The 57,671-nt window shown below is 70.6% G+C and carries 29 protein-coding genes (1 of these 29 running past the window's edge); 6 read left to right on the plus strand and 23 right to left on the minus strand.

The features are described from left to right. From D7Y21_RS10980 to D7Y21_RS11035, 13 genes are all read right to left on the minus strand, one after another. A partial coding sequence (locus D7Y21_RS10980) for a hypothetical protein (RefSeq protein ID WP_147469255.1) occupies positions 1 to 424 on the minus strand: 424 nt, incomplete at its 3' end. Next, a complete protein-coding gene (locus tag D7Y21_RS10985; RefSeq protein WP_121713032.1) occupies positions 421 to 26,553 on the minus strand; it encodes a non-ribosomal peptide synthetase in 26,133 nt (8,710 codons plus the stop codon). The genes D7Y21_RS10980 and D7Y21_RS10985, both read right to left, overlap by 4 nt. A gap of 317 nt (positions 26,554 to 26,870) precedes the next feature. Beyond that, positions 26,871 to 27,788 carry a 5'-nucleotidase gene (locus tag D7Y21_RS10990; protein WP_199735395.1) on the minus strand — a complete coding sequence of 306 codons (918 nt, stop codon included), beginning with the start codon at positions 27,786 to 27,788 and terminating at the stop codon, positions 26,871 to 26,873. Positions 27,789 to 27,854: 66 nt separating this feature from the next. Further along, positions 27,855 to 27,989: a hypothetical protein gene (locus tag D7Y21_RS43315; RefSeq protein WP_255424203.1), complete on the minus strand. Its 135-nt coding sequence runs from the start codon at positions 27,987 to 27,989 to the stop codon at positions 27,855 to 27,857. Continuing rightward, complete coding sequence (locus tag D7Y21_RS10995; RefSeq protein ID WP_120563966.1) at positions 27,989 to 28,858, minus strand: tetratricopeptide repeat protein; 870 nt, start codon at positions 28,856 to 28,858, stop codon at positions 27,989 to 27,991. Before D7Y21_RS10995 ends, D7Y21_RS43315 begins: the two co-directional genes overlap by 1 nt. Positions 28,859 to 28,934: 76 nt before the next feature. After that, positions 28,935 to 30,191 (minus strand): protein-glutamate O-methyltransferase CheR, encoded by a 1,257-nt coding sequence (locus D7Y21_RS11000; RefSeq protein ID WP_121713034.1) that lies wholly within the window; start codon positions 30,189 to 30,191, stop codon positions 28,935 to 28,937. Between the two features lie 11 nt (positions 30,192 to 30,202). Then, positions 30,203 to 31,261 carry a chemotaxis-specific protein-glutamate methyltransferase CheB gene (gene cheB, locus D7Y21_RS11005; RefSeq protein ID WP_120563964.1) on the minus strand — a complete coding sequence of 353 codons (1,059 nt, stop codon included), beginning with the start codon at positions 31,259 to 31,261 and terminating at the stop codon, positions 30,203 to 30,205. Between the two features lie 81 nt (positions 31,262 to 31,342). After that, positions 31,343 to 33,880, minus strand: coding sequence for a response regulator (locus D7Y21_RS11010; RefSeq protein WP_121713036.1), 2,538 nt, complete (start codon positions 33,878 to 33,880; stop codon positions 31,343 to 31,345). Continuing rightward, positions 33,877 to 35,688 (minus strand): methyl-accepting chemotaxis protein, encoded by a 1,812-nt coding sequence (locus tag D7Y21_RS11015; protein WP_121713038.1) that lies wholly within the window; start codon positions 35,686 to 35,688, stop codon positions 33,877 to 33,879. Before D7Y21_RS11015 ends, D7Y21_RS11010 begins: the two co-directional genes overlap by 4 nt. 1 nt (position 35,689) lies before the next feature. Next, complete coding sequence (locus D7Y21_RS11020) at positions 35,690 to 37,543, minus strand: methyl-accepting chemotaxis protein (RefSeq protein ID WP_120563961.1); 1,854 nt, start codon at positions 37,541 to 37,543, stop codon at positions 35,690 to 35,692. Next, on the minus strand, positions 37,540 to 37,908 hold the full coding sequence (locus tag D7Y21_RS11025; RefSeq protein ID WP_120563960.1) for a protein CrdC: 369 nt from the start codon (positions 37,906 to 37,908) through the stop codon (positions 37,540 to 37,542). Before D7Y21_RS11025 ends, D7Y21_RS11020 begins: the two co-directional genes overlap by 4 nt. Positions 37,909 to 37,912: 4 nt before the next feature. Continuing rightward, a complete protein-coding gene (locus D7Y21_RS11030; RefSeq protein ID WP_014395176.1) occupies positions 37,913 to 38,347 on the minus strand; it encodes a chemotaxis protein CheW in 435 nt (144 codons plus the stop codon). A 23-nt stretch (positions 38,348 to 38,370) separates the two neighbouring features. Continuing rightward, positions 38,371 to 39,120 carry an OmpA family protein gene (locus D7Y21_RS11035; protein ID WP_120564182.1) on the minus strand — a complete coding sequence of 250 codons (750 nt, stop codon included), beginning with the start codon at positions 39,118 to 39,120 and terminating at the stop codon, positions 38,371 to 38,373. A gap of 177 nt (positions 39,121 to 39,297) precedes the next feature. Between D7Y21_RS11035 and D7Y21_RS11040 the strand changes: the two genes are divergently transcribed. From D7Y21_RS11040 to D7Y21_RS11050, 4 genes are all read left to right on the plus strand, one after another. Then, complete coding sequence (locus tag D7Y21_RS11040) at positions 39,298 to 40,758, plus strand: sigma-54 dependent transcriptional regulator (protein ID WP_121713040.1); 1,461 nt, start codon at positions 39,298 to 39,300, stop codon at positions 40,756 to 40,758. 183 nt (positions 40,759 to 40,941) lie between these two features. Beyond that, positions 40,942 to 41,514 (plus strand): hypothetical protein, encoded by a 573-nt coding sequence (locus D7Y21_RS42195; protein ID WP_199735396.1) that lies wholly within the window; start codon positions 40,942 to 40,944, stop codon positions 41,512 to 41,514. Further along, positions 41,501 to 41,884, plus strand: a complete 384-nt coding sequence (locus D7Y21_RS42200; protein ID WP_199735397.1) for a GIY-YIG nuclease family protein — start codon at positions 41,501 to 41,503, stop codon at positions 41,882 to 41,884. The genes D7Y21_RS42195 and D7Y21_RS42200 overlap by 14 nt, the downstream gene beginning before the upstream one ends. A 125-nt stretch (positions 41,885 to 42,009) precedes the next feature. Further along, entirely contained in the window at positions 42,010 to 43,527 is a 1,518-nt protein-coding gene (locus tag D7Y21_RS11050; RefSeq protein ID WP_120563958.1) for an Hsp70 family protein, read from the plus strand. Positions 43,528 to 43,533: 6 nt separating this feature from the next. Here D7Y21_RS11050 and D7Y21_RS11055 read toward each other — a convergent pair whose 3' ends face one another. Together D7Y21_RS11055 and D7Y21_RS11060 are read right to left on the minus strand one after the other, a co-directional pair. After that, positions 43,534 to 46,263: a response regulator gene (locus D7Y21_RS11055; RefSeq protein WP_121713042.1), complete on the minus strand. Its 2,730-nt coding sequence runs from the start codon at positions 46,261 to 46,263 to the stop codon at positions 43,534 to 43,536. Between the two features lie 117 nt (positions 46,264 to 46,380). Next, entirely contained in the window at positions 46,381 to 46,860 is a 480-nt protein-coding gene (locus D7Y21_RS11060) for a hypothetical protein (RefSeq protein ID WP_121713044.1), read from the minus strand. A gap of 201 nt (positions 46,861 to 47,061) precedes the next feature. On the opposite strand from D7Y21_RS11060, the gene D7Y21_RS11065 reads away from it, so the two are divergent. After that, positions 47,062 to 47,460, plus strand: a complete 399-nt coding sequence (locus D7Y21_RS11065; RefSeq protein ID WP_233591612.1) for a two-component system response regulator — start codon at positions 47,062 to 47,064, stop codon at positions 47,458 to 47,460. A 10-nt stretch (positions 47,461 to 47,470) separates the two neighbouring features. Here D7Y21_RS11065 and D7Y21_RS11070 read toward each other — a convergent pair whose 3' ends face one another. From D7Y21_RS11070 to D7Y21_RS11100, 7 genes are all read right to left on the minus strand, one after another. Beyond that, the gene (locus tag D7Y21_RS11070; protein WP_121713045.1) at positions 47,471 to 48,145 is read right to left on the minus strand and encodes an SOS response-associated peptidase; all 675 of its coding nucleotides are present in this window, start codon (positions 48,143 to 48,145) and stop codon (positions 47,471 to 47,473) included. A 56-nt stretch (positions 48,146 to 48,201) separates the two neighbouring features. Further along, the gene (gene dgt, locus D7Y21_RS11075; RefSeq protein ID WP_121713047.1) at positions 48,202 to 49,641 is read right to left on the minus strand and encodes a dGTP triphosphohydrolase; all 1,440 of its coding nucleotides are present in this window, start codon (positions 49,639 to 49,641) and stop codon (positions 48,202 to 48,204) included. 132 nt (positions 49,642 to 49,773) lie between these two features. After that, on the minus strand, positions 49,774 to 50,445 hold the full coding sequence (locus tag D7Y21_RS11080; RefSeq protein WP_120563953.1) for a DUF2378 family protein: 672 nt from the start codon (positions 50,443 to 50,445) through the stop codon (positions 49,774 to 49,776). 101 nt (positions 50,446 to 50,546) lie between these two features. Beyond that, positions 50,547 to 51,965 (minus strand): sensor histidine kinase, encoded by a 1,419-nt coding sequence (locus tag D7Y21_RS11085; protein WP_233612056.1) that lies wholly within the window; start codon positions 51,963 to 51,965, stop codon positions 50,547 to 50,549. 348 nt (positions 51,966 to 52,313) lie between these two features. Continuing rightward, entirely contained in the window at positions 52,314 to 53,957 is a 1,644-nt protein-coding gene (locus D7Y21_RS11090) for a GMC family oxidoreductase (protein ID WP_121713049.1), read from the minus strand. A 135-nt stretch (positions 53,958 to 54,092) separates the two neighbouring features. Further along, positions 54,093 to 54,596 carry a hypothetical protein gene (locus D7Y21_RS11095; RefSeq protein ID WP_121713051.1) on the minus strand — a complete coding sequence of 168 codons (504 nt, stop codon included), beginning with the start codon at positions 54,594 to 54,596 and terminating at the stop codon, positions 54,093 to 54,095. Positions 54,597 to 54,689: 93 nt separating this feature from the next. Next, positions 54,690 to 54,881, minus strand: a complete 192-nt coding sequence (locus tag D7Y21_RS11100) for a hypothetical protein (RefSeq protein ID WP_233612057.1) — start codon at positions 54,879 to 54,881, stop codon at positions 54,690 to 54,692. Between the two features lie 74 nt (positions 54,882 to 54,955). On the opposite strand from D7Y21_RS11100, the gene D7Y21_RS11105 reads away from it, so the two are divergent. Continuing rightward, positions 54,956 to 57,346 (plus strand): glycoside hydrolase family 31 protein, encoded by a 2,391-nt coding sequence (locus D7Y21_RS11105; RefSeq protein WP_121713055.1) that lies wholly within the window; start codon positions 54,956 to 54,958, stop codon positions 57,344 to 57,346. A gap of 1 nt (position 57,347) precedes the next feature. On the opposite strand, the gene D7Y21_RS11110 is transcribed toward D7Y21_RS11105, so the two are convergent. Then, positions 57,348 to 57,671: the 3' portion of a double-CXXCG motif protein gene (locus D7Y21_RS11110; RefSeq protein WP_120563949.1), read on the minus strand. 387 nt of this gene lie beyond the right edge of the window; only the last 324 of its 711 coding nucleotides appear in the window; the start codon falls outside the window, past its right edge; it ends in the stop codon at positions 57,348 to 57,350.

A 57,671-nucleotide genomic window follows, 5' to 3' on the forward strand; every position in this document is an offset into this window, starting at 1 on the left:
GTGGGAGGGCCTTCGCCTCGGGGGCGGCCCGCCACAGGCGCTTCGCGGTCAGGGCCATGAACACGCCCATGGTGCCGTTGAGGTACAGCCACGCGACGTGCAGGTGCTGCTTCGCGGTCCAGAACCACACCATCAGCGCCAGGTTGAGGACGTAGACGAGCGCCACCACGCCCAGCGCGGAGAGGATGCCCGCCCGCCGCTTGAAGATGAGCAGCGCGATGGTGAGCGGGTTGAGCACCGTGAAGAGCTCGTTCACGACGACGAACGGCATGGGCAGCGGGTCCGCCGGATCATTCGCGAAGAGGCCGTACTTCGACACGACGAGGATGTGGACCAGGGAGCCCACGGAGAAGCACACGAACCAGATGGCCAGGATGATGCGGTTGGGCCACGGTGAGCCCCCGCTGGATGTTTCAACGGTCATGACTTGTCCTCCAGGGCCTCGCGCAACAGCGTGGCCACGTGCCGCACGTACGGCTCCTGCATGAGTTGATGGTGTCCCCCAGGGACATCCCTCACGTCCAGTCCCCCCCGGACGAAGGGCTCCCAGCCGCGGTGGCGGGGCACCTCGGAGGTGGGGGTCGCTTCCGTGGCGGCGAGCAGCAGCGCCGGTCCGTCGTAGGGGCTGGGGACGTAGCGGTCCATGGCGCGCAGGTTGGCCTGGTAGACGCGGAACAGGGCACGCAATTGCTCGCGGCCCGTTGCTTCCGCCAGGAGGCCGGCCTGGACGCCCACGGCGAGGAGCGTCCCCAGCATGGCTTCGTCATCCATGCGCTCCAGGGCCTCGTCCGACACGGGCAGGGTCAGGGAGAAGGCCTGGGCCACCGTCTGGGCGAAGGCGACGCGCGTGCTGGCGTCGGGGTCCTTCTTGGGGGCATCGCCGGGAGGCGCTCCGACGCCGGGGACGTAGGCGTCCAGGAGCGCCAGCAGCCCCACGGCATGGCCCTGTGCGCGCAGCTGGCGGGCCATCTCGAAGGCGATGACGCCGCCGAGCGACCAGCCCGCGAGGAGGTACGGCCCTTCCGGCTGCTCCGCGCGGATGGCTGCCACGTACAGGATGGCCATCTCCTCCACGGTCTCCACCACGGCATGACCGGCTTGAAGGCCGCGCGCCTGGAGGCCGAAGACGGGCTGCTGGGGCCCCAGGAGCCGCGCCAGCTCCGGGTAGGCGAGCACGTTGCCGCCACCCGGGTGGACGAGGAACAGGGGCCGGCGGCCCGCGTCGCCCTTCTCCAGAGGGACGAGCGGCGACCATGTCTCCGTCTCCGCGCGCAGCAGGTTCGCCAGGTCCTCCACGGTGGGGTGCTGGAAGAGCGCGGCCAGGGGGACTTCGCGGCCCAGCTGTTCGCGCAGCGCGGCCATCAGGCGGACCGCGAGCAGCGAGTGTCCTCCCAGCGCGAAGAAGCTGGTGCGCACACCGATGGGCTTCACGCCCAGGACCTCTTCCCACACCGCCACGAGCTGGGACTCCAGCGCGTCACGGGGTGCGACGAAGTTCCCGGCCTGGGACGTGGTGACGTCCAGGTCCGGCAGGGCCTTGCGGTCCACCTTGCCGTTGGAGTTGAGCGGCAGGGCCTCCAGCACCACCACCGCTCCGGGCACCATGTACTCCGGCAGCCGCTGACGCAGACTTGTCTTCAGTGCCTCCGCGTCCAGCGTCGCGCCTGCCTTCGGCGCCACGTACGCCACGAGGCGCTTGTCCGCGCCCTCCCCCTTCGCCACCACCACTGCTTCCTTCACTGCCTCCTGCTGGCGCAGAGCGGACTCCACCTCGCCCAGCTCGATGCGGAAGCCTCGCACCTTCACCTGGAAGTCCACCCGGCCCAGGTACTCCAGCACTCCGTCCGCCCGGTACCGCACGCGGTCCCCCGTGCGGTACATCCGGCTGCCTTCCGGGCCGTGGACTTCCGGCAGGAACTTCTCCGCCGTCAGCTCCGGCCTCAGCAGGTAGCCCCGTGCCTGACCTTCGCCCGCCAGGAACAGCTCGCCCGCCACGCCTACCGGCACCGGTTGCAGGTACTTGTCCAACACGTATGCCCGCGTGTTCGTGAGCGGCCGGCCGATGTTCGGCACTTCATTCCGACCCACCAGCGACCATGTGGAGTACGTCGTGTCCTCCGACGGGCCGTACAGGTTGTAGAGCTTCTGCACCGTCGGTACCGCGTACACAGCCTTCGCCAGCGTCTCCGGCAACGCTTCGCCCGCGAGATTCACCACGCGCACCGACGGCGGCACCGCATTCAGACGCACCAACTGCGCCATCGCCGACGGCACCGTGTTGATGAGCGTGACGTCTGCCTCTGGCTTCTCCTCCGCCAGATGCAGGGCATTGCGCACCACCACCACGCTGCCGCCTCTCACCAGCGGCGCGAAGAGTTCGAAGACGGAGAGGTCGAAGTTCAGGCTCGTCGCCGCGAGCACTGCCTTCGTCTCCTCTTCCGTGAACGTCTCCGTTGCCCACGACAGGAAGGCCACGGCGTTCCGATGCGTCACTGCCACGCCCTTCGGGCGGCCCGTGCTTCCCGACGTGTAGATGAGGTACGCCACGTTCTCAGGACGGGGCCCTGCTTCCGGTGCCTCGTTCGGCTCCGTGGCCAACGTTGCGTCCGTGTCCAGGCAGACTGCTTGCGCGCTGAAGGCGGGCAGAGACTCCAAGAGATGCGAGTGCGCCACCAACGCTGGCCCTTGTGCGTCCTCCAGCAGCCAGCCCAGTCGCTCCTTCGGGTAGCTCGGATCCAACGGCACGTACGCGCCGCCCGCCTTGAGGATGCCCAGCGTTCCCACCACGACGTCGGCTGTGCGCTCCACGCACAGGCCTACTCGCGACTCCGGGCCTACGCCCAGCTTGCGCAGCCGGTGCGCCAGTTGGTTCGCCTTCGCGTCCACCTCCCGGTACGTCAGCCGCTGCTTGCCGCTCACCACCGCCACGGCATCCGGGGTGCGCTTCGCCTGCGCCTCGAAGAGCTGGGGAATCGTCGCGTCGCGGTCGTACTCCGCCTGCTGCTGGTTCCACGTCACCAGTACCTGCTGGCGCTCTGCCTCCGTCAGCATGGGCAGCCGGCCCACCGCTTCCTCCGGCTTCGCCACCATGCCTTCCAGCAGCACGTGCAGGTGCTCCACCATCCGGCGCATTGTCGCGGCGTCGAACAGGTCGGTGCTGTACTCCAGCGTTCCGCTCAAGCCCTGCGGTGTCTCCATGAAGAAGACGCTCAGGTCGAACTTCGACGTTCCGCCCGCGATCTCCACGGGCTTGAGCGTCATGCCGGGCAGCCGGGCTTCACCGACGGGCATGTTCTGGAGCGCCAGCAGCGTCTGGAACAGCGGCGTGTGGCTGCGGCTGCGCTCGGGCTGGAGCGCCTCCACCAGCTTCTCGAACGGCACCTCCTGGTGCTCCTGCGCCTCCAGGACCGTCTCGCGCACCTGCTGGAGCAGGCCCCGGAAGCTGGGGTCTCCGGACAGGTTCGTGCGCAGCACCAGCGTGTTGACGAAGAAGCCGATGAGCCCCTCCACCTCCGCGCGCGTGCGGCCCGCGATGGGCGAACCCACGCTGATGTCTTCCTGGCCGCTGTAGCGCGACAGCAGCACCTGCCAGCCCGCCAGCAGCACCATGTAGAGCGACGCGCCTTCCCGCTGCGCGAGAGCTCGCAAGCTCTGGGCCAGCGATTGCGGCCAGAGGAAGCTCTGGGTCGCTCCCGCGTTTCCTCGCACCGCGGGACGCGGGCGGTCCGTGGGCAGCTCCAGCACTGGCGGCGCACCCGCGAGTTGCTGCTTCCAGTAGTCCACTTCCCGCTGGAGTGTCGCGCCCTGCAACCAGCCGCGCTGCCACGCCGCGTAGTCCGCGTACTGCACCGGCAACTCCGGCAGCGGCGAGGGCTGGCCCTGCACGAACGCCGCGTAGAGCGCGCCGACCTCACGGACCAACACCCCGAGCGACCATCCGTCCGACACGATGTGGTGCATCGTGACGACGAGCACGTGCTCGCGTGCGTCGAGCCTAAGCAGGAGCGCGCGAAGGAGCGGACCATGAGCCAGCTCGAAGGGCCGCAGCACCTCCTGCTCCACGCGCTTCTGGAGGCCGGCGGTGTTCGCCGTCAGGTCATCCACCGCCAGCGTGAAGGAGCTATCGGCCGTGGTTCGTTGCTCCGGCTCGGGGTTGCCCGCGACGAACGTCGTGCGCAGGGCCTCGTGACGGCGCACGACTTCACGGAGGGCCCGTTCCAGGGACCCCACGTCCAGGTCGCCTTCCAGCCGCACCGCCACCGGCACGTTGTAGAGCGCCGTTCCCGGCTCCAGCTGATCGATGAACCACAGCCGCTGCTGCGCGAACGACAGCGGCAGCGGTGCGTCCCGCGACACGGGCACGAGAGCCGGTGCCTTCGCGCGTCCGACCTTCTCCAGCCGGCGGGCGAGCGCCTCCACCGTGGGCGCTTCGAACAGTGCACGCAGCGGCAGCTCCGCGCCCGTCTCCGCGCGCACCCGCGACACCACCTGCGTCGCGAGCAGCGAGTGGCCTCCCAGCGCGAAGAAGTCGTCCTTCACGCCCACCTGGGGCACCCGCAGCACTTCGGCCCAGATGGCTGCCAGCTTCGCTTCCGTTTCCGTGCGCGGTGCTTCGTACGTATGGGTGGAGACCGGTGCCTCCGGCTCCGGCAGCGCCTTGCGGTCCACCTTGCCGTTGGAGTTGAGCGGCAGGGACTCCAGCACCACCACCGCGCCGGGCACCATGTACTCCGGTAGCCGTTGGCGCAGGCTCGCCTTCAGCGCCTCCGCTTCCAGCGTCGCGCCTGCTTTCGGCGCCACGTACGCCACGAGGCGCTTCTCCGCGCCCTCCCCCTTCGCCACCACCACTGCTTCCTTCACTGCCTCCTGCTGGCGCAGCGCGGACTCCACCTCGCCCAGCTCGATGCGGAAGCCTCGCACCTTCACCTGGAAGTCCACTCGCCCCAGGTACTCCAGCACTCCGTCCGCCCGGTACCGTACCCGGTCTCCCGTGCGGTACATGCGGCTGCCTTCCGGGCCGTACACCTCCGGCAGGAACTTCTCCGCCGTCAACTCCGGCCTCAGCAGGTAGCCCCGCGCCTGTCCTTCGCCCGCCAGGAACAGCTCGCCCGCCACGCCTACCGGCACCGGCTGGAGGTACTTGTCCAACACATAGGCCCGCGTGTTCGTGAGAGGGCGGCCGATGTTCGGCACCTCTCCGCGTCCCACCAGCGACCACGTCGAGTACGTCGTGTCTTCCGACGGGCCATACAGGTTGTAGAGCTTGCGCACCGTCGGCACTGCGTACACGGCCTTCGCCAGCGTCTCTGGCAACGCTTCGCCCGCGAGATTCACCACGCGCACCGACGGAGGCACGGCGTTCAGCCGCACCAATTGCGCCATCGCCGACGGCACTGTGTTGATGAGCGTCACCTCCGCGTCTGGCTTCTCTTCCGCCAGGTGCAGGGCATTGCGCACCACCACCACGCTGCCTCCTCGCACCAGCGGCGCGAAGAGTTCGAAGACGGAGAGGTCGAAGTTCAGGCTCGTCGCCGCGAGCACTGCCTTCGTCTCCTCTTCCGTGAACGTCCCCGTTGCCCACGACAGGAAGGCCACTGCGTTCCGGTGCGTCACCGCCACGCCCTTCGGGCGGCCCGTGCTTCCCGACGTGTAGATGAGGTACGCCACGTTTTCAGGACGGGGCCCTGCTTCCGGAGCCTCCTTCGGCTCCGTGGCCAACGTCGCGTCCGTGTCCAGGCACACGGCCTGCGCACTGAATGCGGGCAGCGCCTCCAAGAGGCGCGAGTGCGCCACCAGTGCCGGGCCTTGCGCGTCCTCCAGCAGCCAGCCCAGTCGCTCCTTCGGATAGCTCGGATCCAACGGCACGTACGCGCCGCCCGCCTTGAGGATGCCCAGCGTTCCCACCACCACGTCCGCCGTGCGCTCTACGCACAGACCCACCCGTGACTCCGGGCCTACTCCCAGATTGCGCAGCCGGTGCGCCAGTTGGTTCGCCTTGGCCTCCACTTCCCGGTACGTCAGCCGCTGCTTGCCGCTCACCACCGCCACGGCATTCGGCGTCCGCTTCGCCTGCGCCTCGAAGAGCCCCGGAATCGTCGTGTCGCGGTCGTACTCCGCCTGCTGCTGATTCCACGTCACCAGCACCTGCTGGCGCTCCTCGTCCTTCAGCATGGGCAGCCGGCCCACCGCTTCCTCCGGCTTCGCCACCACGCCTTCCATCAGCACGCGCAGGTGCTCCACCATCCGCTGCACTGTCGCCGCTTCGAACAGATCGGTGCTGTACTCCACGCTTCCGCTCAAGCCCTGTGCCGTCTCCGTGAAGAAGACGCTCACGTCGAACTTCGACATGCGGTTCTCCAGCTCCAGCGGCGTCATCGTCAGCCCTGGCAGCTGCGCGTCTCCCTCGGGCACGTTCTGGAGGGCCAGCAGCGTCTGGAACAGCGGCGTGTGGCTCAGGCTGCGCTCCGGCTGCAGCGCTTCCACCAGCTTCTCGAACGGCACGTCCTGGTGCTCGTACGCGCCCAGCACCGTTCCTCGCACCTGCTTCAGCAGCGTCCGGAAGGACTGATCTCCATCCACCTGGGCACGCAGGACCAGCGTGTTGACGAAGAGGCCGATGAGGCCTTCCACCTCCGCGCGCGTACGGCCCGCGATGGGCGAACCCACACTGATGTCCGTCTGCCCGCTGTAGCGCGACAGCAGCACCTGCCAGCCCGCCAGCAGCACCATGTACAGCGAGGCCCCTTCGCGCTGCGCGAGGCCTCGCAGGTCCTGGACCAGCGATTGCGGCCAGAGGAAGCCCTGGGTCGCTCCCGCGTTTCCTCGCACGGCGGGACGCGGACGGTCCGTGGGCAACTCCAGCACCGGCGGAGCACCGGCGAGCTGCTGCTTCCAGTAGTCCACCTCCCGCTGGAGCGTCGCCCCCTGCAACCAGCCGCGCTGCCACGCCGCGTAGCCCGCGTACTGCACCGGCAGCTCCGGCAGCGGTGAGGGCTGGTCCCGCACGAACGCCGCGTAGAGCGCGCCGACCTCGCGGACAAAAACCCCGAGCGACCATCCGTCCGACACAATGTGGTGCATCGTGACGACGAGCACGTGCTCTCGCGCGCCGAGCTTCAGCAGCAACGCCCGGATCAGGGGCCCCTGTGCCAAATCGAAGGGCCGCAGCACTTCCTGTTCCACGCGTCGCCGGACCTCGGCGGTGTTCGCCGTCAGGTCGTCCACTGCCAGCGTGAAGGCGCTGTCAGGCACGGTCTGTTGGACTGGCTCGGGGTTGCCCACGACGAACGTCGTGCGCAGGGCCTCGTGACGGCGCACGACCTCGTGCAGAGCCCGTTCCAAGGCCCCCGCATCCCAGTCGCCTTCCAGACGGATGGCGACAGGCACGTTGTAGAGGGCGGTGCCCGGATCCAGCTGATCAATGAACCACAGCCGCTGCTGCGCGAACGACAGCGGCAACACAGCTTCCCCCGACACAGGCACGAGGGCCGGTGCCTGCGCACGTCCGGCCTTCTCCAACCGGCGGGCGAGGGCTTGCACCGTGGGCGCTTCGAACAGCGCACGCAGCGGCAGCTCCGCGCCCGTCTCCACACGCACCCGCGACACCACCTGCGTCGCGAGCAGCGAATGGCCTCCCAGCGCGAAGAAGTCGTCCTTCACGCCTACCTGGGGCACCCGCAGCACTTCGGCCCAGATGGCTGCCAGCTTCGCTTCCGTTTCCGTGCGCGGCGCTTCGTAGGTGCTTCCGGCCTTGGGGGCATCCGGCTCCGGCAGCGCCTTGCGGTCCACCTTGCCGTTGGAGTTAAGCGGCAGCGCATCCAGCACCACCACCGCTCCGGGCACCATGTACTCCGGCAGCCGTTGGCGCAGACTGGCCTTCAGCGACTCCGCTTCCAGTGTCGCGCCGGCCTTCGGCGCCACGTACGCCACGAGGCGCTTCTCCGCGCCCTCCCCCTTCGCCACCACCACTGCTTCCTTCACTGCCTCCTGCTGGCGCAGCGCGGACTCCACTTCGCCCAGCTCGATTCGGAAGCCTCGCACCTTCACCTGGAAGTCCACTCGGCCCAGGTACTCCAGCACTCCATCCGCCCGGTACCGCACCCGGTCTCCCGTGCGGTACATGCGGCTGCCTTCCGGGCCGTACACCTCCGGCAGGAACTTCTCCGCCGTCAGCTCCGGCCTCAGCAGGTAGCCCCGTGCCTGACCTTCGCCCGCCAGGAAAAGCTCGCCCGCCACGCCTACCGGCACCGGCTGGAGGTACTTGTCCAGCACGTACGCCCGTGTGTTCGTGAGGGGGCGGCCGATGTTCGGCACCTCTGCGCGCCCCACCAGCGACCATGTCGAGTACGTCGTGTCTTCCGACGGGCCGTACAGGTTGTAGAGCTTCCTCACCGTCGGCACCGCGTACACGGCCTTCGCCAGCGTCTCCGGCAACGCTTCACCGGCGAGGTTGATGACCTGCACCGACGGCGGCACGGCGTTCAGCCGCACCAATTGCGCCATCGCCGACGGTACCGTGTTGATGAGCGTCACCTCCGCGTCTGGCTTCTCCTCCACCAGGTGCAGGGCATTGCGCACCACCACCACGCTGCCGCCTCGCACCAGCGGCGCGAAGAGCTCGAAGACGGAGAGGTCGAAGTTCAGGCTCGTCGCCGCGAGCACTGCCTTCGTCTCTTCCTCCGTGAACGTCTCCGTTGCCCACGACAGGAAGGCCACGGCGTTCCGGTGCGTCACCGCCACGCCCTTCGGGCGGCCCGTGCTTCCCGACGTGTAAATGAGGTACGCCACGTTCTCCGGGCGCACTTCCGGCGTCACGGGGCAGCAGGACTCCTCCGCCCACTCCTCCTCCCGGTCCAGGCACACCGCCTGCGCACTGAAGGCGGGCAGCGACTCCAGCAGGTACGAGTGCGCTACCAACGCCGGACCCTGCGCATCCTCCAACAGCCAGCCCAGTCGCTCCTTCGGGTAGCTCGGATCCAACGGCACGTACGCGCCGCCGGCCTTCAGGATGCCCAGCGTTCCCACCACCACGTCCGCCGTGCGCTCTACGCACAGGCCTACTCGCGACTCGGGGCCCACTCCCAGCTTGCGCAGCTTGTGCGCCAGTTGGTTCGCCTTCGCCTCCACCTCCCGGTACGTCAGCCGCTGCTTGCCGCTCACCACGGCCACGGCATTCGGGGTGCGCTTCGCCTGCGCCTCGAAGAGCTGGGGAATCGTCGCGTCGCGGTCGTACTCCGCCTGCTGCTGGTTCCACGTCACCAGCACCTGCTGGCGCTCCTCGGACGTGAGCATGGGCAGCCGGCCCACTGATTCCTCCGGCTTCGCCACCACGCCTTCCAGCAGCACCCGCAGGTGCTCCACCATCCGACGCACCGTCGCGGCTTCGAACAGGTCGGTGCTGTACTCCACTCCTCCGCTCAAGCCCTGCGCCGTCTCCGTGAAGAAGAGGCTCACGTCGAACTTCGACGTGCGGCCTTCGAAGTCCACCGGCTTGAGCACCAGGCCGGGGAGCTTGGACTCCTCGGTGGGCACGTTCTGGAGCGACATCAACGTCTGGAACAGCGGCGTGTGGCTCAGGCTGCGCTCGGGCTGGAGCGCCTCCACCAGCTTCTCGAAGGGCACCTCCTGGTGCTCGTACGCGCCCAGCACCGTGCCCCTCACCTGATCCAGCAGCGCACGGAAGGACGCCTCCCCGTCCACCTGCGCCCGCAGCACCAGCGTGTTGACGAAGAAGCCGATGAGCCCTTCCAGCTCCGCTCGCGTCCGCCCCGCGATGGGTGACCCCACACTGATGTCCGTCTGGCCGCTGTAGCGCGACAGCAGCACCTGCCACCCGGCCAGCAGCACCATGAACAGCGATGCGCCCTCCTTCTGGGCCAGCGCGCTCAGCTTCTGGGACAGCTCCAGCGGCAGCATGAAGCCCAGCGTCGTGCCGGCATTGGTGCGCACCGCCGGACGCGGACGGTCCGTGGGCAACTCCAGCACCGGCGGCGCTCCCGTCAACGACTGCTTCCAGTAGTCCACCTCCTGCTGGAGCGTCGCCCCCTGCAACCAGTCGCGCTGCCACGCCGCGTAGTCCGCGTACTGCACCGGCAACTCCGGCAGCGTCGACGCCTGTCCTCGCGCCAGCGCGCTGTACAGCGTGCCCAGCTCACGGAGCAGGACTCCCACGGACCAACCGTCGGACACGGCGTGGTGCATCGTGAGCACCAGCAGGTGGTCGCGCGCGTCCAGCCGCAGCAGCAGCGTCCGCAGCAGCGGGCCCCGCATCAGGTCGAAGGGCTTCGCCATCTCCTCCAGCACCCGCTGCCGGGCCTCGTCCTCTCGCGTGGCCCCGGACGCCGACAGGTCCACGGTGTTCAGCGGCACGTCCACGGACGCGTGGATGCGCTGGACGGGCTGGCCCGACTCCTCCTCGAACGTCGTGCGCAGGGCTTCGTGCCGTTGCACGAGCGCCCGCAGCGACTGCTCCAGCGCCGCGGCGTCCAGGTCTCCCTCCAGCCGCACCACGCTGGGCACGTTGTAGAGCGGACTGCCCGGCTCCAACTGGTCGATGAACCACAGCCGCTGCTGCGCGAAGGACAGCGGCAGCGACGCCGGACGCACCCCGGCGCGCAGCATGGGCACGCCGGAGCGTCCCAGCCGAGCGATCCGCTGCGACAGCGCCTCCACCGTGGGCGCCTCGAACAGCAGGCGCAACGGCATCTCCACACCCAGCGACGTGCGCAGCCGCGACACCACCTGCGTCGCCAGCAGGGAGTGGCCGCCCAGCGCGAAGAAGTTGTCCTTCACGCCCACGCGCTCCAGGCGCAGCACCTCCGCCCAGATGGCCGCGAGCTTCGCCTCCGTCACCGTGCGCGGGGCCACGTAGGCGTCGGCCACATTCGCGGCCTCCGGCTCCGGCAGCGCCCGGCGGTCCACCTTGCCGTTCGCGTTGAGCGGCAGGGCGTCCAGCACCATCAGCGCCGAGGGGATCATGTACTCGGGCATCCCCTGGCGCAGGCCCGTGCGCAGCGTCTCCACGTCCAGCGCGTGGCCTTCCTTCGCCACGACGTAGCCGACGAGCCGCTTGTCCGCGCCGTCGCCCCGCACCAGCACCACGGCCTCGCTGACGCCGGGCTGCTGCGCGAGCGCGGTCTCGACCTCGCCCAGTTCGATGCGGAAGCCTCGCACCTTCACCTGGAAGTCCAGGCGGCCCAGGTACTCCAGCTCGCCCGTGGCCAGCCAGCGGACGCGGTCGCCCGTGCGGTAGAGCCGTCCGCCCGGCTGCGCGCCCAGGCTGTCCGGGATGAAACGCTCCGCCGACAGCTCCGGCCGCTCCAGGTAGCCGCGCGCGAGCCCCGCGCCGCCGACGTACAGCTCTCCAGGCACACCCACGGGGACGGGCTGGAGCTCGGGGTCCAGCACGTAGCCCTGCTGGTTCGCCATGGGCCGCCCCAGCACCGGGCGCGGCGTGTCCGCCACGATGGGGCGCGCGGTGACGTCCACCGTGCACTCGGTGGGGCCGTACACGTTGAAGCCCTTGAGGCCCGGGAGCGCCGCGAGCCTCGCCCACAGCGCCTCGTCCACCGCTTCGCCGCCCACGAGGACGCGCATGGGCCGGCGCGTGCCGAGCCCTTCGTCCAGCAGCAGGCGCAGGTGCGCGGGCGTGCAGTCGAGCACGTCCACCTGCTGCGCCTCCAGCCACGCCGCCATGCGGGCCACGTCCTCGCGCACGTCCGCCGGCACGATGCACAGCGCGTGGCCGTCCGCCAGTTGCACCAACTGCTGCACCGACGCGTCGAAGGCCAGCGGCGCGTTGAAGCTCACCCGCACCGGCGCGGTGACTCCGGCGAACGTCGTCACCTTGTGCGCGGCGCGCAGGTTCATCATCGAGGCGTGCTGCACCATCACGCCCTTGGGACGGCCCGTGCTGCCCGACGTGTAGATGATGTACGCCAGGTGCGTCGGGAGGCTCACGCGGGCCGGGTTCTCCCGCGGCTGCCGCGCCAGCTCCTCCAGCGGACCGGCGTCATCCAGGCACAGCACATCGAGCCCCTCCGGGAGCGCCCCGGCGAGCCGCCGCTGGGTGAGCACCCAGCGCGCGTTGCAGTCCTTCGCCAACCAGCCCAGGCGTTCGGACGGCCAGGCGGGATCCAACGGCACGTAGGCGCCGCCGGCCTTCATCACGCCCAGCGCGGCGACCATCATCTCCACCGAGCGCTCCACGAAGAGCGCCACGCGCACCTCCGGCCCCACCCCACGCTGGCGCAACCAGTGGGCGAGCTGGTTGGCGCGCGCGTTGAGCTGCGCGAAGTCCAGCTGGCGCGCCCCGTCCAGCACGGCGAGCGCCTCCGGCATGAGCGCCGCCTGCGTCTCCACGCACTCGTGGAAGCAGCCATCCCAGGCCGCGGCCAGGGCCGTGTCGTTCCAGGTGGAGACCACCTGGGCGCGCTCGGCGGCGGTCAGCAGGGGCAGACGAGACACGCGCGTGTCCGGGCGCTCCACCGCGCCTTCCAGCAGCGTGAGCAGGTGCGAGACCATCCGCTGGAGGGTGCTCGCGTCGAACAACTCCGTGCTGTACTCCAGCGTGCCGGAGATGCCGTGAGGCACCTCCACGAACGTCACGCTCAGGTCGAACTTCGCGATGGGGCTCTCCACGCTCACCGGCTGGAGCGCCAGGTCCGGCAGCCGCAGCTCGCCCAGCGGCATGTTCTGCAGGGCGAGCATCGTCTGGAAGAGCGGCGTGTGGCTGCGGCTGCGCTCCGGCTGGAGGACCTCCACCAGCTTCTCGAACGGGACCTCCTGGTGCTCGTACGCATCCAGCACCGTCTCGCGCACCTGGGCGAGCAGCCTCCGGAAGGACAGGCCGCCGTCCACGTTCGTGCGCAGCACGAGCGTGTTGACGAAGAAGCCGATGAGCGCCTCCAGCTCCGCGCGCATGCGGCCCGCGATGGGCGAGCCCACGCTGATGTCCTGCTGGCCGCTGTAGCGCGCCATCAGCACCTGCCACCCGGCGAGCAGCACCATGTACAGCGAGGCCCCCTCCCGCTGGGCCAGCGCCTTGAGGTCCGCGGTGAGCGACCGGGACAGGGTGAAGTTGAGCGTCGCGCCCGCGATGCCCCGCTCGGGCGGACGCGGGCGGTCCGTCGGCAGCTCCAGCACCGGCGGCGCCCCGGCGAGCTTCCGCTTCCAGTAGTCCACCTGCCGCGCCAGGACGTCGCCCTGGAGCCGGCCGCGCTGCCAGGCGGCGTAGCGCGCGTACTGGATGGACAGCTCGGGCAGGGGTGACGGCTGCCCCGAGGAGAAGGCCGCGTACAGCGCGCCCACCTCACGAATCAGGACGCCCAACGACCAGCCGTCCGACACGATGTGGTGCATCGTCACCACCAGGACGTGCTCGCGCTCTCCGAGCGTGACCAGCCGGGTGCGGATCAACGGCCCACGGCTCAGATCGAAGGGACGGAGCATCTCCTGCTCCACCTGCCGATGGGCCTCCGCCTCGCGGTGGGCCTCGTCAACGGTCCGCAGGTCCACCCGGCCCAGTTCCAGTGACAGGGCCGGCTGGATGACCTGGACGGCCTGACCGCCGCGCTCCTCGAAGGTGGTCCGCAGGGATTCATGCCGGCGCACGACTTCGTGCAGGGCCTGCTCCAGGGCCGCCACGTCCAGCGAGCCCGCCAGCCGCACCGCCACGGGCACGTTGTAGAGCGCCGTCCCAGGCTCCATCTGGTCGATGAACCACAGCCGCTGCTGCGCGAAGGACAGCGGCGGCGCCGTGTCCATGGACGTGTCGACTGGCAGGGCGTCCTGGGCGCGGCTCGCCGTCTCCATGCGTCGGGACAGGGCCTCGAGGGTGGAAGCCTCGAACAGCGCGCGCAGCGGCAGCTCCGCGCCCAGCTCCGCGCGCACCCGCGACACCACCTGCGTCGCGAGCAGCGAGTGGCCCCCCAGCGCGAAGAAGTCGTCCTTCATGCCTACCCGCGGAACCCGCAGCACTTCCGCCCAGATGGCCGCCAGCTTCGCTTCCATCTCCGTACGCGGTGGCACGTAGGTGAGGATGGCTGCCGGTGCCTCTGGATCCGGCAGGGCCTTGCGGTCCACCTTGCCGTTGGAGTTGAGCGGCAGTGCCTCCAGCACCACCACCGCTCCGGGCACCATGTACTCCGGCAGCCGCTGACGCAGACTTGTCTTCAGTGCCTCCGCTTCCAGCGTCGCGCCTGCCTTCGGCGCCACGTACGCCACGAGGCGCTTCTCCGCGCCCTCCCCCTTCGCCACCACCACTGCTTCCTTCACTGTCTCCTGCTGGCGCAGCGCGGACTCCACTTCGCCCAGCTCGATGCGGAAGCCTCGCACCTTCACCTGGAAGTCCACGCGCCCCAGGTACTCCAGCACTCCATCCGCCCGGTACCGCACGCGGTCTCCCGTGCGGTACATGCGGCTGCCTTCCGGGCCGTACACCTCCGGCAGGAACTTCTCCGCCGTCAACTCCGGCCTCAGCAGGTAGCCCCGCGCCTGTCCTTCGCCCGCCAGGAAAAGCTCTCCCGCCACGCCCACCGGCACTGGCTGAAGGTACTTGTCCAACACATAGGCCCGCGTGTTGGTGAGCGGCCGGCCGATGTTCGGAACCTCTCCGCGTCCCACCAGCGACCATGTCGAGTACGTCGTGTCTTCCGACGGGCCATACAGGTTGTAGAGCTTCTGCACCGTCGGCACTGCGTACACGGCCTTCGCCAACGTCTCAGGCAGTGCTTCGCCCGCGAGATTCACCACGCGCACCGACGGCGGCACGGCGTTCAGCCGCACCAACTGCGCCATCGCCGACGGCACCGTGTTGATGAGCGTCACCTCCGCCTCCGGCTTCTCCTCCGCCAGGTGCAGGGCATTGCGCACCACCACCACGCTGCCGCCCCTCACCAGCGGCGCGAAGAGTTCGAAGACGGAGAGGTCGAAGTTCAGGCTCGTCGCCGCGAGCACTGCCTTCGTCTCTTCCTCCGTGAACGTCTCCGTCGCCCACGCCAGGAACGCCACGGCGTTCCGGTGCGTCACTGCCACGCCCTTCGGGCGGCCCGTGCTTCCCGACGTGTAGATGAGGTACGCCACATTCTCCGGGCGCACTTCCGGCGTCACGGGGCAGCAGGACTCCTCCGCCCATTCCTCTTCACGGTCCAGGCACACCGCCTGCGCATTGAAGGCAGGCAGTGATTCCAACAGGTGCGAGTGCGCCACCAGTGCCGGGCCCTGTGCGTCCTCCAGCAGCCAGCCCAGTCGCTCCTTCGGGTAGCTCGGATCCAACGGCACGTACGCGCCGCCGGCCTTGAGAATGCCCAGCGTCCCCACCACCACGTCCGCCGTGCGCTCCACGCACAGGCCTACGCGGGACTCCGGGCCCACTCCCAGCTTGCGCAGCCGGTGCGCCAACTGATTCGCCTTCGCCTCCACCTCCCGGTACGTCAGCCGCTGCTTGCCACTCACCACGGCTACGGCATTCGGCGTCCGCTTCGCCTGCGCCTCGAAGAGCTGCGGAATCGTCGCGTCGCGGTCGTACTCCGCCTGCTGCTGATTCCACGTCACCAGCACCTGCTGGCGCTCCTCGTCCTTCAGCATGGGCAGCCGGCCCACCGCTTCCTCCGGCTTCGCCACCAAGCCTTCCAGCAGCACGCGCAGATGATCCACCATCCGGCGCACCGTCGCTGCTTCGAACAACTCGGTGCTGTACTCCACCGCCCCGCTCAAGCCCTGCGGCGTCTCCGTGAAGAAGACGCTCACGTCGAACTTCGACGTGCGAATCTCCAGCTCCAAGGGCTTCATCGTCAGCCCGGGCAGCCGCGCCTCTCCCTCCGGCGTGTTCTGCACTGCCAGCAGTGACTGGAACAGGGGCGTGTGGCTCAGGCTGCGCTCCGGCTGCAGCGCCTCCACCAACTTCTCGAAGGGCACCTCCTGGTGCTCGTACGCCTCCAGCACCGTGCCTCTCACCTGCGTCAGCAGCTCACGGAAGGACTGCTCCCCGTCCACCCGGGCACGCAGCACCAGCGTGTTGACGAAGAAGCCGATGAGCCCTTCCAGCTCCGAGCGCGTCCGGCCCGCGATGGGCGAACCCACGCTGATGTCCGTCTGCCCGCTGTAGCGCGACAGCAGCACCTGCCAGCCCGCCAGCAGCACCATGTACAGCGACGCGCCCTCGCGCTGCGCCAGCGCCTTCAGCCCCTGCTCCAGCGACGACGGCAGCACGAAGGAATGAACGGCTCCCGCGTTGCCTCGCACCGCAGGACGCGGACGGTCCGTCGGCAGCTCCAGGACTGGCGGCGTCCCGGCGAGCTTCCCCTTCCAGAAATCCACCTCCTTCTGGAGCGTCTCTCCCTGCAACCAGCCGCGCTGCCACGCCGCATAGCCCGCGTACTGCAACGACAGCTCCGGCAGCGGCGACGGCCGCCCTTCCGTGAAAGCCGCGTACAACGCTCCCACTTCTCGGATCAGCACTCCCAGCGACCAGCCATCCGACACGATGTGGTGCATCGTGATGAGCAGCACGTGCTCGGCGGATCCCAGCTTCAGCAGGCTCGCCCTGATGAGCGGACCCTTGTGCAGGTCGAAGGGCTCCGCCAGCTCCACTCCGAGCCGGCGCCGGACTTCCGCCTCCCGCTGCTCGCTGTCCAATGCCCCCAGGTCGATGTGCGCCATGGGGAGGCGCGCTTCGGACTGAATGCGCTGCACGGGCTGACCTTCGTGCAGCGCGAACGTCGTGCGGAGGGCCTCGTGGCGCCGGACGATTTCACGCAGGGCCCAGTCCAGGGCTCCCACGTCCAGTTCGCCTTCCAGACGCACCGCGACGGGCACGTTGTAGAGCGGGCTGCCCGGCTGCAACTGGTCGATGAACCACAGGCGCTGCTGCGCGAACGACAGAGGTGGCGGCCCACCGCTGGCGATCGACTCCAGCGCCATGGACAGCGGACGCGCGGCCGTTTCCAGCCGTCGGGCCAGGGCTTCAAGCGTCGGAGCCTCGAACAACGTCCGCAGTGGCAGCTCCGCGCCCAGCTCCTTCCGGATCCGCGACACCACCTGGGTCGCCAGCAGCGAATGCCCGCCCAGCGCGAAGAAGTTGTCCCTCACCCCCACCCTGGGCACCCGCAGGACCTCCGCCCAGATGGCCGCCAGCTTCTGCTCCGACTCCGTGCGAGGCGCTTCGTACTCGTGCTCCGAAAGGGCCGCTTCGATTCCAGGCAGCGCCTTGCGGTCCACCTTGCCGTTGGCCGTGAGCGGCAGCGCATCCAACACGCCCATCGCCGACGGCACCATGTACTCCGGCAAGTGCTTGCGCAGCTCCGCTTCCACTGCCTTCGGATCGATGTTCTGTCCCGGCTTCGCCACGAGCCACGCGACGAGCCGCTTGTCTCCGCCAACGTCGCGCACCACCGCCACGGATTCCGCCACGTCCGGATGCTGGAGCAGGGCCGCTTCCACCTCGCCCAGCTCGATTCGGAAGCCGCGCACCTTCACCTGGAAGTCGGTGCGCCCCAGGAACTCCAGCGTCCCGTCTTCCTTCCAGCGCGCCTTGTCTCCCGTCCGGTACAGCCGGGCACCGGGCTCCGGGCTGAACGCGTTCGGCACGAAGCGCTCCGCCGTCAGGTCCGCACGGTTGAGGTAGCCCCAGGCGAGGCCTTCGCCTCCCACGTACAGTTCCCCGGGCACGCCCACGCCGGCCACATCGCCGTGCGTGTCCAGCACGTACGCCGTCGAGTTTCCAATCGGCTTGCCGATGGGCACTGAAGCCGTGATGGCCGTGTCGCGCGTGATCACGTGCGTCGCGGAGAACGTCGTGTTCTCCGTCGGGCCGTACCCGTTCACCAGCACCGCGCCTTGTGGCAGGTGCTTCAGGTGTTCGCGCACGCGCTGCGCCGGCAGCACGTCGCCGCCCGCGAGCACTCGCGACACCCCAGCCAGCGCGTCCACCTGATGCAGCGCCATCTGCTCGTACAGCGCGGCCGTCAGCCACAGCGTGCTGATGCGCTCCTTGCGCAGCAGCGCGCCCAGCTCCTCCAGCGTCTGCGCGTGCGGTGGCGCCAGCACCAGCTTCGCTCCGTGCAGCAGCGCGCCCCACAACTCCAGCGTCGAGGCGTCGAAGGCCACCGGTGCCAGTTGCAGCCAGATCTCCTCTGGCCCGAAGCGCAGGAAGTCGTTGCCCACCACCAGCCGCGTGATGCCCCGGTGCGGCACGCTCACGCCCTTCGGGCGGCCCGTGCTTCCCGACGTGAACATCACGTACGCCAGGTCTTCGGCGCTGACTTCCACCTGCGGCGCCGACATCGGCTGGTGTGCGATCTCGCTCCAGGCCGTGTCCAGCAGCAGCGGCGTGCCCGCGCTCGCCGGCAGCTTCTCCACCAGCGACCGCTGCGTCAGCGTCACGCCCACGCCCGCATCCCCCAGCAGCAGCGCGATGCGCTCCGCCGGGTAGTTGCGGTCCACCGGCACGTACGCGCCTCCCGCCTTCAGGATGGCCAGCAGCCCCGCCACCATCTCCAGCGAGCGCTCCACGTACACGCCCACTCGCGTGCCGCGCTTCACGCCCTGGCTCCGCAGGTGATGCGCCAACTGGTTCGCCTTCGCGTCCAGTTCGCCGTACGTCAGCGTGCCGCCACCTTCCGCGAGCTTCAGCGCCACCGCGTCCGGCGTCCGCTTCGCCTGCGCCTCGAAGCGGGCGTGCACCGACATGCCACGAGGGGACTGCGTGGCCGTCGGGTTCCACGTCACCAGCACCTGCTGGCGCTCCTCGGACGTCAGCATGGGCAGCCGGCCAACCGCTTCCTCCGGCTTCGCCACCACGCCTTCCAACAGCACGCGCAGGTGCTCCACCATCCGCTGCACCGTCGATGCTTCGAACAACTCGGTGCTGTACTCCACCGCCCCGCTCAGGCCCTGCGCCGTCTCCGTGAAGAAGACGCTCACGTCGAACTTCGACGTGCGGATCTCCAGCTCCAAGGGCTTCATCGTCAGCCCGGGCAGCCGTGCCTCTCCCTCCGGCATGTTCTGCAACGCCAGCAGTGACTGGAACAGGGGCGTGTGGCTCAGGCTGCGCTCGGGCTGGAGCGCCTCCACCAGCTTCTCGAACGGCACGTCCTGGTGCTCGTACGCCTCCAGCACCGTGCCCTTCACCTGAGTCAGCAGCTCACGGAAGGACTTCTCTCCGTCCACCCGCGCACGCAGCACCAGCGTGTTGACGAAGAAACCGATGAGCCCTTCCAGCTCCGCCCTCGTCCGCCCCGCGATGGGCGAACCCACGCTGATGTCCGTCTGCCCGCTGTAGCGCGACAGCAGCACCTGCCACGCCGCCAGCAGCACCATGTACAGCGACGCACCTTCGCTCTGCGCGAGCGCACGAATGCGCTGCTCCAGCGACGACGGCAGCACGAAAGAATGAACCGCTCCCGCGTTGCCTCGCACCGCCGGACGCGGATGGTCCGTCGGCAGCTCCAGGACGGGCGGCGTCCCGGCGAGCTTCCCCTTCCAGAAATCCACCTCCTTCTGGAGCGTCTCGCCCTGCAACCAGCCGCGCTGCCATGCCGCATAGCCCGCGTACTGCAACGACAGCTCCGGCAACGGCGACGGACGCCCTTCCGTGAAGGCCGCGTACAACGCTCCCACTTCTCGAATCAGCACTCCCAGCGACCAGCCATCCGACACGATGTGGTGCATCGTGATGAGCAACACATGCTCGGTGGCTCCCAGCTTCAGCAGGCTCGCCCGGATGAGCGGGCCCTTGTGCAGGTCGAAGGGCTCCGCCAGCTCCACTCCGAGCCGACGCCGGACTTCCTCCTCCCGCTGCTCGCTGTCGATTTCCTCCAGGTCGACGTCCGCCACCGGCAGTCGCGCGTGGGGATGGATGCGCTGGACGGGCTGGCCCTCGTGCAGCTCGAACGTCGTGCGGAGGGCTTCGTGGCGCCGGACGATTTCGTCCAGGGCTCGCACGAGCGCTCCGCGCTTCAACGTGCCCCGCAGCCGGACAGCGACGGGCACGTTGTAGATCGCGCTTCCCGGCTCCATCTGGTCGATGAACCACAGGCGCTGCTGCGCGAACGACAGGGGCGGCGCTTCATCACTCGCGACGGACTTCAGCGCCGTGGGCTGGTGACTCGCGGCCGTTCCCAACCGCTGGGCCAGGACTTCGAGCACGGGTGCCTCGAAGAGGACTCGCAACGAGATCTCCACTCCGAGCTCCGAGCGGATCCGTGACACCACCTGCGTCGCCAGCAGCGAGTGGCCACCGAGCGAGAAGAAGTTGTCCCTCACCCCCACCCAGGGCACCCGCAGGACCTCCGCCCAGATGGCCGCCAGCTTCTTCTCCACCTCCGTGCGGGGCGCCTCGAAGGCGGTTCCTGCCTCCTGCGCCTCCAGCGCCATGAGCGCCTTGCGGTCCACCTTGCCGTTGGCCGTGAGCGGCAGCGCGTCCAACACGCCCATCGCTGACGGCACCATGTACTCCGGCAACCGCTGCCGCAGCTCCGCTTCCACGGCCTTCGGATCGATGTTCTGCCCCGGCTTCGCGACGAGCCACGCGACAAGCCGCTTGTCTCCGCCGACGTCGCGCACCACCGCCGCGGCTTCCGCCACGTCCGGATGCTGGAGCAGGGCCGCTTCCACTTCACCCAATTCGATGCGGAAGCCACGCACCTTCACCTGGAAGTCGGTGCGCCCGAGGAACTCCAGCGTCCCGTCTTCCTTCCAGCGCGCCTTGTCTCCCGTCCGGTACAGCCGGGCGCCGGGAGCCGTGCTGAAGGCGTTCGGCACGAAGCGCTCCGCCGTGAGGTCCGCACGGTTGAGGTAGCCCCACGCCAGTCCCTCACCGCCCACGAACAGCTCACCCGGTACACCCACCCCGGCCACATCCCCGTGCGGCTCCAGCACGTATGCCGTCGAGTTCCCAATCGGCTTGCCGATAGGCACCGAAGCGGTGAGGTCCGTGTCGCGTGTGAGCGCGTGCGTCGTGGAGAACGTCGTGTTCTCCGTCGGGCCGTACCCATTCACCAGCACCGCGCCTTGTGGCAGGCGCTTCAGGTGCTCGCGCACTCGCTGCGCCGGCAGCACGTCGCCACCCGCCAGCACCCGAGACACCTCAGCCAGCGCGTCCACCTGATGCAGCGCCATCTGCTCGTACAGCGCCGCCGTCAGCCACAGCGTGCTGATGCGCTCCTTGCGCAGCAGCGCGCCCAGCTCCTCCAGCGTCTGCGCGTGCGGTGGCGCCAGCACCAGCTTCGCTCCGTGCAGCAACGCGCCCCAGAGTTCCAGCGTCGAGGCGTCGAAGGCCACCGGCGCCAGTTGCAGCCAGACCTCCTCTGGCCCGAAGCGCAGGAAGTCGTTGCCCACCACCAGCCGCGTGATGCCCCGGTGCGGCACGCTCACGCCCTTCGGGCGGCCCGTGCTTCCCGACGTGAACATCACGTACGCCAGGTCTTCGGCGCTGACTTCCACCTGCGGCGCCGACATCGGCTGGTGTGCGATCTCGCTCCAGGCCGTGTCCAGCAGCAGCGGCGTGCCCGCGCTCGCCGGCAGCTTCTCCACCAGCGACCGCTGCGTCAGCGTCACGCCCACGCCCGCATCCCCCAGCAGCAGCGCGATGCGCTCCGCCGGGTAGTTGCGGTCCACCGGCACGTACGCGCCTCCCGCCTTCAGGATGGCCAGCAGCCCCGCCACCATCTCCAGCGAGCGCTCCACGTACACGCCCACTCGCGTGCCGCGCTTCACGCCCTGGCTCCGCAGGTGATGCGCCAACTGGTTCGCCTTCGCGTCCAGCTCGCCGTACGTCAACGTCCGCCCGTCATGCACCTGGATCGCAATCGCGTCCGGCGTCTTCCGGGCCTGCTCGGAGAACAGCACGTGCACCGGCGTGGTGCCCGCGGCCTCCGCCGCCATGCGGTTGCCGCCGTCGAGGATCCGCCGCCGCTCCTCCGCGTCCACCATCGGCAGCCGGGACACGGCGGCCTCCGGACTCGACAGCGCCGCATCCAGCAGGACCCGCAGGTGCTCCACCATCCGGCGCACCGTCGCGGCGTCGTACAGCTCGGTGCTGTATTCGACCGAGCCCCTCAGCCCTTCGCCCTCCTCCACGAAGAAGACGCTCAGGTCGAACTTCGACGTGCGGCTCTCCATCATCACCGGCTTGAGCGCCATGCCCGGCAGCCCCAGGTCGCCCTGCGGCACGTTCTGGAGCGCCAGCAGCGTCTGGAACAGCGGCGTGTGGCTCAGGCTGCGGTCCGGCTGGAGCGCTTCCACCAGCTTCTCGAACGGCACGTCCTGGTGCTCGTAGGCCTCCAGCACCGTGCCTCGCACCTGCGTCAGCAACTCACGGAAGGACGTCTCCCCGTCCACCTGGGCACGCAGCACCAGCGTGTTGACGAAGAAGCCGATGAGCCCTTCCAGCTCCGCCCGCGTCCGGCCCGCGATGGGCGAACCCACGCTGATGTCCGTCTGACCCGAGTAGCGCGACAGCAGCGACTGCCACCCGGCCAGCAGCACCATGTACAGCGAGGCGCCCTCGCGCTGCGCCAACGCTCGCAGGCGCTGCGTCATCGCGGGGGACCACTGGAAGAAGTGCATCGCTCCCGCGTTGCCCCGCACCGCTGGACGCGGATGGTCCGTGGGCAACTCCAGGGCGGCGGGCGCCCCCGCGAGCCGGCCCTTCCAGAAGGACACCTCGCGTTCCAGCGCGTCTCCCTGAAGCCAGCCGCGCTGCCAGGCCGCGTAGTCCGCGTACTGGAGCGGCAGCTCCGGCAGCGCGGAGGGCTGGCCCTGCACGAACGCCGCGTACAGCGCGCCCATCTCCCGCACGAGCACGCCCAACGACCAGCCATCCGAGATGGCATGGTGCATCGTGAGCGCGAGCAGGTGGTCGTGCTCCTCCAGCCGCACCAACTGCGCGCGGACCAGCGGCCCGCGCGACAGGTCGAAGGACCGCAACCCCTGCGCCATCACCCGGCGGCGGGCCTCTTCCTCCCGCTCGCCCGCTCCGACGGCGCGCAGGTCCTCCACCTCCAGCGGCATCGCCGAGGGCGGATGCACCACCTGCACCGGCGTGCCCTCGTGCGCCGTGAACGTCGTGCGGAGTGCTTCGTGGCGGCGCACCAGCTCATCGAGCGCCCGCTGGAGCATCGCGACGTCCAGCGCGCCCTCCAGACGGACCGCGAGCGGGACGTTGTAGAGCGGGCTGCCCGGCTCCAACTGGTCGATGAACCACAGGCGCTGCTGCGCGAACGACAACGGCAGGGGCTGCTCGCGCGACACCGGCACCAGCGGCGGGACGACGGAGCGGGTGGCGCGCTCCAGGCGGAGCGCCAGGGCCTCCAGCGTGGCGGACTCGAACAGCTCCCGCAGCGGCAGCTCCACGCCGAACCCCGCGCGGATCCGCGAGGCCACCTGCGTCGCCAGCAGCGAGTGCCCGCCCAACTCGAAGAAGTTGTCCTTCACGCCCACCTGGGGCACACGCAGCACCTGCGCCCAGATGGCCGCCAGCTTCGCTTCGGTCTCCGTGCGGGGCGCCTCGTGGACCTTCTCCGAGCGCGGGGCCTCCGGCTCCGGCAGCGCCTTGCGATCCACCTTGCCGTTGGCGCTGAGCGGCAGCGCGTCCAGCGACATCAGGACGGTGGGCACCATGTACTCCGGCAGCCGCTGCCGCAGGTGTGCCTTGAGCTCCGCCGCGTCGAGCGTCCGCTCCGGCTTCGCGACGGCATACCCCACCAGCTGCTTGTCCACACCCTGCCCCCGCACCACCACCGTGGCCTCCGCCACATCCGGATGCAGGCCGAGCGCGGCTTCGATTTCGCCCAGCTCGATGCGGAAGCCACGCACCTTCACCTGGAAGTCGGTGCGGCCGAGGAACTCCAGCGTCCCGTCTTCCTTCCAGCGCGCCTTGTCTCCCGTGCGGTACAGCCGCGCGCCGGGCTCCGTGCTGAAGGCGTGGGGCACGAAGCGCTCCGCCGTGAGGTCCGCACGGTGGAGGTAGCCCCATGCGAGGCCCTCGCCTCCCACGAACAGCTCACCCGGCACGCCCACACCCGCCACGTCGCCGTGCGCGTCCAGCACGTACGCCGTCGAGTTCCCGATGGGCTTGCCGATGGACACCGACCCTTCGAACTCCGTGCGCCCCGTCATCCTGTGGGTGGTGGAGAACGTGGTGTTCTCCGTCGGGCCGTACGCGTGCACCAGCACCGGGCCTTCCGGCAACCGCGCCAGGTGCTCCCGCACGCGCTGGGGCGGCATCACGTCACCGCCCGTCATCACCTGCGACACGCCCGTCAGGACCTCCCCCTGGTGCAGCACCATCTGCTCGTAGAGCGCCGTCGTCAGCCACAACGTGCTGACGCGCTCCTGCTTCACCAGCGCGCCCAGTTCCTCCAACGTCAGCGCGTGCGGCGGCGCCAGCACCAGCTTCGCGCCGTGCAGCAGTGAGCCCCACAGCTCCAGCGTCGAGGCGTCGAAGGCCACCGGCCCCGTCTGCGACCAGACCGCGTCCGGCTCGAAGCGCATGAAGTCGTTGCCCAGCACCAACCGGGTGATGCCCCGGTGGGGAACACACACGCCCTTCGGTCGCCCCGTGCTGCCCGACGTGAAGATGATGTACGCCAGGTCTTCGCCGCCCACCTCCACGTCCGGTGCCGGCTCCGGTTCACGGCGGATGGACTCCCACGCCGTGTCCACGCAGAGCGGCTTGCCCGCTCCAGCCGGCAGCTTCTCCACCAGCGACTGCTGCGTCAGCGTCACTTCGACGCCCGCGTCCTCCAGCAGCAGCGCGATGCGCTCCGCCGGGTAGTTGCGGTCCACCGGTACGTACGCGCCCCCGGCCTTCAGGGTGCCGAGCAGCCCCACCACCATCTCCCAGGAGCGATCCACGTACACGCCCACCCGCGTGCCACGCTTCACTCCCAGCCCGCGCAGGTGATGCGCCAGCTGGTTCGCCTTCGTGTCCAGCTCGCCGTACGTGAGCGTCCGGCCATCCACGCCCTGCACCACCGCCACCCGGTCCGGCGCCTTGCGCGCCTGCTCCGCGAAGAGCGCGTGCACCGGCCGCTCCCGCGGATACGCCGCCTGCGTCCGGTTCCAGTCCACGGCCAGCAAGTGGCGCTCGGCGGCCTTCACCATGGACAGCCGGGCCACGGGCAGCGCCGGGTGGGCCACGGCGGACTCCAGCAGGCCGCGCAGGTGCTCCACCATCCGCGCGACGGTGGCGGCGTGGAAGAGGTCGGTGTCGTACTCCACGTAGCCGCTCAGGTTCCCATCCGCCTCCGTGAGCTGGAGGAGCAGATCGAACTTGGCGGTCTGGGTGTCCACCTCCATCGCGTTCAGCTTCAGGCCCTGCACGGCGACCGGGCCACGCGGCGCGTTCTGCAGCGCGAACATCGCCTGGAAGAACGGCGTGCGCCCCGAGTCGCGCTCCGGCTGGAGCGCCTCCACCAGCTTCTCGAACGGCACGTCCTGGTGGTCCGTCGCGCCCACCATCGTCTCGCGCAGCTGGCGCACCAGTCCCTGGAACGACAGCTCCGGCGTGAAGCGCGCGCGCAGGACCAGCGTGTTGACGAACATGCCGATGAGGCCTTCGAGCTCCGAGCGGGTCCGGCCCGCCATGGGAGAGCCCACGCTCACGTCGTCCTGCCCGGAGTAGCGCGACAGCAGCGACTGCCACCCGGCCAGCAGCACCATGAACAGCGTCGCGCCCTCCCGCTGCGCCAGCGCCCGGAGCGAGTCCGTCAGCTCGCGAGGCCACTGGATGGGCGTGCGCGCGCCCCGGAAGCCACGCGTCGCGGGCCGGGGCTTGTCCGTCGTCAGCTCCAGCGCGGGCGGCGCGCCCGACAGCTGCTCACGCCAGTACGCCAGCTGCCGCTCCAGCGCCGCGCCCTGCAACGTCTCCCGCTGCCAGGCCGCGTAGTCCGCGTACTGCACGGCCAGCTCCGGCAGCGGCGACGGCTGCCCCTGCAGGAACATGGCGTAGAGCACCGCCACCTCGCGCACGAGCACGCCCAGCGACCACCCGTCCGAGACGATGTGGTGCATCACCACCAGCATCAGGTGGTCCGCGTCCCCCAGCCGCACCAGCAGCGCGCGCATCAGCGGGCCCGTGGCGAGGTCGAAGGGACGCAGCGCCCCTTCCCGCACCCGGCGCCAGGCTTCGGCCTCGCGCGCTTCCACCGCGAGCGCGCTCACGTCCGTGCGCTCCAGCTCCAACACGGGCGCGTCCGCGAAGTGCTGCACCGGCCCGCTCTCGCCGCCCTGGAAGGTCGTGCGCAGCGACTCGTGGCGCCGCACCACCTCGCGCAGCGAGCGCTCCAGCACCGCCACGTCCACCGCGCCCTCCAGCCGCACCGCCACGGGCACGTTGTAGAGCGGGCTGCCCGGCGCCAACTGGTCCATGAACCACAGCCGCTGCTGCGCGAAGGACAGCTCCGCCGGCTTCGACCGGTCCCTCAGCGGGAAGGCCGCCCGCGCCGGAGTCCCCGCCGCCTGCTTCTGCGCGGCCATCTTCTTCAGCAGCTCCGCGCGCTTCTCCGGAGACAGATTCGCGATCCGCTTCGACAAATCACCGCTGCTGCTCATCGAATTGACTCCGCACTCTGGACGCGACACGGCCCTGAGGGACGCCCGGAAATCTGGACGCATCGCCCTCGGGTCAGTGTCGGCAAATGTCGATCACGCGCGGCCTGCCGCTCGTCGCGTGAGCAGCGTGGGGGAGGCCAGGAAACCTGTTGATCACATTATTCGGTTGAAGAGCGACCTGCCATGCGTTCCATGCCGCCGGGCCTGCCTGCTCTCCAGCAGGGCTGGAACGGGCGTGGCACATCCCGCGACAGGGAATGAAACAGGTGTTTCAGCCCCGTCCCAGGATGGACGGGGTTGGCTCCACACGCGGAAGCTCAGTGACCCGCGGAGCCGGGCGGCTCCACGCGCTCCACCTGCTTCTGGACGGCGGCATCCGACGCCACGTCCGCGCCCAGCTGCAGGTACGTCAGCTGGTACGTGCGCCCCGTCGCCGGGCCCTGCGCCGCCGCCGTGCGGGCCAGGGCGTCGCGCCGCGCTTCGAAGGAGGTCAGCGTCTCCTGGAGCGAGCGGCGCGTGTCCTCGTTCTTCTCCGTCTTCAGGCGCTCCTGCACCCGCGCGATGTTCGCCTCCACCATGCGCTGGCTCTCCCGGGCGCGGTTCGCCTCGGACAGGTCCGCGAAGGGACCAGCGCCCTCCACGGACAGCTCCAGCTTCGCGACCTGGCGGCCCCGCTCTCCGGGCGGCACCAGCGTGGACACGCCCTGGCGCTGCGCCATGCCCACGCCCCGGCCGTCGTGCGACTGCACCACGAAGTCCACGCCCTCGGCGCCCTGGGCCAGCTTCACGGCCTCCACGTAGGGCACCGCCGCGAGCAACACCACCAGCGACACCTGCTCCTTCTGGCGCAGGCGCTTCACCTCGGAGGTCACCGCCGGCCCCACCGGCAGGCCCCGCACGCCCGCGGGCAGCAAGGCCGTGCCGTCCGCCGACTCCGGGGACACACCGATGATGCCCACCTTCAGCCCGCCCACCGTCGTCACCACCGACGCGGGGAAGAGCGGCTGCCCCTTCGCGTCCACGAGGTTCGCGGACACGAGCTTCAGCTTCGCGCCCTTCGTCTTCTTCTTCAGGAAGTCCACGCCCAGCACGAGGTCGCGCTGGCCCACGGCCATGGCCGCGTAGCCCTGCGCGTCCAGCTGCTCCAGCAGCAGCTCCGCGCGAGGCTTCGCCTCCGGGCCCTCCGCCAGGGTCTTGAAGAGCGCGTTGCCCGCGTCCAGTGCGAGCACCGGCACGCCCTTCGCGCGCTCCCCGGCCAGGACCGTCTTTCGTCTGGCCAGACCGCCAGACGGGTTGTGGCGTCAACCACAGGGGGCGACTTCGCCCCCATTGTCCCCGGTGAAGAGCAGCACGAGCTTCTTCGGCGCGGCCCCCGCCATCAGCGGCAGGAGCAACAGGAGCGCCAGGGCGGCGAGCCGGGGGGCGCGGGGGCTCATCACTTCTTCGCCTTCTTCGGCGCGGGAGCGGGCGCGGGCTTCTTCTCCAGGTCCGCCAGCTTCGTCTTCGCCGTCTTGGCCGCGTCCGACTTGGGGTAGCCCTTCACCAGCTCCTCCAGCGCCAGCTTCGACTCCTCCTTCATCTTCAGCTTCAGGAAGCAGTCGGAGGAGCGCAGGTACGCGTCCGGCGCGGACGGCGTCTTCGCGAAGTCCTGCACCACCTTGCCGTACTCGAAGAGGGCCTCGCGGCACTTGGACTCGGTGAAGTACGTCTCGCCCAGGCCGAAGTGGGCCTCGCCCACGAGCGCGTCCTTGGGCCACTTCTTCACGAACTCGTTGTAGAGCTGGCGCGCGATCAGCGCGTCGCCGGCCTTCGCCTTGTCCTGCGCGAGCGCGAGGAAGTCCTTCTTGTCCGCGGGGCGCTGGAGCTCCTCGGCCTTCTTCTTGGCCTCGGCCTCCTTCACCGCCTCCGTGCCCTGGAGCGCCAGCAGCCGCTGGTTGGTCTCCTCCGTGCTCTTACCGAGCGCGGCCTCCAGCTCACCAATCTTGTAGAGGTACGTCTCCACCTGGCCGCGCAGCTGCGCCAGGTCCTCCACCGTCTTCTGGAACTGCACGCCGATGTCCGCGTCCTTGCGGCGCGCGGCGGTGTCCAGGCTCTGCAGGGCCTGCGTCACCTGGGCGATCTTCTCGTCGAGCTTCGGCTGGGTGACGGCGAGCTGGTCGCGCGCCTCCTTCAGCTCCGCGGCCAGTTTGGCGTTGTCCGCGCCCAGCCGGTCCACCTTGGCTTCCAGGGCACGGCCGCGGTCGGCGGGGTAGAAACAACCGGGAACGGCGGCGGTCAACAGGGCGAAGAGCACGAGCCTGCGCATGGGCCGAGCATCCTAGGTCCAAAGTGCCCCGCGCGCCGCTTCTGTTTCCTCCTGCGCCCGGCTGCCCCCCTGCCCTTCAGCGCGCCCCTTCCGCCTCCAGCCGCTCCACCGCCCGGGCGCAGGCCACCCGGAGCCGGGGCAGGTTGAGGAAGAAGGGCACCGGCCGCGCCCGCCCGGACTCCACGGCTCGCAGGGCCCGGCGGTAGGCCTCCAGGGCCGCGCCGGGCTGGGCGCACTGCTCCAGCAGGAGCCCCAGCAGGTAGCGGGCGGCGACGTGGTCCGGATCCAGGTCCAGGCACCGGCGCAGGTCGCGCTCGGACTTCTCGTCCGGGACGCCCGTGGAGGCCCCGTCCAGCACGCACGAGAAGAGCCAGTCCGCCTGCGCCATCGCGGCCTCGTCCGGGGGCGCGGGCGCGTCCGGCTTCGGTGCCGGCGCGTCCGGCTTCGGCGCGGCGGGCCCGGTGGCTCCGGTGACGCTCGGGAACCGGCCGGAGTCCCGCTTCGGCCGGGCAGGCTCCACGGGCGCCGCGTCCTCGCGCACATAGAAGAACGCGTGCTCACTGGGCAACAGCCGCAGCTCCGGGGGCACCTGGAGCAGGGGCTCCGCGGCGGACAGCACCAGCACTCCGCCGGGCGCGAGCCGCTCGCCCAGGCTCCGCACCGTGCGCTGGAAGGCTTCCGGGGTGAAGTAGATGAGGACGTTGCGGCAGAAGATGATGTCGAACCCGCCGCCCCCGGGAGCCTCCGGATACGGAGCCTCCATCAGGTTGTGGCGCCGGAACTCCGCCTGCGCGCGCAGCGACGCCACCAGCGAGTGGCGCCGGCCCTTCGACTCGAAGTAGCGCGAGCGCGCGGCTTCCGGCACGCGCCGGAGCGCATCCGCCAGGAAGCTCAATTCGCGCGCCCGGGCGAGCACCTGTTCGGAGATGTCCGTGCCCAGCACGCGGCTTGCGGGATCCGCGCCCTCCTGCGCCATCAGGAGGAGCAGCGTGGCGACCTCCTCGCCCGCCGCGCAGCCCGCGCTCCACACGCGCAGCGGTGTCCTGGAGCGCTGCACGCGGGGCGACAGCACGTGCTCGCGGAAGGCGGACAGCTGCACCTCGTCCCGGAACACCTCCGACGTGTGCACCGCCACCGCGTCCACCAGCCGCGCCAGGTCCGCCGCGCCCGCAGGCGTGCGCAGGTGCGCCACCAGCCGCGCCGCGTTCTGGCCGTGCCCCAGCGCGTCCAGCCGCGCGTCCAGCCGCCGCTGCTGGGCCCCGCTCAGCGCCATGCCCGTGTGGGCCTGAAGCCAGGCGTGGACGGGAGTCCAGCGCTCGGAAGAGGACGTCATGGCGCGCGAGGTCAGCGGCTTGCGGCCAGCGACTCTCCGCGCGCCAGACGCGCCAGGGTGGCGGCGACGTCATCGCCGTGGATGAGGTGGTCCACCGCCTTGCGCTCCACCGCCGCCCCCGGCATGCCGAACACCACGCAGGACTCCTCGTTCTGCGCCAGCGCCAGCCCACCGCCCTGCTTGATGGCCAAGAGCCCGTCCGCCCCGTCCGCGCCCATGCCGGTGAGCACCACGCCCACCGCGCGCCGGGCGTAGACCTTGGCCACGCTCTCCAGCAGCACGGTGCCGCTGGGCATGTGCCCGTCGCGCTCCACACCGGGCTTGAGCGCCACGCGGCCTCGCACGGGCACCACCATGTGCTGATCCGGCGGCGCCACCAGCACCAGCCCCGGCTGAAGCGTGTCCCCGTCCACCGCCAGCCGGACCTTGAGCTTGCTCGCGTTGGCGAGCCAGCTGGCCAGCGACTCCGAGAAGGCGGCGTTGATGTGCTGGACGATGACGATGGGCGCCGGGAAGTCCGCCGGCAGCTCCGACAGCATCCGGTAGAGCACCTGCGGGCCGCCCGTGCTGGCGGCCACCGCGACGATGCCCATGGAGGCCGCGGGCAGCGCCGGGACGGGCGTGTGCGGCATGCCCGGCGCGCCGCGCTTCTGGCCGCGCACGTGGCGGATGACGCGCACGGAGGAGATGAGCTTCACCTCCTTGGTGAGGTTCCACGCCTCCGGCCCCGCGTCGATGGAGGGCTTGATTTGAAGCGCCAGCGCGCCCAGCTCCAGCGCGCGGTACGTCAGCGCGGGGGCCTGCGAGCGCGGATCGCCCGTCAGCACCAGGATGGGCGTGGGGCACTCGGCCATGATGTGCTCCACGGCCGCGAGCCCATCCATGACGGGCATGTCCACGTCCATGGTGATGACGTGGGGGCGCAGCTCCTTCGTGAGGGCAACGGCCTCCTGGCCGTTCGCGGCGGTGCCGACGACCTGGATGTCCGGGTCGTCGCTCAACGCCGCGCTGATGAGCTGACGGCAGATGACCGAGTCATCCACCACCAGCACCGTCACTTTCTTGCCCATGTCCGTTCAATACCCCGTACGCGCCGCGGGAGTATAGCAATGCGAAGGGCCCCGGGCGTCTCTCCCAGGTCTTCGGGGACTTCAGGCCAGGAGCCGCCCCACGACGTCCACCAGGTCCTGGCGGACGAGGTCGCCCTTGGTGATGTAGCCGTCCGCCCCGGCCGCCAGCCCACGCGCCCGGTCCGACTCCCCTCCCCGGGTGGTGAGGATGACGACGGGAAGCCCGCGCCGGGCCGGGTCCGACTTCAGGCGCCGGGTGAGCTCCACGCCGTCCATCTCCGGCATCTCCAGGTCGGTGACGACCAGCTCCACCGGGGGCCCCTCCTGCACCAGCTGCTCCAGCGCCGAGGGGCCGTCCGCCGCCCGGAGGGTGTCGTACCCCACCGCCTCCAGCAGGTTGGCCACCAGCTCCCGGGTGAGGGGCGAGTCGTCCACCACCAGGATGCGGCGGCGGCGGGGCGCGGGCGCGCGCACCGGGGGCCGGGCGAGCTTCAGGGGCGCGATGCCATGCACGCCCGCCGCCAGCGCGGCCGCGGACAGCACCATGGCCAGCCGCCCGTCCGCGAGCGACGTGGCCCCGGTGAGGTGCGTGTAGCGCGCGAGGATGCCCTTCAAGGGGAGGATGGCCTGGACGCGCTCCTCCAGCACCCGGTCCACCGCCAGTGCGGCCTCCATGCCCTGGCCCTTCACCACCAGGACCAGCTCGCCCTCCCGGGCGGGGCGCTCGGTGGCGAGCCCCAGGAGCGACGCCAGCGAGGCGAAGGGCAGCACGCGGCCCTCCATCCGGAGGGTGGGACGGCCAGCGACCTCTCCCACCTCCGAGGCGTCCACCTTGAGGGCGCGGGAGACGTGGACGGCGCTCAGGGCGAGCGTCTCGTCGAAGACCTGGACGAAGAGCAGGGGCGCCACGGTGAGGGACACCGGGACGCGCAGGGTGAAGATGGTGCCCCAGCCGGGCGCGGACTCCACGCCCACGTCGCCGCCCAGGGCCTGGAGGGACGTACGCACGGCATCCAGCCCCACGCCCCGACCCGACAGGTCGGTGACCACGTCTCGCGAGGTGAAGCCGGGCAGGAAGACGAGGTCGCGCGCGGCGGCGTCGGAGAGGGCGTTGGCGGCGGGCTCGTCCAGCACGCCCCGGCGCACGGCCACCCGGCGGAGGAGTGCTGGGTCCATGCCCGCGCCGTCGTCCTCCACACGCAGGATGATGCGGCTGCCCTCGCGGGCGGCGCGCAGGGTGAGGCAGCCCCGGGGGTGCTTGGCGGAGGCGACGCGGTCCACGCGCGTCTCCAGGCCGTGGTCCAGCGCGTTGCGGACCAGGTGCATGAGCGGTTCGCGCAGGGCCTCCACGACGGAGCGGTCCGCGCGGGTGTCCTCGCCGTCCACGACGAGCTCCACCTCCTTGCCCAGCTCCCGCGCCAGGTCGCGGACCATGCGGGGATAGGGTTCGACGAGGACGGAGAGGGGCAGCATGCGCAGGCCCTGGATCTCCTCCGACACCTGATCCAGGTCGCGCAGCTCCGCGTTGGCGAGCAGCTTGGCCTCGCGGTGCAGGGTGGCGGCCAGCTCCTTGGCGCGGCCCAGGCGCTCCGCGAGCGCGATGCCCGCGGGGCCCAGGTCCTCCGCGGTGCGGGCCAGCTCGCTCAATTCACGCACGAGCTCCAGGCGGCGCGCGGTGGCCAGCTCCCGGCGGCGGGCCACCTGGCCCAGGTTGGTGACCGCGCTGGTGAGCATGTCCAGGCTGGCCACGCCGATGCGCACGGCCGTGTCCATGCGGACGTCGCCGGTGCGCACCGTGGCGGTTCCGTGCTTCGGCGCGGCGGGCGGGCGCGAGCGGGCGGTGTCGACCATCCGCGTGCTGGGCGACACGGCCGGATTCGCGGGGTGCGTGTTCGAGGACGTGCCCGGCGCGGGGCCGACAAGGTGAGGGCTCCCCGGGCCAGCCGTCACCGGAGCCACGAGGTGCGAATGCCCCGAGGCAGCCGTCTCCCCGTGCGTTCCCGCCGGACTCCCGGCCGTCTCCGTCCGGAGGGCCGTGGCGAGGAACTGCGATGCGGCGGCTCCCGGGGCCGCGCCTCCCGCCGGCGCGTCCGGGCGTGACGCGGGCGTTCCCCAGTGCGCGGGGACCACCACGGCCCCGGACGGCTCCCGGCGCTCCGCCACGATGAGGCGCGACGTGCCCTCCCCCTTCGAAGCCCGGCCGCCCTCCTCCGGACGGGCGACTCCCACTGGACGCGCGGACTCCACGATGACCCGCTGCTGCAGCGTCGCCACCAGCGTCTCCACCGCCAGCAGCGGCTCTCCCGCCTGGAGCGCACCCGACAGCGCGAGCACCGTGTCCGCCGTGGCGAGCAGCGCGTCGGTGGACTCCGACGACAGCCGGTAGCGCTGCGGCTCCGCGCACCGGACCAGTTCCTCCATCTCGTGCGCGAGCGTGTTGATTTCGCTGAAGCCCATCATCCGGGCCTCGCCCTTGAGCCCGTGCAGCTCGCGCAGCACCCGCTGCCCGGCCTCCAGGTTGCCCCCGGACTCCAGCTCCATCAGGGAGCGGTTGATGCGCTCCAGACGGACCGTGACCAGGTCGCGGAACTGCTTGAGGAGCCGCTCGCTGGGGTTCACCCGCCGCCCCCCTTGCGCAGGGTCGCCTGGTGGATCTGGAAGCGCTCCACCACGCCGCGCAGGTCCTGCGCCAGCCCCAACAGGTCCCCGTTCGCCGCGCCCACCTGCTTCGTCGCGTTGAGGCTCTGCTGGGTGATGCGCAGGATGTCCGCCATCGTTTCCGCGAGCTGATCCGTGCCCGCCTGCTGCTGCTGCGTGGACCGGGAGATGATCCGCACCGAGTCCGACGTCCGCCCCGCCAGGTCGACAATCTGCCGAAGCGACTCGGACACCTGCTCCGCCAGGGCCGTCCCCGTCTCCACCGCGCGCACGCCGCCGCCCGTCACCGTCACCGCGGCGGCGGAGGCCTCGCGCACCTCCTCGATGAGCCCTTCAATCTCCTTCGTGGACTCCAGCACGTTCTCCGCCAGCCGGCGCATCTCCGCCGCCACCAGCGAGAAGCCCCGCCCCACCTCGCCCGCCTTGGTGCCCTCCAGCTCCGCGTTGAGCGCCAGCAGGTCAGACTTGTCAGCGACGCCGTTGATGAACTCGACGATCTTGCCAATCTGCTGCACGCGCTTGTCCAGCCGCCCCACCGCCGAGCCGATGGCCTGGTTGTCCTGGCGCATGCGCGACATGGCCCCCAGGAAGGACTCCGCGCTGCGCTGCCCGCCCTGGGCCGCCGCCAGCGTGCGCTGGGCGATCTCCGCCACCGAGCTCGCGTTCTCGGCGATCTGCTTCGCCGAGCGCGCCAGCTCCTCCGTGGTGGCGCTCGTCTCGTCCAGGCTGCTGGCCTGCTCCGCGGCGCCGGCCTCATAGCGCCCGGAGGTGCTGAGGATCTCCTCCGTGGTGGCCGAAATCTGCGAGCCCGCGCGCTGAAGCTCCGCGAGCACGTCCGCCAGGTGCGTGCGCATCGTGGTGAAGGCCGCGGACACCGCCCACACCTCGTCCTCCGCGGGCACCAGCCGGGGGCTGGCCAGGTCACCCGCGGCGATGCGGCGCGCCTCGCCGGACAGCTCCCGCATGGGCCGCCCCAGCAGCGTTCCACCCAGGTACGCCGTGGCCAGCGCCAGGCCGAACACCACCGCGCACAGGAGCGCGCTGGACGTGAACTCGTCCACCAGCAGGCCCTGCGCGACCGGGCTGCCCCCGTCCGCCAGCCGGTCGAAGAGCCGGTCCGTCAGCGCCGTGACGACCTGCGCGCACATCACCGCGGGCGTCACCACGCAGATGGCGGTGAAGGCCACCAGCCGCGCGCGAATCCGCGAGCGCCGGGGCAGCGCGGCGATGACCTGCGCGTGCGTCAGCCCCTGCTCCGCCACCCACAGCACGCCGCGCCGCGCCCTCAACGTGACGAGCCCGTACACGAGCAGCGACGAGAGCGGGCCGAACAGCGCCCCCAGCCCCGCGACCCGCAGGGTGTCGTTCCACGGCAGCCCCATGGCCGACCAGAGCGCCGTCGCCACCACGCCCGTGGTCAGCGCCCACAACCCCAGCGAGCGGAAGAACGCCTCGCCCGGCGCGCGCGCCACCTCGCCCACCGCCTTCGCCAGGTGCTCCAGCGTGGGCGGCAGCTCTCCGCGCTCCAGGGCCCGCAGGAGAGGGAAGCGGCGCAGGGACACACCCACGCCCAGGAGCATGTGCAGCGCGCTCACGCCCACCACCAGGACGACGAGTCCCCCCAGCTCCTGGGACAGCTTGCCCCCCACCACGAGCGACGCGAAGTGCAGCCCCAGCGTGGAGCCCACCAGGTTCGCCAGCGGCACGGGGAACATCAGCTGCTGGCTGAAGGCGGCCCGCCGGGAGTCCGAGCGCGAGGAGCGGTCCATGTCACCCGCCTCCCGTCGCGCCGGGCGTGCCGGGAGCCCCGCCGGAGGCGCTGGTGGACTCGCCGCCGGGTGGCTCGACATGGAAGCGCTGCACCACGTGTTGCAGGTCCGCCGCCAGGGCGGACAGGTCCGCGTTGGCCGCCACCATCTGCTTGGTGGCCGCGGCGTTCTGCTCGGTGACGCGCAGGATGTCCCCCATGGCCGCCGCGAGCTGATCCGTGCCCGTCTGCTGCTGCAACGTCGCCAGCGAGATGCTGCGCACCGCGTGCGACGTCTGCCGCGCCAGCTCCAGGATGAGGCTCAGGCTGTCGTCCACCTGCGCCGCCAGCAGCGTGCCCAGCTCCGTCGTCTTCAGGCCCGCCTCCGTGGCCATCACCGCGCCGTTCGTCGCGTCGCGGATCTCCCCGATGAGGCCCTCAATCTCCTTCGTGGAGCGGATGACGTTCTCCGCCAGCCGGCGCATCTCCGCCGCCACCAGCGAGAAGCCCCGCCCCACCTCGCCCGCCTTGGTGCCCTCCAGCTCCGCGTTGAGCGCCAGCAGGTCCGACTTGTCGGCGATCTCGTTGATGAACTCCACCACCTTGCCAATCTGCTGCACGCGCTTGTTGAGGCGCACCACCGCCTCCGCGATGGCCTCGTTGTCCTCCTTCATGCGCTGCATGGCGCCCAGGAAGGCGGTGGCGCCGCGCTGGCCGGACTGCGCCGCGCCGAAGGTCGTCTCCGCGATGGTGGACACGGACTCCGCGTTGTCGGCGATCTGCTGCGCGGACCGGGCCAGCTCCTCCGTGGTGGCGCTGGTGGCGTTGAGCGCCCCGGCCTGCTCGTCCGCGCCCACCTCCTGCTCCGTGCTGGTGGCCACCAGCTGCTCGGTGGTGGAGGAGATTTGAATGCCCGCCCGCTTGAGCTGCGACAGGGCCTGCACCAGCTGCACCTGCATCTGGGTGAAGGCCGCGGAGGTGGCCCACACCTCGTCCTCGGCGTGGATGACACGCGGGGGCCGCACCTCGCCGCGCGCGATGCGCGTCGCGTCCTCGGTGATGGCGCGCAGGGGCTCCGACAGCGCCGTGCCCGCGAGCGCCGCGGTGCCCAGGATGAGCAGCGTGACGAGCCCCGCGATGAGCCCCAGGGGCGGCCCGCCTCCCTCGCGCGCCCGCGCCATCACCTCCATGCGCGCGTCCGGCGTGGTGGCCTGCGTCCACGCGTCCACCACCGTCACCGTGCGCGTGAAGGCCACGTCCAGGATGAAGAGCGACGGGCTCAAGACGGCGATGGCGGTGAAGACCACCAGCCGGCGGCGGATGTGCATGCGCCGGGGCGGCAGCGCGGCCAGCACCTCCAGCGGCGCCGGCCCCAGCGACACCAGCCGGTCCAACGTGGCCCGCGCGCGGCGCACCACCATCAGGTAGGTGAGCATGGCGCTCAGGGGACCGATGGACAGCCCCAGCACCATCACCCGCACGCCCTCCGTCCACGGCACGTCCGCCAGGGTGGGGAAGGCCAGGGCCACCGTCAGCGTGCCGCCCAGCCAGCCCTGCATCACGAACCAGAAGCTGCGGCCGGGGATGGCCGCCACCTCCTGGACCGCCACCAGCAGGTGCTCCGACGTGGCGGGCAGCCGGCCCTCGCCCAGCGCGAAGAGCGTGCGCAGGGCCCGCGTGTCGCGCGCGTACCCCACGCTGATGAACAGCACGAGCGCACACAACATCAGCCACGTCAGCGGCGTGCGCCCCGCCTCCGGCAGCGTGTGCGACAGGTGGATGTGGAGGAACGCGATGCCCACGCCCAGGCAGCTGCCGGGGATGCGGGGCCGCGTCGTCCAGCGGCCCAGGGAGCGAAGCTCCAGCGGCGCCATCATGCGCCCTCCCCGTCCAGCCCGCGCAGGTAGCGTTGGAAGGCGTCCAGGCTGAGCAGCGGCCAGAGCACCCCGCGGGTAATCACGAAACCGCGCAGGCTGCCGCCGGAGGACCCCGCCACCACCGGCGAGGGCGGCAGCACGGACAGCACCTCCGAGTCGATCTCCAGTCCGTCCACGCCCACCGTGCCTCCGGTGGCCGTCACCAGCACGCGCTGGGCGCCCCCGGCCCCCAGGAAAGCCCGGTGGGCGGACACGGTGCCCGCGTCCGGCGCGGCGATGGAGGCCACCTCGCCCGCCTCGAAGGCGATGCGGTGCGGCCCCACGTGGCACAGGAGCGTCCCCTCGACCCGGCCCGCGGGAAGCATGGGGCTAGCCGCCCTGGCTGAGGTGGTCGAAGAGGCCTTCCGGGTCGATGACGGCCACGTCGCGCGAGCCGCTCTTCACGGGGCCGCGCAGGTGGACGTGCACACCCGAGGGGCCCAGGGGCTCCAGCGGTCCCATCAGCGCGGACACACCGGCGACGCTGCTGGCGGTGAGGGCGAGGGTGCCTCGGGCCAGCCGCACCAGGACGGCGCGGCGGGACCCGGCGGAAACCCCGCCCACCAGCAGGCTCATGTCCACGACGGGGATGACTTCACCCCGGTGCGCGAACACACCCAGCAGGTGGGGCGGGGAACCCGGTACCCGCGTCAGCTCGGGGAAGGTAACGACCTCCGCCGCGGCTTCCGCGGGCACCGCGTACCAACTGCTTCCACACGCGAAGACAAGGTAGGACTGACGCGTTTCCGACTCTAGGGCGGCCATGCGCGCCAGAGCCTACCCCAGAACTAGCGCTGGAACTCCACGCGGCGGTTCTCCGACCAGCCTTCCTCGGTGGCCGCGCTGGACACCGGGCGGGTCTCACCATAGCCCACCGTGGACAGCCGGTTGGACGGCACGCCCAGGTCGACCAGGTAGCGCTTCACGGCCGCGGCGCGGCGGTTGGACAGCTGGAGGTTGTACTCCTCCGTGCCGCGCTCGTCCGCGTGGCCGCCCAGGGTGATCTTGCCCTGGCTGGCCTTGATGCAGGCCGCCAGCTCGCCCAGGCGCGACTGCGCGCTGGAGTCCAGGGTGGACTCGTTGAAGCCGAAGGGCACCGGCGAGTAGTCGCAGCGCGAGGAGGTGTCCGCCGCCACGCACTTGCCGGACTGGCACTCCTGGCCCTCACCGCAGTCGGTGTTGGCGGAGCAGGTGTCGCGGGGCGCCTGGCAGCGGCCGGCCTGGCACTTGCCACCGTTGCACGCGGAGTCGTCCTTGCACTGGGCCTCGGCGCACTTGCCGGCCTCGCAGATGCGGCCGGTGCCACAGGCCACGTCCGTGGTGCACTCAGGAGGCTTGGGCGCGCACTTGTTGGCCTGGCAGGTGAAGCCTTCGCGGCAGTTGGCGTCCGTCGCGCACTCCTGGCACTGGCCCTGGACGCAGACCTCGCCCTTCTCCTGGCACTGCTCGTCGTTGTTGCACTTGGGGTAGGTGGGCGGGCACCCGGTCAGCACGGCCACGGCGAGGGCCAACCCGGCCCAAAGCGAAATCCGACGCATCATTCCTCCGACAGCAACGACGGGAAAAAGAGAGGCCCACAGGGGGTGAGCCAAGGCTGTCGCGTGTAGTCGGACCCACCGGGGAGAGTCAAAAGATTTGTCTTTTCCCTGCCCCTCCGGGCAGCACGAGACCCTTGATGCCCCGATTATTTCCGTGAGAGTGTGAACGGTTTGCCCATGCCCGCTGCTGTCCTCATCGTTGACGACGAAAAGAACATCCTCCTCACCCTGAGCCAGTCGTTGCAGCTGGCCGGCTACCGCACGGAGCTGGCCAGCAGCGGGCAGGTGGCGCTGGACGTGGTGAGCGCGCGGCCTGTGGACGCGGTGTTGATGGACGTGAAGATGCCGGACATGGACGGCCTCACGGTGCTGGCCCGGCTCACGGAGCTCAAGCCGGACCTGCCCGTCATCATGATGTCCGGCCACGGCACCATCGACACGGCGGTGAAGGCGACGCAGCTGGGGGCGCGCGACTTCCTGGAGAAGCCGCTGGCGCGGGACAGGCTGCTGGTGGCGCTGCGCAACGCGCTCAAGCACCAGGCGGCGATGGAGGAGTTGCAGGAGCTGCGCGCGCAGCTGGGCCGCTTCGACATGGTGGGCGGCGGGCCCGCCATGCAGCGCATCTTCTCCCTCATCCAGCGCGCGGCGCCCAGCGAGGGGCGCGTGCTGATCACCGGGGAGAACGGCACCGGCAAGGAGCTCATCGCGCGGGCGCTGCACCAGAACTCCAGGCGCAAGGCCGGGCCGTTCGTGAAGCTCAACTGCGCCGCGGTGCCGCACGACCTCATCGAGAGCGAGCTGTTCGGCCATGAGAAGGGCGCCTTCACCGGCGCGGTGAGCGTGCGGCGCGGCAAGTTCGAGCTGGCGCACGAGGGCACCCTCTTCCTGGACGAGATTGGCGACATGCCGGCCGCCATGCAGTCCAAGCTGCTGCGCGTGCTCCAGGAGGGAGAATTGGAGCGCGTGGGCGGCACGGAGACGCTCAAGGTGGACGTGCGCGTCATCGCCGCGACGAACAAGAACCTGGAGAAGGAGATCGCCGCGGGGCGCTTCCGCGAGGACCTCTACTACCGGATCAACGTCGTGCAGATTCACTCGCCGCCGCTGCGCGAGCGCCGCGAGGACCTGCCGGACCTCATCGACACGTTCCTGCGCGAGGCGTGCGCGAAGAACGGGCGGCGGCCCCTGGCGCTGTCGCCGGACGCGCTCGCGGTGATGAGCGCGTATGACTACCCGGGCAACGTGCGCGAGCTGCGCAACCTGGTGGAGCGACTGGCCATCCTCTGCGAGGGGCCGGTCGTCTCGCGCACGGACGCGCTGGAGCTCTTGCCCCGGGGCCGTCCCCTGCCCCCCATGCCCGAGCCCACCGTGGGTGGTGACGTGCCCGCCGCGCAGCCCGCTCCGGTGGTGACGGCTCCCGCCGAGCCCGCTCCCTCGAACCCGGGAGGTTGGAAGCCTCGCGTGGATCAGACCTTCCGCGAGCAGGTGGAGGACGCGGAGCGGGAGATCATCCAGCGGGTGCTCGCCCACACGCATGACAACGTGACGGAGGCGGCGCGGATCCTCGACCTGGAGCGGGGTCACTTCTACAAGAAGATGAAGGCCCTGGGCCTGCGCCGCGGACAGTCCGAGTCCTAGCGAGCGTCCGGGCCGCGTTTGACGACCGTGGGACGCGTCTGGTCTATTCGTCCCACGGGTGCCGAGGGGTGCCCGCCGCCCGGAAAGACGACGTCACCCTCGCTTCACCCGCTGTCGCCAGACTCCCGATGAAGTCCTTCCACGGTCCCCCAACGGGTGAGGGCCAGCACCGGAGGATTCGTCATGGGAACCGGCAGCACCCTCCCCGTCACGCTTCATGAATACAAGGTCCGCGCGTCCCTGCTCCTCAAGGACCTGGACTCGTCCGACACCGCCCGCGCCACGCGCGCCGCGGAACGGATGCGCGCCCTGCCCTTCTTCGCGTCCCTGTCCCTGGGCGAGGTGCTCACCCGCCGGGACGCCGTACAGCACAAGCACGGGCTCGCCGTCGTCGCGCGGGAAGCCGGGCACACCACCTGGACGGAGCTGAAGCAGGCCCTGGAGGCCCGGCCGCACACGCTGGACACTCGCGCCTTCTTCCAGAAGGGCCAGAGCACGTTCCTCAACCGGTGGTTCTCCACCTACGAGGAGGCCGCTCGCTCATTGGAGTCGCAGGGCGGCTTCCTCTTCCCCTTCCGCGAGCAGTGCTTCATCTGCGAGGCCGACTTCCTCCAGGCGCTGGGCATCGACTCGCGCGACGCGGACTGGGAACGGATGGGCCGCGACTGGGTGCGCCCACGCGACCCGGCCGCGAAGGAGCGGCTGGAGGCGAAGCTCGTCTCGCGGGGCTTCGGAGGTCACCATGACGTCCGGTGATGACTCGCGCGCGGCTCGCGCGGAGCGCAAGCGCGCATACAAGGAAGCGGAGGTGCCCATGGGCATCTACGCCATCCGCTGCCACGCCAACGGCAAGCTGTTCGTGGGCCACGCCCTCAACCTGACCGCGATGTTCAACCGCATCCGGTTCGAGTTCGCCCAGCGCATGCACCGCGTCCCCGAGCTCCAGGCGGACTGGGAGCGCCATGGCGAAGCGGCCTTCTCCTTCGAGGTGCTGGACAAGCTCCCACCCCGCGAGGAGCCCGGCGGCCCTCTGCCCATCGAGGAGCTGAAGGTGCTGGAGGAGATGTGGCTGGAGCGCCTGAAGCCCTACGGCGACGCCGGCTACAACACGCCGCCCAGGTCCTGACACGGTGGGTTCAACCGACCTCCGCGCCCAGGCGAATGGTGGCGGCCGGGAGCACCCCTGAGCACATCCTGTCCGCCGTGCCGGGTGCCCCGGCGCGGCGGGACGTGCGAGGATGGCGGCCCCACATGAGCACGAGCGCCGCCCCCATCCTCGGCATTGACTTCGGGACCACCAACACCGCGGCGGCCTTCTTCGACAAGGCGAACAAGCTGCGCGTGGTGCCCATCGCGGACAAGAGCCTCACCCTGCCCTCCATCGCGTGGTTCCACGCGGGCGACAAGGCCATCGTCGGCCCCGCGGCGCGGCGGCAGATCATCGACGACCCGCGCCACACCATCTTCGGCGCCAAGCGCTTCCTGGGCCGCCGCTTCCAGTCCGAATACGTGGCGCGCCACCGCAACCGCTTCGCCTTCGAGCTGGTGGAGGGCCCGGACGGCTACACCGCCGTGGAGGTGTACGGGAAGGTGACGCCGCTCATCGACGTGGCGCACTTCATCCTCAAGCACCTCAACACGCTGGCCACGCACGCGGCCGGAGCCCCGTTCAAGGAGTGCGTGCTCACCGTGCCCGCGCACGCCACCATCCGCCAGCGCGAGGCCATCCGCCACGCCGCGGAGAAGGCGGGCCTGCGCGTGCGCGCCATCGTCAACGAGCCCACCGCCGCGGCGCTCTACTACGCCAACCTGCGCAACCCCGAGCAGACGGTGATGGTGTTCGACCTGGGCGGCGGCACCTTCGACGTCACGCTCATGTCCGTGCAGAACCGCGTGGTGAAGGTGCTGGCCACCGGCGGCGACGCGTTCCTGGGCGGCGCCAACTTCGACGAAGCCATCGTGGAAGCGCTGGTGGACGACTTCCAGAAGGAGCACGGCATCGACCTGCGCGGGAACAAGGTCGTGATGCAGCGGCTCGTGTTCGCCGCCGAGTCCGCGAAGATGGCGCTCTCCAGCGGCGCGTCCGTCCCCATCCGCATCCCCTGCATCACGCAGAAGGACGGCGCCTTCGTGGACTTCAACGTCACGCTCACCCGCGAGCGGATGGAGGCCATGGTGTTCCAGCTCATCGAGCGCACCGCCGCCGCGTGCGACGACGTGCTGGAGAAGGCGGGCATGAAGCCGGACGCCATCGACGAGCTGGTGATGGTGGGCGGCCAGACGCGCATGCCCGCCATCCGCAAGCGCCTGGCCCACTTCAAGAAGCTGTCGTCGGACAAGGAAGTGCACCCGGAGCTGGGCGTGGCCGTGGGCGCGGCCATCCTGGGGCGCAACCTGGCGCGCGGCATCAGCGGCCTGTCGGACGTGGTGCCCATGCCCATTGGCGCCATGGTGCCCGGCGGCGGCCAGCACGAGGTGCTCCCCGCCAACACGCCCGTGCCCGGCACACGCTCCGTGGACCTGGAGCTGCCGCCCTGGCCCGGCCCCGTGCCGGTGGCCCTCTTCGAGGCCCTGGACCGCACCACCGTGGAGCGCGAGCTCCTGGGCACCGTGCGCATCGAGCCGGACTGGCGCGTGGCCCACCCGGGCCCCACCACGCTGGAGCTGCGCATGGGACCGGACTTTGCCCTCACCGCGAGCCTCGTCGCGAAGGATGGCCAGCGTCAGCCGCTCACCATCAGCGACCCGAACGCGCCCCAGCGGGCCTGAAGCGCGTCAGCCCGCGGCCCGGGACACCACGGTGCCCTTGAGCTGCTCCAGGAGCTGGCGGCTCTCCTCCAGCGCCTCCTGGCAGTGGGCGACGAGCGGCTCCATCCCGTCCATCACCCGGGCGTCCGCGCGCTGCTCGATGTCCCAGCACAGCGACTCCAGCATGGCCGCGCCGAAGTAGGCCGCGTTGGACTTGAGCGTGTGCGCGGCGCGCGCCAGGTTCTCCAGCTCGCCTCGCGCGAGCGCCCCGCGCGCGTCGTCCATCAGCCGGGGCATGCTCTCCAACGCGGTGTCCACGAGCTCCGGGAGCATCCGCTCCACCTGCCCGTCCAGGGACTGCCACAGCCGGTCCAACGCGCCCTCCTCCAGCCCCCGGATGCGCGGGGCGCCCATGCGCGGGGCCTCCGGAGCACGGGCGACGGGGACGCCCCCGGGCTTTCCCGGCAGGCGCTCCCAGGCACGGCGCAGCGCGGAGATGAGCTCCTCCACGCGGATGGGCTTGCTGAGGAAGTCGTCCATGCCCGCGTCCAGGCACTCGCGGCGGTCCGCCGTCATCGCGTTGGCCGTCATGGCGATGATCCACGGCTGCTCGCTGACGGGCATGTCCTGGCGCAGCTGGCGCGTCGTCGCCAGGCCGTCCAGCTCCGGCATCTGCACGTCCATCAGCACGACGTCGTAGCGCTTGCGCGACAGGAGGTTCAGCCCCTCGCGGCCGTTGTTCGCGGTGTCCGCCGGGTAGCCCAGCCGGTCCAGCACCAGCAGCGCCAGCTTCTGGTTGGTGGGGTTGTCCTCCACCAGCAGGATGCGCAGCGGCATCTGCTCGCCGGGGCGCGTGTTGAACACGGAGCGCTCGCGCGTGGCGGGCGCGGGCGTGACGGGGATGGGCCGGGCGGAGATGAGGTCCTGTGCCAGGCACGTCATCAGCGCGTCATGCAGCTGCGACGCCTTCACCGGCCGGGGCAGCACCGCCGTGAAGAGGCCGGGCGGCTGCGCGTCGCGCTGATCAAACGAGGTGAGCAGCAAGAGGGGCAGCTCGCGCGCGTCGCGCTGCTGGCGGATGTGCGCCGCCAGCGTGGGGCCGTCCATCAGCGGCATGCGGTGGTCCAGGATGGCCAGGTCGAAGCGGGCCCCGGACTCCAGCTTGGACAGCGCCTCCGCGCCGGAGCCCACCTCCACGATGGCCATGCCCCACGCGGCCAGCTGGCGGCCCAGCAGCTTGCGGTTGATGGCGTTGTCGTCCACCACCAGCACGCGCCGGCCGTGCAGCTTCAGCGCGTCCGGACGCAGGGCCTCCGCGCCGCGCGCGGCCTCGCGCGCCTGGAAGGTGAAGTGGAACGTGGCGCCCTTGCCCGGCACGCCCTCGCTCTCCATCCACAGCCGCCCGCCCATCGCCTCCACCAGCCGCTTGCTGATGGCCAGCCCCAGCCCCGTGCCGCCGTAGCGGCGCGACACGGATTCATCCAGCTGGTTGAAGGGCTGGAAGAGGCCCGCGCGCGCGGCCTCGGTGATGCCCAGGCCGGTGTCCTGCACCGAGAAGTGCAATTCGAAGAGGCCGCCCGGCGCGAGCGGCTGGCGCGGCGTGTCCACGGAGATGGACACCCCGCCGCGCTCGGTGAACTTCACCGCGTTGCCCACCAGATTGAGCAGCACCTGCCGCAGGCGCGCGCCGTCGCCCACCACGCTGACGGGCGTCTCGTCCGTGACGTGGTAGCCCAGGTCCAGGGACTTCTCGCTCGCGCGCATGGCGAGCAGATCCAGCGCGGACTCCACGCACTGGCGCAGGTTGAAGGGCTGCTGCTCCAGTTCGACCCGGCCGGCTTCGATCTTGGAGAAGTCCAGCATGTCGTTGAGCAGCCCCAACAGAGCGTCCCCGCTCTGGCGGATGGTGGACGCGAAGTCGCGCTGCTCGGGCGTGAGCGCCGTGTCCATGAGCAGCCCCGCCATGCCGATGATGGCGTTCATCGGCGTGCGGATTTCATGGCTCACGGTGGCCAGGAACAGGCTCTTGGCCTGGTTGGCGTCCTCGGCGGACTGGCGCGCCCGCTGGAGGTCGGTGACGTCGTGGTAGATGGCGATGAAGCCCATGGACTGGCCCGCCACCGTCACCGGCATGGCGCGCAGCTCCACGTCCACCACCGTGCCGTCCTTGCGCGCGCGCTTGGTGACGACGTGCACACGGTCCTTGCGCAGCACCTCGCGCGACGTCTCCTCGGCCTCCGGACGGATGTCGTCCAGGTTGGCCACGAGCTTGAGGATGTTGCGCCCCATCGCCTCCTGCGGCGCGTACCCGAAGAGCCGCTCCGCGGCGGGGTTCCAGGACAGCACCTCGAAGGCGCGGCTGATGGTGACGATGGCCACCGGGCTGTGGCGCACCACCGCCTCGAAGAACTCCTTCTGCTGCCGGAGGATGGACTCGGCCGCCTGAGCCGCGTCCAGGCCCCGGAGCAGCAGCAGCCAGCCGCCGTCCTGGGGCAGCGCCTGCACCCGCACGGAGCGCACCGGGCCCACGGAGAGCTCCGTCTCCAGGGGTGCGTCGTCCGGGGAAGAGACCTGGGGGGGCGTCCAACCCGGCAGCACGCCCTCCACGGACTGCCCCACCCACAGGTCGCGAGGGCCCAGCAGTGCCTCCGCGGCACGGTTCACGGCCACGACCCGCAGGGTCGGGTCCAGGACGAGCACGCCGTCTCGCGTGTGCTCGAACAAGGCCGGATACGTGCTGGGTGGCAGTTCGGGCAAACTTCCCCCTCCGTTCAAGAACTGTAGGTCAGTCGAGGCGCCAGTTCCATGTCATCCACGGAAAACCGTGGAGGTGGGCAGGCGCAGGCCTTTTCCCGGCGCTCCCGGGACGGCGATTCAGGGGGTTGGAGTGCCTGCCTGGCCATGCAGGGGGGCGGGATGTTTCGTTCTGTTTCCATGCAGCGGCGTGAGGTCTCCCAGGGTGCTGGCGAGGACGCCCCGGGCGATGCGTGAGCGTGCCTGGCGGCCGGGGGCCCAGGGGATCCATGCCACGGACGAGGCCAGGGAGGACATGCCAGATGCAGGGTCCTCCAATGTCACGCCCCGCGTGCGCACCTCACGCGCGGCGAGCGTGGGACAGCCGGCGTCCCCCAGGTCGCGGTCGAGCGCGGCGGAGGCCTCTCCCAGGGAGGGGGCCGCGAAGGGCTCCAAGAGCCGCGCGTGGAAGGCGGTCTCCGTCAGGGCGATGCACCGGTTCGCCTCCGTCGCGCAGCCGCGGGCCTTCCGGGCCACGTCCGGGGGCGCGGCGAGTCCCGTCAGGGAAGCCACGGTGATGCGCCGGCGCCTGCCCGGCACCACCCTGTCGGAGGACGTCATGGCGCGAATCCTAGGGGGCTTTTTCCGGAGCACCCAGGAAGTGACCTGGGCCGCCGCGCCACTGTTTCGGGGCAGACGGCCAGCCAGCCCCCTGCCCTGCTGGCCGTGGTTGGAACCGCCAGCCCGGAATCAACGGCAGGCCCTGGGCAGTGCGGCGTTCGGGCGACCTAGCTTTACTCTGACATCACGGAAGAGAGAGCCGTGCCCGACGCGACGACCCCGCCCTTGATCCTCCTCATCGATGACGAGCCGGAGCTGGAAGTGATGGCCCGGTACCTCGAATTCGAAGGCTATTCCGTGCTGACGGCGTCCAATGGCGAGGAGGGACTGCTGGCGCTGGCCTCCTGCCGCAAGCCCTGCATCGTCCTGCTGGATTTGATGATGCCGGTGATGGACGGCCACGGCTTCCTGCGGCGGTTGCACGACGACGCGACGCTGTGCGGGCTGCCCGTCTTCGTGCTCACCGCCAGCTTCCAGACGGAGCGGATGGCCGGCGTCGTCGGGACCCTCCAGAAGCCCCTGCACATGGAGCTCTTCAAGGAGGCCGTGGCGCCCTACTACCCGCCTCCGGAGAAGAAGGAGGGCACCTCGGCGGGATAGCGGGCGAGGCTCAGGCCGCGACGCGGGCCACGCACTCCGGGCCGTCGTTGGCGGGCGAGTTCACCCCGCGCGCCACCTCGTAGACGTCCAGCGGCGCTTCCGAAGCGGGGACGAGCAGCGGCAGCAGGACGGACGCCTCCTGGGGCTCCGGGCGAAGCCACACGGCCTGGCCTTCCGGCGACAGGATGACGGGCATCCGGTCGTGGATGGGCGCCATCAGCGCGTTGGGGCCCGTGGTGATGATGGTGCAGGTGCGCAGCACCTCGCCCGTGTCCGGCGCCGTCCACTCCTCCCAGAGCCCCGCCAGGGCCAGCGGCTTCCCGTCGCGGTGGTGGAAGAAGTACGGCGTCTTGGGCTTCGTGGACTGCTTCCACTCGTACCAGCCGTCCACCACCACCAGGCACCGCCTGCGCTTCAACGCCGAGCGGAAGCTGGGCTTCTCCGCCACCGTCTCACCACGCGCGTTGATCAGCTTGTTGCCGATGGACGCTTCCTTCGCCCAGGACGGGATGAGCCCCCAGCGGAACACGTCCAACAGCCGCGCGCCGTCGTTGGGCACCACGGGCAACAGCTGCGTGGGACAGAGGTTGAAACGCTCGCGCTCCAGCGTCGCGCGCGCGCCCGCGAGCTCCAGCTCGGCGACGAGCTGCGCGGGAGAGGTCCGGACGGTGACTCGGCCACACATGGGGTTGAAGCGTAGCGCCCGGCGGCCGGCGCCGCACGTTCCCGGCGCCCGAGGGCCTACGTGGGCAGCTGGATGCCAGACAGGCGCTGGTACAGCTCCACCGCGCGGCTGTCCGACAGGCCGGTGATGTAGTCCGTCACGCACAGCAGCCGCTGGTACGGCGTGAGCCGCTGGATGGCCTCGTCCCTCCGCAGTGGCCGCTGCGCCGCTTCATCCGCCGCCGCGAACTCCGGACGCTGGAAGCACTCCATGGGCAACAGCTGCCGCAGCTTCTTCTCCTCCGCGTTGGGGGCCTCCGCCAGCACCGACAGGGCGAACATGTCCAGCAGGCCGCCCAGCGTCTTGAAGCCGGCGCTCTCAATCTGGAGCACGCGCTCACTCCAGTAACCGTGCTCGCGGGTGAAGTCGGTGATCTCCTCCAGCCGCGCGCGCACGTCGGGCTTGAGCGCGGTGAGCGACGTCTCCATCCGCCCCGCCTCCAGGTCGTGCGCGTGCTCCACGAAGGCCTCCACGCACTCCGGGATGAGCTTCCCGATGGCCCTCGCCCGCGCCTGCGCCATCCGCGTCTCCAGGTGCCGGGGCGGCTTGCGGGCCGTGGGCTCCGGCAGCACCGACTCCAGCAACTGACACGCGCGCTCCATGGGCACGAGCCCCAGCTTCGCGGAGTCCTCCAGGTCGATGACCGCGTAGCAGATGTCGTCCGCCGCCTCGACGAGGAAGGCCAGCGGGTGGCGGCTGAACACGCCAGGCTCGCGCTCGCGCAGGCCCGTGGCGCGGTACGCCTCCAGCGCCAGGTCGACGTCTTCCTGGAAGTAACCGAACTTCTTCTCCGACACGACGCCCTTCGTCTTCTGCCGCGAGCCCGGCAGCACCGACGGACGCGGGTACTTGCTCATGGCCCCCAGCGTCGCGGCGGTGTAGCGCAGCCCGCCCCGGCGCTCGCGCGACTGGAGCCGGTTGAGGATGCGGAAGCCCTGCGCGTTGCCCTCGAAGTCGCGCAGGTCGCACCACTCGGCCTCCGTCGCGAACGGGCTCTTCTTCCCCTCCCCCGGCGGCGAAAGCCGCTGCCCCACCCAGTGCTGGATGGCCGCCTCTCCGGAGTGGCCGAACGGCGGGTTGCCGATGTCATGCGCCAGGCACGCCGCCGCCACGATGGTGCCCAGGTGCGAGGGATCCAACTCCACGCCCTGCGCCTTCAACTCCAGCCCGGCCTGGTGGCCCAGCGAGCGGCCCACGCAGGACGCCTCGATGCTGTGCGTGAGGCGCGTGCGCGTGTAGTCGCTCGTCGACAGCGGGAACACCTGCGTCTTGTCGTGCAGGCAGCGGAACTCGCTGGAGAAGACGATGCGGTCGTAGTCCCGCGAGTAGTCATTGCGCTCGTCGAGCTGCCGGTGCGCGTCCTCCGCCTGCGCGGAGCGCGGCCCCGACCCGATGCGGGTGTCCGACAGGAGCCGCCGCCAGCGCTCCGTCCGTTCCTGACTGTCATTGCGGCTCACGCGGAGAAGACCTCCCGATACGAGGAGAGCCCCGCCATCGTGCCCCCCCGCACCGGAGGCGCAAGTTCCCGCGCCATCCAGAGCGCGACGCCCCGGGGGACCGGGCCCCAACTCCCGGTCCCCCTCCGCGCCCTACTGGAACACCCGCCAGCGGGACGGCTTGGGGGGTTCCGCGGGCAGCACGACAGGCACCTCCCAGGTGATGTGGTACTCGGTGTCCAGCAGGCCCAGCTTGCGCCCCTGGACCCGAAGGTTCCGAGCCCCCACCATGGTGAGCACCTCGCGCAGCACCCCCTCGTGATACGCCGGCGGCATGAAGTCGCGCCGCATGATGAACAGCGCGTCCCCCTCTCCCTTCCAGTCGACGGTGCGCTCCCCGTAGCTCACCGCCATCTGGTAGCCGGACGGCAGGTTCGTCACGAGCTTGCGCGGGTCGCCCGCGGCGAGGAGCAGGAACGTGCGCCCCACCGCGGACTCCAGGAAGCTGCGCGTGGCCTGCATCCCCATCTGCCGCAGCGCTTCGTCGAACCCGCCACACCGGGGTGACAGCTGCCGCGCCGCCACCTGCGCCAGCTTGAGGAAGGTGGCCACCGGGTAGTTGAAGAAGCCCACGAAGCGGCGCTCGTCGGTGACCGCCCGGCAGGCGGCCACCGCCTCCTCCCCCGCGCCGGTGCGCACCGTCTCCAGCACCCCCAGGAAGAACATCCCCCGGGCGGTGTCCAGCTCCGTCGCCGCCATGCGCCGCACTGCCCAGTCCGCATCCACCGCACCCGCCTCCGGGTACGGCTTCGCCTGTGCCTGCATGCCTGCCTCCGTTATCGCGTGAGCCCACGCCCCACGTGCGAATCGCCAACGTGCCGCTGCTCTCTCTTCAGGGATGCGCCGCGGCAGCCGGCGCGCACGCCTCAGGGAAGAGACGCCTCAGGGAAGAGGACGGTGAAGCGAGAACCGTGGCCGAAGTCGCTCTCCGCCTGGATGCGCGCGCCATGTCCCTGCACCAGCCGCTTCACGATGGCGAGCCCCAGCCCGGTGCCGCGCAGCTTGGTGGTGAACATGGGCTCGAAGATGCGCTCCAGGAGCGACGCGGGGATGCCCGGCCCGTCGTCCGTCACGCGCAGGCTCCAGCCGCCGTCCCCCAACGCATCGGCGTGCACGCAGACCGTCCCGGAGCGCTCCGCCGGAATGGCCTCCACCGCGTTCTGGATGAGGTTGACCAGCACCTGGCGGAACTGCTCGCGGTCCAGGTGCGGCACCGGCAGCCCGTCCGGCACCTGGTTGTTCACGCGCACGCCCTCGCGGCACGGCACCACGCTGATGGCTTCCTCCACCAGCGGCTTGAGCGGACAGGGCGTGCGGCGAGGGGGCCGGCCCTTCGCGTAGTCCAGCAGGTCGGAGATGATGACCGAGCACGCCTGCAACTCCCGGTCGATGATGTCCAGGAAGCGGGTGATGCGTGGATCCGCGGGGAGTGCCTCCGCCTTGCGCATCCGGCGCTGGACGAACGCATGCGCGGTGCGCGCGGCCGCCAGCGGGTTGCGCAGCTCGTGGCTGACGCTGGCGGTCAGCTGCCCCAGCGACGCCAACCGCTCCATCTGCTCCACGTGGCCGCGGACGGCGTGCATCTCGCGTACGGCGGCATCCAGCTGCCCCGCCCGCAGCGCCAGCTCCTCCTCGATGGTGGCCTCCGCCAGGGCCTGGCGCCCGGCCCGCTCTCCCAGCTCGCGCAGCGCGTCCCGGCAGGCGACGACCAGCACCACGTCGATGGCGGCCACCCAGAAGGCATGCTCCAGGAAGCGCCACCACTCCGGGTGCAGCTGGCCATAGACGGACTCCGGCCACAGCGCGCCCCGCATGCAGTGGTCCACGACGATGGCCAGGCTGGCGGTGAGCAGCACCTTCGGGTCGCGGTAGAACGACAGCACCGCCAGCGAGCCGAAGATGTGGAAGTGCGTTTCGATGCGGCCCCCCGTCAGGTGGATGAGCAGCGCGGACCAGAGCATCTGGCTTATCGCCACCACGTGGCGCGTCGCCGTCTCCCCCGCGTGCAGCCGCGTGAGCATCACCGGGAACACGCTCAGCGCCGCGCCCAGCAGCACCGCCGTCTGCACGTGCAGGTGCAGCGCGCGCACCTTGCCCTCCCACCCATAGGGAGACACGAACACCGCCACCAGCACCGCCGCCGCCCACTGCCCCAACATCAACCAGGTGAACAGGCCATCCACCCGCTTGCGCGACTCACGCAACTGCAGCGCCAGAAGCGCCGCCGCCCGGCCCTCCAGGCCAGGAGAGACATGCACCGGAGCATGAATGGAAAAGGCTGACATGAACGAAGTCATCTCTTCACCCGACCGGACTGGTGGCGAAAGCGACTAATCCTGCAAAATAGGAACTACACGGAACTCTTCAGACCAACCATGCTGCCTGGGGGCAACCGGAGTGCCCGTGCCTGAACACTGTCGGCACCCATGCCGGCGGTGCGGGGACAGCGCCGGGGTGGCGCCATCCCGTGCATTCACAGCCAACAATGACAAGCAGGCCATTCCCGCGTCCACCGAACACGCGGAGCGCAGGACCGGAGTACGAGTCCGGCGCTCACGTCTGACCAATGGTGCCCGCCCCCAGGTCCCAAGGGGGCACAGGGGGCATCCGCGTACACGCCCTGCGGGCGTGTGTCAGGAGACCGCGGCGTGGGTGCGGGCAGGTGTTTCGAGCGTGGCGTCCGTGTCGCCCCGGGGCAGCTCCCGGGCGGCGGGGATGAAGGTCATGGCGCGCTCGGCGAGCGCGGCGATGGTGAGCGAGGGATTGACGCCCGGGTTGGCGGAGATGGCCGCGCCATCCACCACGTACAGCCCGTCATAGCCATACAAGCGGTGGCGTGCGTCGATGGCGCCTGTCGCTGGCGAGTCCCCCATGCACGCGCCGCCCAGGATGTGCGCGGTGGTCGGGATGCCCATGAGCGTTTCGCTGACCATGGTCATGGGGTAGCCATCCAGCTTGTCGGACACGCGCTTCGCCAGGTCGAAGGCCTCCGGCATGTTCGCGGTGGGCGCGGGGCCCGCCTGCAGGCCGGTGGTGAGGCCGGAGCGGAAGCCGGTGGTGAGCGCGCGGCCGCGGCGCATGCGCAGGTGGCCCTCCATGGTGCGCATGTACAGGAGGATCATCGTGCGGCTCGCGAAGTCCGGGACGAAAAAGGCCTGGAGGAAGCGCAGGGGCCGGCGCGCGAGCAGCCCCACCAGCCGGGCCACGCGCGTCCACGCGGTGGCGCCGGGGACGTGGGGGGCCATGAGCAGGCGGAAGAAGCCGGAACCGGCCGGGTAGCGCACGGGCTCCAGGTGCGAGTGCTCGTCGGTGTGGAGGATGGACCCGATGGCGATGCCCCGGGACAGGTCGCGGTCCTTCTGCTTCTTGCCGCTGATGACGCCGATGAGCGCCTCGGAGTTGGTGCGCACGCCATCGCCCACGCGCTCGGAGAGGTTGGGCAGGCCGTCTGGCGCGTCCTTGAGCTTGAGCAACAGGTCCATGGTGCCCAGCACGCCGCCCGCGAAGATGACGTGCTTCGCGGTGAAGCGGCGCGTCTTCTTGAAGAAGCCGGTGCCCTGCTTCGCCGTCACCTCGTAGCCGTCACCGCCGGGCAGGGGGCGCACCCACGTCACCTCCGTGTCCGCGTGGAGGGTGAGGCCCTTCTTCTCCGCGAAGTAGAGGTAGTTCTTGTCGAGCGTGTTCTTGGCGTTGTTGCGGCAGCCCAGCATGCAGCCGCCGCACGCGTTGCAGCCGGTGCGGTCCGGGCCCTCGCCGCCGAAGTAGGGATCCTTCACGGTGACGCCGGGCTCGCCGAAGTAGACGGCCACGGTGGTGGACTGGAAGTCGGGGCGGCCCAGGTCCTCTCCCACTTCCCGCAGGACCTGATCGGGGAACGTGTTGAGCGGGTTGACGGTGGCGCCCAGCATGCGGCGCGCGGTCGCGTAGTGCGGCGCGAGTTCCTCCTTCCACGGCGCCAGGTGGCCCCAGGAGGCGGCGTCGAAGAAGTCGTCCCGTGGGATGGGCAGCGTGTTGGCGTAGACGAGCGAGCCGCCGCCCACGCCGACGCCGGACAGCACGGTGACGTGGCGGAAGAAGGTCATCTTGAAGAGGCCGCGCCACCCGAGCCGCGGCATCCACAGCCAGCGCTTCAGGTTCCAGTTGGACTTGGGAAAGTCCTGGCCCTGGAGGCGCCGGCCCTTCTCCAGCATCACCACGCGATAGCCCTTCTCGACGAGCCGCAACGCGCTGACGCTGCCGCCAAACCCCGAGCCGATGATGAGCCAGTCGCAGTCCATGAAGTCCTCCCCGTCTCCTCCGGGCGTGTGAGCTTCCCGCCTCCAGGAGGTCCGCACTCTATGCCACGAGCGCGAGCCTTCCTGGCGGGACCTGTCGCACGCCTCCGGAATGAACGAAGGACCCGGGGCCGCGGGCTAGCGCTTCGTGGCCTGCTTCCTCGCCCGGCGTGCGGCGGGCGTGTTGGCGACGAACTGGCGGCCCGCCCGGGAGCCTGTGCGCTTGCGTCGCTCGGTGGCCTTCTTCTGCGCCGGGCTCAGGTGGGCCCAGGCCTCCTTGGGCAGGTAGCGCGCGGTGGTGCGGCCATGGCGGGCGCGGGTGCCGCCGTCCTGGGTGCCCCACTTCTCCTTCGTCCAGGAGGACAGGTGGCGCTGCGAGGTGCCGCGAGCCCCCCGGTAGCCGCCGCCGGCCTTCTTGTATTCAGCGGCGAGGAGCTGGGCCTTGCGCGCGCTCCATTGGCCTGCGCGACCGCCCTTGTCGCTCTTCATGATGCGGTTCTTGAGGCGCTCGCGCAGCGCGGGGTTCGTATAGCGGCTGCTGGCGCTGGCGGACGTGTGGCTCTTGCGCGCGGCGCGTTTCGCGGGTGTGGCGGCGGCGTGCTTGCGCCGGGAAGCGGCGTGGGTCTTCCGACGGCTGGCCATGAAGGCTCCTTTGTTTGAGACAAAGGTACGGATGCCTCGCGGGGAATGGCCTCTGCCGCCCCGCTGCCTGCCCGGCTTCGGAGCCGGAGGGGGCTACGCGGGTGTGGCGCCGGACTCGCGGGGACGGAACAGCGAGCACGCGCGCACGGGCTGGGGCGCGTACTTCTGGGGCAGGAGCGGACACATGATGAAGGTGGTGGTCCGCGTCTGGACGTAGCGAGGCGGCGCGGCGCAGCGGTGGCAGAGGCTGTCCGGGAAGGGCAGCGGTTCAGGGGGCGGCGTCATGACAGTGGACAGCATCGCACGGGCCCGGAAGGAAAGGCGGGTGCGGGCCGCGCGTGCTCCCTAGATTGCGAGGCATGCACGTCGCTGACGCCCACGTCGAACCCCACCGGCTGCGCCTGTCCGGCCGGCATGCCGTCCTGGAGGTGTCATGTCCGCTGCCCGGGGTGCTGCGGCTGAGGCACGCGCCGGTGTCGTCGGAGATCGGGTTCCTCCATCCCGAGCTGCCCGGCAAGCGGTCCTGGTCCGTCATCACCGAGGGAGGCCACCCCTTGAAGGTCGAGCGCGACGGCGAGAGCGCGCGGGTGACGGCGGAGGGCATGTCCCTGGAGGTGGACACGGAGTCGGGGACGTGGCGCTTCCAGGACGCGCAGGGGCGGGAGCTGGCGCGCTGCGTGGACGTGTCCGGTGAGGTGCAGGCCGCGTATCCGATGAGCCGGCACCGCGCGAGGCTGAAGCTGCGGGCGCCGGAGGGGGAGCGCTATCTAGGGTTCGGAGAGAAGGTGGGGCCGCTGGACAAGCGCGGCATGCACTTCACGTTCTGGAACACGGACGTGGTGCCGCACCACCCGGACACGGATCCGCTCTACCAGTCCATCCCGTTCTTCGTGGGCCTGCGCGACGGCGTGGCATGGGGGTTCTTCCTGGACGAGTCCTGGCGCTCGGAGGTGGACGTGGCGCTCGCGGACGCGTCGCGGGTGGCGTGGGAGTCGTGGGGGCCGGAGCTGGACTGCTACCTCTTCGCGGGGCCGGGGCCGGCGGACGTGGTGCGAAGGTACGCGGCGTTGACGGGGCGGCCTCCCCTGCCCCCGCTGTGGAGCCTGGGCGCGCAGCAGAGCCGCTGGGGCTATGAGAACGCGCAAGACATCCGGGGCGTCATCCAGGGCTACCGGCAGCGGAACCTGCCGCTGGACTGCGTGTATCTCGATATCGATTACATGGATGGGTACAAGGTCTGGACCTGGGACAGCGCACGCTACCCGGACCCTGCCGGACTGGTGCGCGAGGCGGCGGCGCAGGGCGTGCGGCTGGTGCCCATCATCGACCCGGCCTTGAAGCTGGAGCCGGGCTGGGGCGTGTACGAGGACGCGAAGGCGCGCGACTACCTGGTGCGCTACGACCGGGGCGGCGTGCTGGTGGGCGAGGTGTGGCCCAAGCCCGCGGTGTTCCCGGACCTGACGCGGCCGGAGGTGCAGCGCTGGTGGGGAGGCCTGCATCGCGACTTCGTGACGCTGGGCATGGCGGGGTTCTGGAACGACATGAACGAGCCGTCGTGTTTCGGGGTGCAGCCGGACGTGGGCATCCTCACGCTGACGAGCGAGCGCGCGGAAGGCATTGGCCAGGTGGAGGGCAAGACGCTGCCGTACGACGCGCGTCACGGGGAGAAGCGGCACCTGGAGGTGCACAACGTCTACGCGCTGGGCATGGCGAAGGGCGCGTTCGAAGGCTTGCGCGAGCTGCGTCCGGAGGCCCGGCCGTTCCTGCTGACGCGGGCGGGGTTCGCGGGCATCCAGCGTTACTCGGCGGTGTGGACGGGGGACAACTCCAGCCACTGGACGCAGCTGGAGACATCGCTGCCCATGTTGATGGGCTTGGGCCTGGCGGCGGTGGCGCACACAGGGGTGGACATCCCGGGCTTCATCGGCCGGGCGAACGGCGAGCTGCTGGTGCGCTGGATGCAGACGGGCACGTTCTACCCGCTGATGCGGAACCACGCGGGCAAGGGAACGTCGCCGCAGGAGCCGTGGCGCTTTGGGGAGCCCTACCTGACGCTGGCGCGAGCGGCGCTGGAGCGGCGGTATCGGCTCTTGCCCACGCTGTACACGCTGATGCACGAGGCGTCGGAGACAGGGCTCGCGCCGCTGAGGCCGCTGTTGATGGAGGCGCCCGGGGACGCGGAGGCGGCGGGTGCGTTTGATCAGTTCCTGTTCGGAAGGGACCTGCTGGTGGCGCCGGTGGTGCGGCCCGGACAGACGAAGCGGCTGGCGTACCTGCCAGCGGGTGCGTGGTTGGAGTGGCCGGGACTGGAGTGGACGGGGGAAGTGCGTGAGGGAGGACGGCACGTCATCGCGGACGGGCCACTGGACACGGTGCCGGTGTGGCTGCGCGCGGGAGGTGCGGTGGCGCTGACACGGCCCGCGATGCACACCACGGACGCGAACTGGAAGCACCTGGAGTGGCACGTGCACGCTGCGCCGGAGATATACGGCCGGCTCTACGAGGACGCGGGAGACGGCTACGGTGAGTCACGACTCACGGAGCTGCGCGGCGGAGCGACGGCGGGCGTGTTGCGGTTGGAGCGGAGCGAGACGGGGGCGCTCGCGAGGGCACGGACGGAGGAGACGATTCGGGTGTATGGGTTGACGTCCGTGCGGAAGGTGACGGGAGCCCAGGCACACCGTTTCGAGGACGGCGTGCTGGAGCTCCAGGTCGCCGCGGATTGGACGCGGCTGGACGTGGCGCCGTAGGTCAGAGGACGGGGAGTTCCTTGAACACGACGCCTTCGAAGCCGAAGCGGTTCACGGCGTCCACGAAGCGCTCCGTGGCGATGATGATGGTCGTGTAGTCGGTCAGCCGGAACAGGTCCAGGTCGCCGGTCAGGGTGCTCCCGTCGAGGATGGGGGCGTCTGGATAACTGCCTCCTTGCCGCCCGCACCGTTCGCAGGGCCGTTCCCGTCCGCCCGGGAAGCAGCTGTCGTGCAGTCGCCCTCGGCAATGGATCTCGACCTCCCGCAGCTCCACCTCGACCTTGCTCCGAAAGCGCAGGTCCATCTTGCTCGCGCGAAGGGCGAT

Source organism: Corallococcus sp. AB045, assembly GCF_003668895.1.
GTDB lineage: Bacteria > Myxococcota > Myxococcia > Myxococcales > Myxococcaceae > Corallococcus > Corallococcus coralloides.

Bases quoted from the DNA above. Each gene is read 5' to 3' on its own strand.
- D7Y21_RS11105 (WP_121713055.1), top strand. From the start codon at position 54,956: ATGCACGTCGCTGACGCCCACGTCGAACCCCACCGGCTGCGCCTGTCC.
- D7Y21_RS11035 (WP_120564182.1), bottom strand. From the start codon at position 39,120: ATGCGTCGGATTTCGCTTTGGGCCGGGTTGGCCCTCGCCGTGGCCGTG.
- D7Y21_RS11080 (WP_120563953.1), bottom strand. From the start codon at position 50,445: ATGCAGGCACAGGCGAAGCCGTACCCGGAGGCGGGTGCGGTGGATGCG.
- D7Y21_RS11050 (WP_120563958.1), top strand. From the start codon at position 42,010: ATGAGCACGAGCGCCGCCCCCATCCTCGGCATTGACTTCGGGACCACC.
- D7Y21_RS11100 (WP_233612057.1), bottom strand. From the start codon at position 54,881: ATGACGCCGCCCCCTGAACCGCTGCCCTTCCCGGACAGCCTCTGCCAC.
- D7Y21_RS11000 (WP_121713034.1), bottom strand. From the start codon at position 30,191: ATGACGTCCTCTTCCGAGCGCTGGACTCCCGTCCACGCCTGGCTTCAG.
- D7Y21_RS11095 (WP_121713051.1), bottom strand. From the start codon at position 54,596: ATGGCCAGCCGTCGGAAGACCCACGCCGCTTCCCGGCGCAAGCACGCC.
- D7Y21_RS11085 (WP_233612056.1), bottom strand. From the start codon at position 51,965: ATGTCAGCCTTTTCCATTCATGCTCCGGTGCATGTCTCTCCTGGCCTG.
- D7Y21_RS10995 (WP_120563966.1), bottom strand. From the start codon at position 28,858: ATGCGCAGGCTCGTGCTCTTCGCCCTGTTGACCGCCGCCGTTCCCGGT.
- D7Y21_RS42195 (WP_199735396.1), top strand. From the start codon at position 40,942: ATGGGAACCGGCAGCACCCTCCCCGTCACGCTTCATGAATACAAGGTC.
- D7Y21_RS42200 (WP_199735397.1), top strand. From the start codon at position 41,501: ATGACGTCCGGTGATGACTCGCGCGCGGCTCGCGCGGAGCGCAAGCGC.
- D7Y21_RS11015 (WP_121713038.1), bottom strand. From the start codon at position 35,688: ATGGACCGCTCCTCGCGCTCGGACTCCCGGCGGGCCGCCTTCAGCCAG.
- D7Y21_RS11025 (WP_120563960.1), bottom strand. From the start codon at position 37,908: ATGCTTCCCGCGGGCCGGGTCGAGGGGACGCTCCTGTGCCACGTGGGG.
- D7Y21_RS11040 (WP_121713040.1), top strand. From the start codon at position 39,298: ATGCCCGCTGCTGTCCTCATCGTTGACGACGAAAAGAACATCCTCCTC.
- D7Y21_RS11090 (WP_121713049.1), bottom strand. From the start codon at position 53,957: ATGGACTGCGACTGGCTCATCATCGGCTCGGGGTTTGGCGGCAGCGTC.
- D7Y21_RS11060 (WP_121713044.1), bottom strand. From the start codon at position 46,860: ATGACGTCCTCCGACAGGGTGGTGCCGGGCAGGCGCCGGCGCATCACC.
- D7Y21_RS11030 (WP_014395176.1), bottom strand. From the start codon at position 38,347: ATGGCCGCCCTAGAGTCGGAAACGCGTCAGTCCTACCTTGTCTTCGCG.
- D7Y21_RS11070 (WP_121713045.1), bottom strand. From the start codon at position 48,145: ATGTGTGGCCGAGTCACCGTCCGGACCTCTCCCGCGCAGCTCGTCGCC.
- D7Y21_RS43315 (WP_255424203.1), bottom strand. From the start codon at position 27,989: ATGAGCCCCCGCGCCCCCCGGCTCGCCGCCCTGGCGCTCCTGTTGCTC.
- cheB (WP_120563964.1), bottom strand. From the start codon at position 31,261: ATGGGCAAGAAAGTGACGGTGCTGGTGGTGGATGACTCGGTCATCTGC.
- D7Y21_RS11020 (WP_120563961.1), bottom strand. From the start codon at position 37,543: ATGATGGCGCCGCTGGAGCTTCGCTCCCTGGGCCGCTGGACGACGCGG.
- D7Y21_RS10985 (WP_121713032.1), bottom strand. From the start codon at position 26,553: ATGAGCAGCAGCGGTGATTTGTCGAAGCGGATCGCGAATCTGTCTCCG.